Raw genomic sequence first — 57,671 nt, forward strand, 5'->3', positions numbered from 1 at the left:
AAAATGAGGTTTTCCTTTCAGATGAAGTGCAGCGCCCATTTTTCTGACTCTTCGTTCAATTCCCTGCAGTCCATTGCCGGGCTGTATGGGTCCCAGGCACCCAATACCGTTATCACGGATTGTCAGTATCCGTTTTCCCGTAAGAGGAAGCTCTATCGAGACCTGGCTTGCCTTTCCGTGAAGCAGGGCATTGGTCAGGGATTCCCGGATAATACTTACCAGATCAGCCGCATCCTCTGTATCCGCCGGCAGAGCACCGGTCAGGGTGATGTCGATGCCAAGGCTGCAATAGGTACGGATGAGTACGTCCAGCCGTTCTGCCGGATTATCCGCCGTCTCGCGGCGCATATCTGCCAGGACATTTTCTACCAGTGGCAGGATTGCCGCATAATCGGTCGTATTTTTATTATTCAGGAGCTGCTGCAGGATGGTAATACGCTGCCCCATGAGATCGTGGATCTTATAGCGCATTTCTTCTGTCGTCCGCTGGGTTTGTATATCGACTAGATGATTGAGAAAATATTTCATTTTTTCATTCCGCTGTTCCAGAAGCTGGTTTTTCTGGTCCAACTCCCGGTTCACCCGGTCCAGATTCGTCACATCCAGTGCCGTGATCTGCCAGCCTGACTGATTCCTGAACTGGATATGATGCCGCTGCAGCAGCCATGCCATGCCATTTTTCTTTCGGAACAGAAGGTCCTGCCCCTGACGCTCCATGGTAACGTGTTCCGTATTGTTCCAGTTTGACAGGAGATGCCAGAAAATATTCGCATTGCGGATGACTGTGCCCAACAACTTTTCCATGACATCATACATGACGTAATTGACCAGGACAGGCTCTCCTTTTTCCAGACTGAACAAGACTCCCTCTTCCAGAAAATCGACGGCTGACTGGATGGAACGGGCTGTCAGCTGACTCCGGTATTGGCGGTATGCCGCCGGAAAAACCAGGATGAGACGCAGGGCTATGCATGACAATGCCAATAACAGCGACCAGGGAAGCCACGTGTCTAATTCCGGAAGGAGAAAGAACGAGGCAATGAGCAGATACTGTCCACCGGCATGGAAATCATGAATCATGTACAATGTGCTGATGATAATTACTAATATGATGCCATAACGCCAGATATTCAGTGCTTCTATATACAGGATTCCATCTGCCCTATCAGTCATAACTTCATACAAGATAGTCACAATTGCCAGAAGAACAATGAGATTGCTTCCCTCGAGGTATTTGCGGCCCATATTGCGGAATTCCTGCTGTGGCATCAGGAAATAGTACAGCAGGCTGCTGGCAACGAAGAGGATGATAGCCACGGTCATACAAATAATGCAGAATGTACTGGAAAGGGTGTAAATATTAATCATGATACGACTCCTTTCCAATAGAAACAGTCAAACGGCGCCCATATTCGAGCCTGTCATAGATAAGCGGCTCTGGCAGTGTGCCGCCCGCCAGAGCCTTGGGAAGCCAGTCTGATTCTTCCGGCCGGTCTTCCAACATTACCGAAAGCGTCCATGCCCGACCGGTTTCAGAAAAATGACAGATCCAGTATGGCTCGTGATGAGCAATAGATGCTTCCCCTATTTCTTCAAACATATCATATAGAAAGAGCGCTGTCTGATCCGGTATGGTCCCGGAAAGGCGGACCGTAGCCATGCCACGCAGGCCTGCGACAGTCATATAATGCTGGGATTCGCTGACTGCCAGAGATAATTCCCGTACTTCCAGGATACCTTTTTCTTTTCCGCGGAGCAAGAGAATGCACCGCTTTTTCAGATAGCAGACCATGACGTTCAGATGACTGACGATAGCATCAGCTTCGATTCCCGGCTTCATAGACTGCAGTGCTTTCATATAAGCTGCAATACGCTCCCGCTTGCTGCTGATGACTTGCTCCAGTTCGGCATAGATACATCGGCTGACTTCCTGATGAATGACCTGGCGCTGGATTTCTTCTTCTCTCCGTAATAAGTGGTACGATCGTTCCAGTGCCTGCGCAACGAGGGAGAGATTTCTCTTTTGCTGACGCAGATGTCGTACATCGCGATACCAGCGTACCCAGCCACCACGTATGGGCATGGTCTGGATTTCCATATCTTCCAGAGGCAGATTATTTATATCCCGTGATGCATATGCGACACGGCCCGAATCATCACAAAGCTGTATAGCAAGACGGGACTGACGGAAAAATTCGATATAGCCTTCATTGGTCGGGATAATCCGGATACGCATCACTACTTCCAGCCAGATAAGCGTCCATACTACGGTCGTCAAAACTAGTTCAGAAATACGGCAGAAGGGGATTTTCATCAGATAGCCGACGATATATCCTCCGTAGAACAGGCAGCACAGGAACGGCAGGATAAGGCGGAACGAACGCTGCACATGCTGCTTCCACGATGCATAACAGAGCCAGAAATTAACGACCAGAAACTCGGCACCATACGATACGGCCAGGAGGTAATACAGCGGTCCATTACCATGATAAGAATTGGCATCGCCTGCAATGTCCGGCAGGATGAATGCCCATTGATGTATATCATTCGTACATACGAGTACGGCCAATACCAGATTGTAAGAAAACAACAGGCGCAGCCATGGCGGGCATTCAGGGTGCCAGTCCGGTTGTGACGCCATATAGCCGATCCATACGATCAAGGAAACGAGCAGTCCGAAAAAAAGATAATAGCTATACCAGCTCCAGCGGATTAGATCCACGGCATATCCCGGCAGCATCAATTTGTACATGCGCAGGAGAACCCATCCACAAAGAACAAGAGTAAGACCAGCATAGGCATTCCTCATGCGGGGCTGTATGACGTGGCGGCGCAGGCGGCAGCCCCAGAGGATTGTCACAAACAGGGCGGCCATATACCATAACATGTTATTCGTACCGGTGAGAACGTTTTTTTCATACACATGAAAGACATGGAACAGCATCTGATGGCTGATTAAATCAGCACTAACAAAAAAGGATTCCTGGTCGGATATCTGCACGGCTCCTTCCATGGGTTCCGTCCGGTAAGCGGCATCAGCCAGACAATCAGCCAGTCTAGCATCATCCACTACCAGCGGTATCTTCGATAAAAGTCCCTTCTGAAATGCCAGCGTTCCTTCATCGGGGACGACGATATGGATAGGCGCCCCGCGCCGCTGCCATTGCCGCGCCTGGTAATCGTAGAGAACATAGACCTGTGCAGCCGGACGGTTTCTGTAGGGCTGCATGATATTAAATCCCGTGAGTGTATCCAGCTGGAACCGGCCCTCCTCATGGATTTTTTTCAGTGCCTGCACGGCCAGCTGGCCGGAAACATCTCTGCCTAATCCATAACTCATAGCCTGGACAGAAAAAGAATATTGTGGCTGTGACGAAAGGATGCAGACCGTTACAGGCAGGGTCTGCAGACTATGCCAGCCTGTAATGTCATACGGGCAGTCATCACTGACGGCTAATACGACAGTCGCCATATAATGAGGATACCAATAATAGGAATAACGGGTGTTTTTCTGTAATACGGTGGCCTGGATATCGTATGCTTCCATAGCAGTTACATCGGTATCGGTAAATAATTCCATGATATAGTCATCATGGCCCGTACACTCATCCAAAGAAAAGACGGTGCGTTCCAGGACCTGTCCATAGGCATCTCTCCAGGTGTTATCATATATGATAGAAACGGCCTGGCACATCATTGATATGAGCCAGAATACAACAATTCCGCATGCGGTCAGCCATTTTTTTCCAATCATCGTTTCACCTGCCCGTCGCAAACGCACTGTCCATTTGTTATAAATATTATACCATGTACACATGACAGTTGTCACGACAATATAATGTAGATATGGCAAAAGGAACCGGCCGCTGGCCAGTCCCTCCCGCTCTGCTGTTACAAGTCTATCCGGTAAATATGTTGTACCTTTTGTTTGTTATCGTATAGAGTAAAATACACATGGTTCGTATCATCTGTGGCAATAGTATCCGGCGTATACACTTTGTCATCAATCTGATAGATGATATCACCGACGGCGGAACCTGTCTTTTTATCAAATATGCGGAACAGCCCCCGTCCCGTAAAACCGACATAATCACGGGTGACAAAGGCAGGTCCGCTGGCGGAAGCTTTTTGCATCCCTTCAGCCAGGCCCGTATTCATTTCAAAGGAACGCAGTTCCTTGCCATCCGGGTCAAAAGCATAAACCGGTTTCGTCCATCCCGTGCCATTGTTCGAACCATTACGGGCCGTCCACTGCATATAGAAGCCGTCTGTATCAGCTGCAATCAGCTTGGGAGCGACTTCGTCTTTAGCAGCCTTGCGCTGGTCCATATAACCAAAGGTAGCCAGCAGCAGTTTGGGATTCGAAAAGCCGTCTTTCGTGAGCGTGCCCCGCGTGATGCCGGCCGTCGCACTGGCCCCTTCGCGATCGAAATAGACCGTATCACTGCCGTAGACAGCCTGGACGGAACGTTCCCGGTTGCTGCTCAAGGCCGCCTGGTGGACAGCCGAACCGTCATAGATGCCCTGGACATGATTGCCCTGGCAAAAATAGACGTTCTTGCCATTCGTCGTCAGCCAGGACAGTTTCATCAGACCGATTTCTTGTCCTGCCGAGAGCTTGTCGCCCTTCATCGGGAATTTCCAGAGATGAGCATCGTTTTCCCCTTTTTCCTGAGTCGGAGCATAGACTGCATCAGCTGTCACGGCCAGACAGGATTTGACAAAGTGAGGCAGCTCGATTCCCGTCAATTCATAGAGCGGTACGTCTTTACCAGCCAGTTTGAGTGTTTGGATAGGTTTCATCTTCACGGCATCTGCTTTCGGTGATTCCGGTGCGTTACTGCCACATCCGGCCAGGGAAGCGGCAAAAACGATGCCTGCCGCCACTAGCGAAAAAAGCCGTTTGGTCATCATAGTCATGGAACGCCTCCTTTTGTATTATTTCTATTGAATTATCGGTAAGTCTTCAAAGCCCGATGGTAATCCGTCCTTGTCCGGCCGGGTTCCCATAGTCAGCAGCCAGTGCGGCACCAGTGGTGAAAAAGCAGGCTGCGAGCAGCGTGACCAGCAGTTTCTTCTGCTTCATTCCAAGCGAGGTTGTCCTGAATTTTATAGCAAACACGTCCTTTCTTATGAACGACAGGGCTTATCCAAATCCTTCTTTACGGCCCATATAGATGTCATAACTGTCCTGGAGCATCCATTCGACGATTTCCGTACGGCCTACCCAGGGGCCGGCTGCCGTTTCAGGATGCATGGTGAACCAGGCGATGTTATGCTGGAAGATGTGCCGGTAATACCATTGCTTGCTCTTCAAGGTCAGACCCTGGCGCTGCGGGTTCACTTCATGGACGACGGGAACGGTTTTTCCCTTCTGGTCCTGCGTCAGGATTTCCAGCAGGCCGTCGCCGTCTAGGTCGGTGACAGCAAATTTCTTTAAGGGGTTCCCGTCCCTGGGATAAATGGTATCCCAGTATTGCGTAAAAACGTGAATCTGCTGCGCTTCATCAGAATCCAGGCGCACGGCCCGGCGATACCCTTCTTCACAGGCTAAGGCACTGGTTCCAATCAGGCAGGCCGCCATCAGCATGAGCAGTATTTTTTTCTCATATCTCATAACGAGCTCTCCTTATACACCTGTTTAAAACTTCCCTCCTCCGCCACCGTGACTGCTGTCGGTGCTATCGTGGCGTTCTTCTTTTTTGGCTTTGGCTACGCGGGACACGTTCATGAACAGGAAGGTATCGTCCTTCTCTACGAGGTCGAAACTGTCTTCATCAAGGTAGGCCGAAGCCGCCAGGGCCGGGGCGACATTGCTCATGGTACTAATGAGATAGCGCCGGATGAGGAAGCCACCGCCGATACCGAGGACCAGGGCGATGGCCAGGGCCGTAACACTGAACTGGTCATGAGGATCGTAGGCCTTGCCATTGGCTTCATAATAAGCCAGCAGTTCACCAGACTCCGACGCATACGCTTTGAAAGCATCGGCATATTTCTTTTCTTTCAGCAGAGGCAGGAATTGTTCTTCCAGTGCCGGTATGCCGCCTTTATCCGTGATGCGCTGGCGCATGGTCTTATCTGTAGCGATGTAGTAATCGCGTGTATCCATGGCCAGGACCAGGACCATATTGCCATTCTTTCCGTCCTTATAGGTGCTGTCCAGAATCTGATTGGCATAGTCACCGATTTTCACTTGCTTCGTCGAGGCGACCGTGACGACAGCCAGGCGCACGCCATATTTCTTTTCGACATTGCCGATTTCATTTAACACGGCAATGCGTTCACTTCCCTTTAAGAGCTGAGCCCCGTCAGCCAGGCTGGACGGATTGGCAGCCAGGGCGTTCATCGTCAGGAAGAACAGGCAGACAAGGAACAGCATACATTTCGTTACATATCCTTTCATGACTATCCCTCCTTATACGAACAACTTGGCGATGAAGTAAAAAATCACTGTCAAGATCAGAGAGCTGCCGGCCCAGTACAGATTAGCTTTCTGCTTGTCATAGGGCAGGCTGCCGATCATCTTGCCGGTCTGGCCGTTCATCATGAACGTATACGGCTGGTCCTGGTAACGCGTCGTCAAAATCCACACCGGCGCCATGGCGTAGGACACAGCTCCTTTATCTTTGCTGATGACATCTTCTTTGAGTTCTACCCGGTCATACCCTTCGACGGTATCTTCGAGGACACCGATGGCGCTCTGGCGGACCCGTTCATCTGCCCGGGGTACGGCTGCTTCAGCATCGACATCGTATTTATCGGCAAGGCATCCCGTCAGGTAGACACTGCTGAAATCTTTCATGCCATCATAATCGTAAGGTTCGATGCTTTCCATGTACGTGTCATCCATCTTCTGGCTGCCATCGACGGGGATACGCTGGAAGCGCATAGTCCCCTTGCGGTCGCAGCGGTAGACGCTGGTCTCAGTGATGCGTTCGTCTTTCGTTTCATAGACCGTATCAGTCTCTGCCTTGAATTCAGCCGACGCCGTCACTTCGGAATCAAAGAGCCAGAAGGGCACGTACATGGGCTGGATGGCTTCTACGCGGTTATGGGCCGTAAAAGCTTTTGGCAGGAGCCGCTTTCCCTTATAAAACGCATTTAATGCTGCTATGGCATCTTCTTTTGTCTTTGTAAAGGGGATGACAAAGTCCGGCTTGAGCATCCCCGAGAAACGACTGGGCAGCATGGTAGGATTGCCACAATAACAGCATTCTGTCGCCATTGTATTGCTATCACTGACGATTTCAGCACCACAGGACGAACAAGTGAAAATCTGCAGTTGGGCCGCTTCGTCTTCGCTCCATTCACTGCCGGCATTTGCCGTATCCCATTTAGCTTCCTTTGCAGCCTGGGCTTCTGCCGCCATCTTTTCTTGCTTTGCAAACAATTCTTCGATTTTGGCAACTTCGAATTCCGTATCACAATACGGACAGGTTACCTTGGCGGTACCAGGAGCAAATTCCAGAGGCCCTCCACAATTGGGGCATGTATATCCCACAGAGGTATTAGCCATAATCTCACCTCATTTCATACGTCACTGTTTATCGTTGTCATCAAAAGGATCGCCGCACTGAGGGCAGAATTTTGGCGGATGATGGGGATCCGGCGGCTGCCAGCCACATTTATCGCATTTGAAAAGAGGGGCATCAGCCGGCTTTTTCGTACCGCATTCCATACAGAACTTGCCCTGATTGACAGCGCCGCACTGCGGGCAGGTCCATCCATCGGCATCTTTTTTCTGTTCCGGACGGGGCTTGCCACAATTTTCACAGAATTTTCCCGTATTGCCTTTCTGTCCACAGCCACAGTCCCACATACCTTCAGCCGGTTTAGGTTCCGGTTTCTTCGTTCCGCAGTTGAGGCAGAACTTGCCCTGGTTCGCCGTGCCGCATTGCGGGCAGGTCCAGCTGCCTGCCGTACCGGCCGCCATCGCTCCGCCTGCCTGCGCAGCTACGACCCGTTCCGCTTCGAACTGCTGCGGGTCCATCAGTCGTTGCCGCCGGTTCATCAGCTCCTGCTGCTGAGCCATCTGCTGATACATGCCGGCACCGGCATTGCCGGCCATACTCATGTTCATGAAACCAAAAGCTGCACCGCCGGCACCTTCATTCTGGGCGGCCATACGCATGGAATCGCTGGTGGCATCAGCCATAGCTCCCATGGCCAGGGACGGATCTGACAGCGTCTTACCCATCTGTACTTTCTGGATTTTCGCTTCATCTTCTTCATTAGCTTTGATACTGTTGATGCCAAAGGATACGATTTCCAGACCGCGCAGTTCCCGCCATCGTTTGGACAGGACCTCATTCAGGGCATCGGCGATTTCAAACGTCCGTCCCGGCAGTTCGACGTAGTCAATCCTCTGGGCGCTCAGCCTGGCGAAAGCCGGCTGCAGCGCATTGAGCAGTTCCGATTTCAACTGGCTGTCAATCTGGCTGCGTTCATACCTGTCGTCGACATTGCTCGCTATATTCGTATAGAACAGGACGGGATCGACGATATGATAACTATATTCGCCAAAACAACGCAGACGAATCAGAAGAATCTGCCCCGTATCGGGATCTTTCATCTTGAAAGGAACTTCCTGGGGCGTACCGTATTTATTACCGACCAGTTCTTTCATGTTGAAATAGTAGACACGCTGATCTTTCCCCGTATCGCCACCAAAGGTAAATCGTTCCTTCATCTGTCCCCACATGTCTTTGAGTCCCTGCTTGAGATCACCTGTAAAAATAGATGGCTCCGTAGATTTATCATAAATATACTCGCCCGGCTCGTTGCAGAGATCGACGACCTTGCCCGATTCGACAATCATCATACACTGTCCGTTATTGACGGCAATTTTCGAGCCATTAGAAATGATGTTGTCTTCCCCGCTCGTATTGGAACTGCGGCCACGGGAACTAATCCGCTTCTGCCCTTTCATCATCAGGACGTCTGCAGGCATACTGTCACAATAGAAAAACTCTTTCCACTGGTCGGCCAGGACGCCACCTGCCGCACCCATTGCTGCTTTAATTAAACCCATAATACAACCTCCTTTACAAAATGATTCATCGTGGGCATTCTTTTGTTATTTTTTTAGTTCTATTTATCTACATATAGGATACTAAATTTCAAAAAAAAATAACCTGTACTTTAATACAGGTTATTGATACATATTGTGAATAGAAATATCTTATTTCTCCAGTCAATATGCGTATATTAGATAAATAACTTTCTGTTCTTTTGGCTGAATACCTGTTCCGCTTGAGAGACAATGGCCGTACGACGCAAAAACACCTGCCTTATGAGATAATTCTCCCATAAGACAGGTGTTTACTTTATACAGTATTACTGCATCACAGACTGCAACGTTTATTAGAATGCATTGTGGCTGTATTCATAATACAGATTCAGCAATTCATCCATCTTGTCGTTCATGATGACCATCAGGTCGGAAGCCGTATCATAATCTTTGACAGCCAGGGCTTTTTTGATTTTGGAGAAGATAGACAGGTTCTTTTCCGTATCGCGGCCCAGTTCGGTACGGAGCGTGTTGATGATCTTCCAGCGTTCAACTTCCAGCGGGTTGGAATCGGCTTCTGTATGAAGCTGTTTGCATGCGATGACCTTTTCCAGGTTGTCCGGGATGATGCGGTACTGGAGTTCCAGAGCCCAGCGGGTAAGAGCGCCCAGTTTAAACGATTCTACGAAACGTTTTTCAAAGGCACCTTTGGTAATTTCTGCCAGTTTTTCCGGATATTCGTCGAGAGCTTTGAAGTTTTCCCAGACGGTCTTCGGAGCCTTGCCAAACATGTCAGCCCGTTCTTCATCGGTAAAGGCTTCAAATACATCGACTTCGCTGCGGTATGCACGGTCTTTTTCAAGGTAATCGGCGTCATCGCCCGGTTTCTTCGAAAGTTCGGCACATAATTCAGCCGGTGTCTTGCCACTGGACAGGGTATATTTGATACCGTCGAGAGCGGCAATATACAACAGGGAAATGGCAATATAAGTATTAGTGAAAGCGTTAGGAGCACGCAGTTCGAAACGGGTAGCAGCCGGTTTCATCGTATTGCGGATCAGGCCGATGAGGACCGAACGGTTACGGGACTGTACAGCCGGTGTTTCGCCACCGAGGGCTGTTACGATGCAGACCGGAGCTTCAAAGCCCGGTTTGAGACGATTGAGGGCATCGTTTGTCGAAGAAACGAACGGATTGATGACTTCGTAATGTTTCAGGATGCCCATGATAGCACCATAGCCGAGAGCAGACAGGAATTCCTGGGACATGTCATCAGGATTGTAGAGGTTGACGAATTTACCGTTCTTCATGATGGCACCGATGCCGATATGGGTGTGTTCGCCACTGCCGGCAACGCCCTGAATCGGTTTAGCCTGGAACGTAACTTCAAGACCGTTTTCACGGAATACTTCACGGACGATGACACGGGCCTGGATTTCGTTATCAGCCGTCTGTACGGGATCGCCTGTGTATTTCCAGTCGATTTCGAGCTGTTCGAGAACGTAAATCAGATTACCGGAATCATCAATCTGGGCTTTGATACCACCGACTTCTTTATGACCCATTTCTGGTTCGAGGCCATAGAGACGGAGGCGTTCAACAGCCTGTTCCAAAGCTGTACGGACTACGCCGTGTGTACGCTGCCAATACGATTCCTGCAGTTTCTGTGTAACGGAAAGGCTGCGTGTTGCCACTTCCTGGCTCGGGGTCTTGACCCAGAATTCCAGTTCGGTTGCCGTCGTAAATACGATTTTTTCGATATCGTCAGTATTAATGGTCAGGCCTTTGACGCCGTATTTTTTGATGACTGCCAGAAGTTCATCATTAACATAATTCAATGTGTTGCGGAGAATGGAACGGGAATCGATATAGCCCGTTGCATGACGCAGAAAGCTGGGGATACGGAGAGTACCAACCGGCTTGCCTGTTGCATAATCGATGTTGCCATCGTTATAATCGACGAACCAGTTTACACCGGGGTCAGCCTTGATATCAACACGGGCATTGGAAAGCGTTGCAATACCCGGCAGGACGACGGAAGAACCATCTGTCTGGAAAGCCGTTGCATTGAAGAAATCATCATAGTCATCAAAGAACGTAGAAATAGGAATCTTTTCATCGGTATCATTGCCGGCGAGATCGACGCCTACGAGAGATACAAATTTGATTTCCGGATGCTGTTCGAGCAGGGCCAATACCCCTTCTTTACCATACTGACCTGCAGGAATGACATAAACTAAATCTTCTTTTACCATACCCAATTCCTCCTTAACAAATAAAAAAGACTTCTCCCCAAAAATTTGGTTTGAAGTCTTCTTTGACTTGATTCATGACTTATTTTGTTGTCTAAATCATGGTTAAATATTACAATCAATCAGCGGATTTGTCAAGCGATTTATGATAAATTCACTACTTGTTTTGTAAGATTTTTTTGACGGTCTGGGAAACGACCTTCCCGTCGGCTTTGCCCTTGACTTTCGGCATGACGAGCTTCATGACATCGCCCATCTTAAGAGACGACGCATCCTGCCCGGCAATGGTGTCACGGACGATTTGCGCAACTTCATCTTCCGTCAGCTGTTTTGGCATATACTTTTCCAGAACGGCCATTTCAGCCTTTGTCTGGTCTGCCAGGTCAGTACGGCCGGCTTTTTCAAATTCAGCCAGCGATTCTTTGCGCTGTTTCATTTCTTTGGCAATGACTGCTGCCACACCGGCATCATCCAGTTCGCATTTACCATTGATTTCCGTATTTCTAATGGAATTACGGACCATGCGTATGACGGAAAGAGCCGTCTTACCAGCTTCTTTCGCTTTCATTGCCGTTTTCATATCTTGAAGCAGTTCTTCTTTCAGAGACATGATATCACCCTTCTACTCTTTGCGATTATGCTCTATACTTCCGTTTCCGTGCTGCTTCAGATTTTTTCTTTCTCCGTACGCTCGGTTTTTCATAGTGTTCGCGTTTCCGGACTTCGGAAAGAACACCTGCTTTTTGGCAAGAACGTTTGAAACGGCGCAGTGCGCTGTCCAAGGATTCATTTTTACCAACTTTGATTTCTGCCATTCTATATCCCTCCCTCCAAATGTATGTTAGGGAGTGCTTTACTGCACACATTGAAATTATACTCAAAAAGAGCATATTTGTCAATCCGTAAAGTACTGTAGAAAGTGAAGTCATACACTTTCCTCAGGCAGACATCAAGGATGATTGCCTATTATAATCCGGCTTCTTTACGGAGGATATCGGCCTTATCGGTCTTTTCCCAGGGAAGGTCCAGATCGTTGCGGCCAAAGTGACCATAAGCAGCGGTCTGTTTGTAAATCGGACGCTGCAGGTCGAGCATTTCGATGATGCCGGCCGGGCGGAGGTCAAAGTGTTTGTTGATCAGGCTGACGATGATATCGTTATCGACCTTGCCGGTACCGAACGTTTCGACGTGGATAGAAACAGGGCGGGCAACGCCGATGGCATAAGCCAGCTGGATTTCGACTTTATCAGCAAGGCCTGCGGCAACGATATTCTTGGCTACATAACGGGCTGCATAAGCGGCCGAACGGTCGACTTTTGTGGGGTCCTTGCCAGAGAAGCATCCGCCGCCATGACGGGCCATGCCGCCGTACGTATCGACGATGATTTTCCGTCCCGTGAGGCCCGAATCACCCTGGGGGCCGCCGATGACGAAACGTCCCGTCGGATTAATATACAGTTTTGTCTTGTCATCGAACAGGCCTTCAGGAAGTTCCGGCTTGATGACGTATTCGAGAAGATCTTTTTCAATCTGATCCCGTGTTACTTCCGGGCTGTGTTGTGCCGAAATGACAATGGTATCGATGCGGACCGGCTTGCCGTTATCGTATTCGACCGTGACCTGTGTCTTTCCATCGGGACGGAGATAAGACAGCGTGCCATCCTTGCGGACCTTCGCCAGGCGGCGTGCCAGACGGTGTGCCAGGGAAATCGGCAGTGGCATGTAATCGTCCGTTTCATTAGTAGCGTAGCCGAACATCATACCCTGGTCACCGGCACCAATCATATCAAATTTATCCTTCTGCCCTTCTTTTGCTTCCAGAGCTTCATCGACGCCCATAGCAATATCTGAAGACTGTTCGTCAAGGGATACGAGGATGCCGCATGTATCGCAGTCAAAGCCGTATTTAGCCCGCGTGTAACCGATTTCACGGATTGTTTCGCGGACGATATGGGGAATATCGACATAGCAGGTAGTGGAAATTTCACCTACGACATGGACCATGCCAGTCGTTACCAGCGTTTCGCAGGCAACGCGGGCATTTTTGTCTTTTGCCAGGATGGCATCAAGGATGCTGTCGGAAATCTGGTCAGCCATCTTATCAGGATGACCTTCAGTAACGGATTCAGAAGTAAAGAATTCGCGGTTTTTAGCCATTTGTATATCCTCCTTAACTTTTTTAGTTCCATTTGATACGTATGTAAAAAAAAGCCCTCTCTGACAAGAGGGGGCTACGTATACCCATCTGCCAGTATATACACTGTTGGATTTAGCACCTTTCAATAGATGAAGGTTGCTGCGGCATCACAGGGCCAGTCCCTCCGCCGTCTCTTGATGGAACTATATTTTATTTGACGTAAGATAGTATACCCGATATAGCAGGATAATGCAAGTCTTTTTCAAAAGAAATTTTCCCTGCCCGGTAACACCTATACCGTATCAGGCTTCGGGCACAGCTGTTGTTTTTTCATCCCGGGCATTGTCCTTTGTAACAGGATTGAGTTCGTCCTTCGAAATGGTAAGACGATGCTGTGCTGCTGCCAGGATGAGGTCTGCTGTCTTTACGACACCGTAATCGCTGGATTTCAGGCTCATATCGTAATTGGCCCCATATCCCCAGTAGGAATCAGTACAATACATGCAGTGGTCGCGCCGTTCCTTGTTGACGCGGTTGCGGATTTTCATAGCCGTATCGGCATCGACGTGTTCGCGCAGCATGATGCGCTGCACAGCCCAGTCCGGATCAGAAGAAATAAATACATTAAATGTATTGGGACGCTTGCGCAGGATATAGTTTGCCAGCCGCCCGACGATAACGCAGGATTTACCGTTGGTTAGTTCCCGGATGACATCGGATTCATCATTAAACATCTCCTGCCGCTTCGATTCATACCCTGTCGAATAATGGACGTAATCATCGTAGACTTTAGCCAGGAGCGGACCGAGATGATTGTCTTTTTCCCTGCGCCAGGCTTCGAATGTCTGGGGATGTTCTTTCCGTGTCATATTGAGAATAGCCGTGTCATAGTAGGGCACGCCCAGCTTGCGGGCTACGAGTTTGCCTATATTGCGGCCGCCACTGCCGAATTCCCGGGAAATAGTGATGACCAGCGGGCATTCTGCATTTTCCCGTATCCACGCCGGATGATTCTTACGCCCTTCGATTTCACCGACCGCATGATGGCGGAACAGGAGATGTTCGATAGGCCCTGCCATGGTACAGCCCAGAAGGATGAGAACCAGACCGATGACAGCGTTCATTGTAATCGGTTCCGACAGAATAATCGCCGACAGGATCAACGCGATGACTGGTTTAATGAAGAAGGCAAAAGATGCATTAGAAGGGCCAGTCAGTTCAATTGCTTTCATGAAGCACAGGTACCCGAAACCGGTAACGACGAGGGAGCAATAAATGAGCGGCCAGATAGTACTGGAATTGATGCCGCCCAGGATAGGATCGCCGTGAAACAGGAGGATAAAGAACAGGAAAAAGCAGCCCAGAAGGAAACTGAAGGCATTTTCTACATTGCCGCCCAATTTGGCAATACGCAGCTTACCAAGTGTCGTATAGAGGGCAAAGGAAACAGCTGCCGCAGCCGAAACGAGCAGCCCGAAATTGCCGCTTTCGATAATGGCTACGGGATTGGCCACGATAATCAGACCGACGATACTCAGGACCAGGGTAATTGCCTTTTTGCGGGTAAATGCTTCATGAATGATAAAATACGAAAAAATCATAACAAAGACAGGATTACTGGAAAAGACGATAGCCGCAAGACCGGCATTGGCCATATTGACCCCAATCTGGAACAAAATCATGCTGAAACAAATATTGACCAGCCCCAGCACAGCCAGATAAGCTATATCAGAACGATTCAGATGGATATGGCGCTTCTTCATATCCCGCAGTGCCAATGGCATCAACAGCAGCCCACCGACGAGAAAACGAAGAAAGGTCAATTGAAAGGGGGTAAAAGCAGTGCCAGCGATTTTCAACGAGATTTCCATGGTCCCGAAGGCAATTGCTGTCAGCACAATACAGATTGTGCCTAATTTAGATGACATAGAAAAGCCTCCTCTTCATACATTACTGCTTTTAAATGAAATGATACATCAAACCATCAAAGCAAATCTCATTATATACCCGCTCGATAAGCGTTGCAATATAAAAAGGTGCTACACTTTTCCATCCCATTCTTTTGTTTTTTTATATTCCCGGTGTTCACTACACCATCTATTCAGACAGGCTGGCAGCAAGCCGCTTCCGTCTCGGCGTATCGTTGAGAACGTATAATAAGCCTTCTTTCGTCGCATTCAGAACGAGAGATTCAGGAAAACAGGCGTCTTGCAAAAAGGCGTCCGACCGCTGCAAATCTCCGACATCGAGCCATATATGCGCGTCACTGCCGGCAATGACAGGAACCTGACACTGCTGACAATATTTCAGCAGCACAGGAATATTTTTTTCTGCACCGGTACGCCCGTTACGTGGCGAAGCAGAACTATTATTGATTTCCATGGCAATATGTTCGTGGGAAGCCGCCTCTACGAGTCTTTCATAATCGACAGGAAAGCGGTCATCGTCAGGATGCCCCAGAATTTTAACATAGGGATTTTTCATAGCCTCGATAAGTGCCGATGTGTTCTCCTCTACCGATCCGGACTGGATGCAGTCTTTATGGAGACTGGCAATGATGTAATCGACTTTCTGCAATATGCGTTCTTCCATATCGACACGTCCATCATAATCAATAATATTTAGTTCCATTCCTGTAAAGACGTGCAGTCCATCGATGATGTCAGGGATTACTTTAAAATTGGTAAAAAAGATAGGCTGCGGCGCACCGGGCATGGAACTGGAATGTTCTGATACCCCCAGACCCCAGAGGCCCCGTTTCCTGGCCGCAGCAATATTATCCGTAAAGGAACCATAGGCGTGGCCACTGGCCAGCGTATGGGTATGCAGATCAAATAAATAATTCATATGCTTTCCTCTTTTCACGCTGTAAATACGAGCCGTACCGATTCGCCGGGGAAAAATACTTCTCCTGACCGGGCAAAAACTTGGAATTCTTCTTTACCACAGGTGACGGCGTAGTGTATTTCCCTGCCGTGAAACTGCCGGTTCGTTATGGTCGCTTCCAGTCCCGGCCCATCATAGGTGATATGGAATTGTTCCGGCCGGACGGGATAGAGGCCTTTTTCTTTTAAAGGACAGGCAATACCCGTATCAGGATATACGAAAGGATGTCCCGCCACATGAAAATCACTCCCCTGCCAGGTGCCATGAAGGAGATTACATTTGCTGACGAAGGTAGCGACGAATTCGCTTTCCGGGTGAGTATAAATTTCTTCCGGTGTTCCCAGTTGTTCGATGACGCCGTAACGCATGACCAGAATGCGGTCTGCCATCGCCAGGGCTTCGCTCTGATCGTGCGTGACGTATATGATAATGGCGCCCGTACGGCGGTGTATGTCCTGGATTTCTTTGCGCATATTGATTTTAAGTTCGGCATCGAGAGCACTCAGAGGTTCATCCATAAGCAGGATGGACGGCTTGCTGACGATAGCCCGGGCCAGGGATACGCGCTGGCGCTGGCCACCGGACAGTTCCCCGGGATAGCGGTCGGCCAATGCATCGAGTCCCATATCATGGATGGCCTGGGCGACAGCGGCTTCTTTTTTCTCTGCCGGCCAGCCTGCTTTTTTACGGCTCTTCAGGGGAAATTCCACATGTTCCCGCACAGTCATGTGTGGCCACAGGGCAAAGGACTGGAACACCATGCCAAGGTCTCTGTTTTCAATGGGAACCATGACTGATGAATCAGAATAGACCGTGCCATCGAGGCGTACTGTGCCAGAGGTAGGTTTCAGGAAGCCGCCGATAATCCGCAGCAATGTCGTCTTGCCACAACCGGACGGGCCGAGGATAGCAAGGAATTCTGACGGTCTGATAACCAGATTAATATCATTAAGCACTGGCGTGCTGCCGAATTTCTGTTTTATGTGTTCGAGATGCAAGCTCATACACGTTTTTCTCCTTCTTTTTTAAAGATGTAGCCCAGGCCAGCATATATCCGCCAAGGAGCAGTAACACGACGACGGTGGACATGGCCGCCGACAGGCTGTAATCGCCGGCCTGCTGAAAACTGAAAATCGTAAGGCCGATGGTCTTTGTACCGGCACTGGCCAGAATAGACGATAAGGTTAGTTCGGTCAGGGACAGGCCGAATATGAGAAACGAACCGGAAAGGACAGGCCGCATCAGCAGGGGCACCAGCACATAGCGCCAGACTGACAGCATAGAACCGCCGCTGGCACGGACAGCATCCTCCAGTTCGGGATTAATGGCATTCAGTGCAGTCTTACTGCTCTTTATCTGAAGAATCAGGTAACGCGTGATGTACGCAATAAGAAGGATGTAGATTGTCCCATAGAGCTGGGGCCGGACCCCGGGGAGCGGTTCCGTCCACTGGAAAATCATGGCCAGAGCCAGGACAATGCCCGGCAGTGCATAGGTCAGGGCTGCGCATTTTTCAGCAATTGCAGCGGCCAGACTATGGCAACGCACTTGACGGAATGCCAGGACCGTACCGATCACGATGCATACCAGACAGGTGACCAGTGCCAGAATCAGGCTGTTGCGGACAGCCGTAAGAACGCCCGTATTGGTAAAGACAAAGGAAAAATTACGCAACGATATATTACTATAGGTCACGGCAAGGCCATAATTTTTCAAGAACGCGTTGAGAATCATATCAGCTAATGGAACGAAGTTGAGAAGGCTGAGCAGCCCCGTGACACCCCACTCCAAAATCTTTCGTCTGCTGCCGTTCAGGATGATGCGGGGCTGGAAATCTTCTTTAATGGATTCCATGGCGCTGCGGCTATGGACAAAGCAGCTTTCCAACAGTGTCCCGCCAATGGCGATACACGACAACAGGACAGACAACGCGGCTGCCATGGGAAATGCATCGGGTCCGAAACTGATGGCCTTTTCGTAGATGTACGTACTGAGTACGGGAATCCCCGATGAAATGCCCAGAAAGGCCGGCACGGCAAAGTTATCAATAGCAGCCAGGAATGCCAACAAACTGCCACTGGCGATAGCTGGCCAGACTTCCCGCAGGTCAATGCGCCATATAGTCTGCCAGATAGTAAAGCCGCAGGCACGGGAGGCCCATTCCATCTCTGCAGGTATCTTGCGCAGCATGTGGACGACGCTGAGATAGACAACGGGAATATTGATGAACCCCAGGACAACCCATATGCCGGTCAGACTGTATAAATCGAGCGGGGCAAGCCCCAGTGATGTCATAAACGTATTAATATGGCCTTGCTTCAGCAAAAGGCCTGACCAGGACAGCGTCACGATATAAGACGGGATAATGAACGGCATGAGAATGAGCAGTTCCAGCAGCTTTTTGTGACGGATATTGGTATAGGCTGACACAAAAGCAAGGAAACTGCCCACAAAGGCAGCCATAATCGTCGACGCAATGGAAATGATCAATGTATTTTTTATGGCTTCCCACGTCCGCTGGTCATGGAACAAGGTAATGAAATTGGCCAGACTATAGCCATCTGCGCCATGAAAACTCATGACGCAGAGGCGCAGGACCGGAGCCACAAAGACAAAACACAGAAGGCTGTAGAACACCAGTCGTACTATCGGCCGCTGTATCTTTGAGGATAACAATGGAAGTCCCCCTTTATGAGAAGATGCTGCTGAACTGTTTTTTATCGGCTTCACGGTTGGTAAAGAGTGTCGTCACGTCGCCAGACAGTACATGGATATCCGTAATCGATTTCAAACCTTCCGGAGCAGCGACTCCTTCTTTGATCGGCGTATATCCGATGCTGGCAGCCAGTTCCTGTCCCTTTTTAGACAGTACGAAATCGATAAAAGCCTGGGCTGCTTTTTTATGTTTGGCATTCTTTATCAGGCCGATTGGTTCGGTTACGGCAGGAGATCCTTCCGACGGATAAATGAAGGTGACAGGCGCTCCGTCTTTCCGGGACCGGTTAGCCATGAAATCGGCAACGATACCGTAAGCTTTTTCACCAGAAACGACAGCTTTCTGAACGGAACCATTTCCCTTATCGACTTTAACGCCATTGGCTTTCAGGGCATTATACCAGTCCCAGCCCAGGCCGTTTGTCCGGGTAAGCAGGCTCAGGTTATAGGCAGCCGCGCCGGAATATAGCGGGCTCGGCATGGATACTTCGTCTTTCATCGCCGTTTTTGTCAAATCGGCAAAAGCAGCCGGCTGTTCTTTGGCTTTATCCGTATTGACCATAATGCCCGTCGTGATGACTTTCGTTCCCGTATACATGTGGTCCTTATCGATGAACTGACTGGGAATACCGGACAGTTCCGGCGATTCATAAGCTTCCAGCATATCTTTATTTTTCAGAGATTCAAAGGTCACATTATCGGCGACCAGCAGCACATCCGCTTTGATATCGCCGGCCGATTGTTCTGCCATGACTTTGCTGATGACTTCTTCCGTGCCAGACCGGAATACACTGACTTTGACGTCAGGATGTTCCTTGTTAAACGCTTCTATCAGCTTCTGGGCATCTTTTTCCGGCTGGGACGTATAGAGGACGACTTCCCCTTTAAGGTCGTCTTTGGCAGCCGATGACTGTTCCCCGCTTCCTCCGCAGCCTGCAAGACTAAACAGCGTAACACCGGTCAGTAAGAGACCGCAGGTTTTTTTTATCCATGTATTCATGTTGTTCCTCCTCATGTAAGAAATCAAGATTTTTGTGTAATATCGTGTAGCCGGTACCGGCATCAAACCCTTCTACGACCAATGGCAGCTGCCGGCTGTATAAAACGGGCAGCAGTTTCATGAAGTCATAATCTCCTTCCCTAAGGGGCGTATGATATACGGGACCCTGACGGTTGCTGATATGTATCTTAGACAGCCGTGGCATCTCATTCAATATGCGACGGATTTCCGCTGTACTGTCACAGTGGGCCGTATCCAATGTATAATAAAATGCATCAAATAAATCTCCTGCTGCGTTCTCCATAGCCTCAACAGATGTGACGAACTCTTTCGGAATCTTCTCCATAATTTCCAGTGATACGGGGATTGCTAAAACATGAGATGCTTCGGCAATCTGTTCCAGCGATTGATGAAACAGGGCCACGCTGGTTCTGGGCCAGAATGGCATAGTCATATGTCCAGGATGAACCGTCACTTCAGAAGCTTCCAGGTCTCTGGCCAGATGCAGCGAAGCTATGACTTCCTGAACAGAAGCCTGCCGTATTCCCTCATTGAGTGAAGCCAGGTTCAAATCCCAGCTGCAGCTGTGCACAAAAGTTTTCATCTGGAATTTCCTGGCATATTCTCTATAAACATTCCGGTCGTACTGATGATAGAAAAAATGCTGTGCCCATACTTCTATCCCTGCCAGCTGATGGTCCCGGACGACCTGTGCCATATCCTGCAAAGGTGCACTCCACATCAGCGTGGAAGAGAAAAAAACTTGCTTCATATAACCCCTCCTTCTGCACGAACACATCTATTGTGAATCGCCTTTGTAAAGATTTCCTATATATCCCGTTGCTTCTATGTAAAACTTTCTACTTCTATCGAAAATTATGGTATATCCACACATCGGGGATTCTGGTATACTATGTTCAGTATTACACTTTCTTTTTCGAAAGGAGCCTTTCCATGACCGATATTTCTCAGGAAACGAAATCAGAAATACAGGGCCGCTTCCCTCTGTTTAAAGAAGCCTGCCATGCTTTCTATGCCAAAGAGCTGCCGCCTGCCAAATACAAGGGCACGTCTGGCAAGTTTGGAAGCTATGGTGAACGGGGCGGGCAGAGTTCTATGCTGCGTCTGCGCTTTTCCGGCGGTGCCATCCGGAAAAAACATATTCTCTTTTTAAAAGATATACTCGGGCGATATCCCTTAGACCTGATTCATTTCACGACAGGCGAAGCTCTCCAGATTCATCATTTATCTGAAGAAAACCTTCTTGCTTTATATCAGGAATGCTTCAATGCCGGCATATACTGTTATGGCGCTGGCAGTGATAATCCGCGTAATATAACGGCCAGTCCCCTCCACGGCGTCGAACAGGGTGAATACTTTGATATGACCCCTTATATTGAAGCGGCTTCCCACTTTGTCATCAATCTCATGCCCAGGCTGAACCTTCCCCGCAAATTTAAAATCAGCTTTTCAAACGGCCTGGACAACGAAGGTCATGCAACGTTTAAAGATCTGGGATTTGTAGCCCGCCCGGACCATACATTCGATGTCTATGCCGGCGGAGGTTTCGGCGTCAATGGCTCCCGCTTTGGCATTCTCATCGACCACGGTATCGATCCCCTCGATATGTCTTACTACATTTTTGCCTATGCCCGCGATATTTATATGAAATATGGTGATTATGACCACCGCGGCCGCAATCGTTCCCGCTTTATTCTGGAAGCCATGGGAGAAGATGCGTTCCGTAAGGCCGTTCGGGACGCCGTCAGAAAAGTCCGCTCTGAAGGAGATTACAGACTGACGATTGAACCGCAGACACCGTCGACAAAAGGCAGTGATGACGATCGCATATTGTCTGACCCGCGCATAGGAAAGCAAAAACAGCCCGGCCTGTACTATGTAGCCTACAAGCCCCTGGGAGGTACGCCGGATATGACTGTATTCACCCGTCTTCTTACGGCACTTTCAGCTATGGATGATGTCGAAATCCGGCTCAACGCTGATGAAACAGCATATATAATCAATCTGACTGCCCCGGAAGCCCGGGCGATAGCGGATATTACCGTAAGTGATACGGCACGGACACCGTTTGAACAGTCGGTCAGCTGCATCGGCGCAACGGTATGCCAGCAGGGACTGCGCGATTCGCACGGTACATTCGTCCGTATTGCCACCGTACTACGGGAAAGTGGCAAAGACACGACGCTTTTGCCAAAATGTCATTTTTCCGGATGTCCGTCTAATTGCACGGTCCAGCAGCTGGCCATACTGGGATTGCGCGGATCTGGCAAAAAAACAGGCACTGCCATGGAAGAAGCGTTCGACATCTACGCTGGCGGCAGTTATGCCATCGGTCAGGGTGTCATGGGCACACAGATTGGCACGATTACAACGAAAAATCTGCCGGCATTCTTTCTGGCGCTGAATGACCGTCTCCTCGCCGATTCCCAGGCCTTTACTGACTGGTATCCGTCTCATAAAGATACCTTCCGGGACCTGGTACAGCAGTTTGAATAATTTTGAATACAAAAAAGGGCCGCAGCAAAATGAACTATCCTGGTCATTTTGCTGCGGCCCTTCTTTTGTTATGTCGTATATCATACCACTTCCGGTAAAACAATAATCATCCTTTTTTCTTCCGGACCCTGTCGAGAAAAAATTCATGGATCCGCGTATCCTGACCGACTTCAGGATGAAAAGATAGTGCCAGCTGATTTTTGTAAACTACGGCCACGATATGGTCATCGACAACAGATAACACATCCACTCCTGGTTCAACGGACTCAATATAGGGGGCACGGATAAAATTCATCCGTACGTCCCCGATACCTTTTACCGGTGCCGTCGTTATAAAACTGCCGAGCTGCCGTCCGTACGCATTGCGCCGCACCGTAACCGGCAACGTCTGGAAATAAGACGCCCGGTCATTGCTCAAATGATCTGCCAGAAGAATCAGGCCGGCACAGGTGGCAAGGACCGGCAGTCCGTCCCGGATTTTCTGCTGTAATATTCCGAACATGCCTTCATCCCTGAGAATACGCCCCTGAACGGTACTTTCCCCACCTGGCAGGACTAGTCCATCCAGTGGAATGGCCAGATTCTCTTTATTTCGCAATTCAACACACCGGGCACCCAGAGATTCCAGCATATACCGGTGTTCGATAAAGGCCCCCTGAACGGCCAGTATGCCAATCGTCACGGGTTTCATCATCACTGCCCCCGTTCTGCCATGAGAATTTTTATTTCTTCTTCATTGATGCCGACCATGGCTTCTCCAAGATTTTCGGATAATTTTGCCAATATTTCCGGATTCTGATAGTTTGTCACGGCCTGAACGATAGCCCGGGCCCGTTTGGCCGGATTGCCCGATTTAAATATACCCGACCCTACAAAGACACCTTCCGCACCGAGCTGCATCATGAGTGCCGCATCAGCAGGAGTCGCTATCCCGCCGGCTGCAAAATTAACGACAGGCAGTCTGCCTTCATCGTGAACGTATTTAACTAAATGGTAAGGTACCTGCAACGATTTGGCTGCTTCATACAGTTCATCATCCCGTTTAGCCGTAAGGGCCGCGATTTCTGAATTGATGAGCCGCATATGGCTGACTGCCTGCACGACATCGCCTGTACCCGGTTCACCTTTCGTGCGGATCATAGATGCCCCTTCCGCTATGCGGCGCAAAGCTTCGCCGAGATTACGGGCACCGCAGACAAAGGGTACATTAAATTTAGTTTTATCGATATGATATATATTATCTGCTGGCGACAAAACTTCACTTTCGTCGATGTAATCAATTTCTATAGCTTCCAGAATCTGGGCTTCTACGAAATGGCCGATGCGGCATTTTGCCATGACCGGTATTGAAACGGCATCCTGAATTCCTTTAATCATATATGGATCACTCATGCGGGACACGCCACCGGCAGCCCGTATATCAGCCGGAATGCGTTCCAGTGCCATGACCGCACAGGCACCGGCTTCTTCAGCGATTTTAGCCTGCTCCGATGTTGTAACATCCATAATGACACCTCCTTTCAGCATTTGTGCCAACTGTTTGTTTAATTCATAGCGTTCGTTTGTTTTTCTGGTCATAACTATCTCCTCCGTATGTAACTTGATATTTCTTACGGGTATTAGTATAATCTAAATTGACCTTATTAAAAGACTCAATTTTTATATATTTTAAAAGGTCAGATTGGATGAGACGCCTGTTATGCTAACCTATTCTTTTGAAAATATAAGGTCAGAATTTCTCTATGAACATTTGTATCATTGTCTCCGTGAAGACATTCAGTGCGGTAAATTACGGTTTGGCGAACGACTGCCGTCCAAACGGACCTTTGCCACTCACCTGGGAATCAGCACCATCACCGTAGAAAAGGCTTATGGCCAGTTACTGACAGAAGGCTATATTTACTCCCGTCCCAAACGGGGATATTACGTATCTGATATTACGACCTGTGCCTTCCCACGGCCCCGGTCTGTGTGGAAAACGGTCCGGGAAACAGAAAAAACACCTGCCTGGTTTGCTGATTTTACATCAAATCAGATTCAGGCCGATATGTTTCCCTTTGCTACCTGGACTAAAGTGCTTCGGGACACTCTGGCAGATGAACAATCCCACCTGATGGAACCAGTACCAGTCTGGGGCTGCCTTGCCTTGCGACAGGCCGTGTCCACTCATTTGCAGCATTTCCGTGGCATGTATGCGTCGCCAGCACAGATTGTCATCGGCGCCGGTACAGAATACCTGTACAGCCTGATTGTGCGATTTCTAGGCACAAAGCACATTGTCTGTCTGGAAGATCCGGGCTATGCCAAGGTACGACGCATTTATGAAAGTAATGGCATGTCATGCCGCTACGCCCCGCTCGACGAAAACGGAATTTCCATCGATGCCCTGCGAAAACTTCACGGATCGATTGCCCATATCAGTCCATCCCACCATTTTCCTACAGGCAGAGTCATGCCCATCGCCCGGCGCTATGAGCTTCTGGGCTGGGCCAATGAAACCGAAGGGCGTTATATCATCGAAGATGATTATGACAGTGAGTTCCGTTTTACAGGAAAACCCGTCCCGACACTGTTCAGCATTGACGCAGGAGGAAAGGTCATTTACATGAATACTTTTTCCAAAACGCTGACGCCAACCATCCGTATCAGTTATATGGTTCTGCCTCCTGAACTGGTCCAACCCTTCCAAGAATCTCTGGGATTTCTTTCCTGCACGGTATCGAATTTTGAACAGTATACACTGGCCCGCTTTATCAGCCAGGGGTATTTTGAAAAACACCTGAACCGCATGCGGACGTATTACCGGAAAAAACGTGACCTGCTTATCCGTACCCTGAAAAACAGTGCCCTCGCCGGAAAATCGGATATCATTGAACAGAGCGCAGGGCTCCATTTCCTGCTGCGCCTTCACACGATTCTTGACGACGCCTGTCTGAAGGATCGCTTTCAGGAGCAGGGACTGTACCTGACCGGGCTTTCCGAGTATTATCATGAACCACGTCCTGATGCAGCCCATACGTATCTGATCAATTATTCCAGTCTGGAAAGCAAAAAAATACCAGAAGCTATCGAACGACTCTGTCAGGCAGTCCTTTCAAAGTCGTAATACTTCCGGTATTTAGGTGATGTGCATTTAGTTTTTACATGCACTTACGGTTTTTCTGTTTCATATTTTTTCAGCTTCAGCAGATGGATTCCCTTCAGTTTTTCAGCATAGAGGTTCAGTTCAACATCATCGCGAAGCTGTGGCAAAAGGCGATAGAGATTCTTGCCCGGGCAGTCCGTACTGTTTACATCGCGGTGACCGACAATCGTTGCCGGGCCGGGATCGATATGATAAATACGGCAAAGCGCCGTCACCAATTCTGTAAGGGATTTCATCTGGGCATCAGTCGGGACTTCTTTGTCAAAATTTCCAGTCACGTTAATGCCGACGGTATGATAATTTTCCCCGTAGGCATGAGCTCCCACAACGGCCAGAGGCCGGCCCCGTTCGATAACGCCATTTTTGCGGATGACATAATGATAGCCGATGCCGGCCCATCCATTGGCCAGATGAGCCCGGTGGATAGCCGCTGCCGACGTATCGCCATCGGGGATTCCTACATGATGGATGACAATCATATCTGTCCTGGGCCGTACAAGGAGTGGTTCAGTAAAATGAAAATTAGTTTCCTCAATGGCCAGTCCTTCCGATGGTGCTGCATCCTTTTCCGGGTCGTAGACAGAAAGGCTGTCATCGTGTGATGCCTGTCCTTTCTGATACGTATCGGCTTTTTCCGTACTGGCCGGTCTTACCTGAGCCGCCTTTTTTTTCGACTTCTTTGTCTTTTTCTGTTTTACCTTTTTTACCTGCTCTTTTGATGACGCATTCTGTACGGCTGCCGTCTGATCTTGAGACTGAACGGCTTCCGCCTGTTCACTGGCACTGACGGACGGCAGGCTGAAGACAGAAACGGCCACTGCGGTCGTCAATACAAATACAAATTTCATAAAGGATTTCATCTTGTTACCTCCTTACGCCAAAAGTGACTGCCCCAGGAAATGTAATACTCCTGGGGCAGCTGTCTTTTCTATTTTCCTTGTTACGGCTGGGGGATATGTTCCGCCAGTGGTTTTGTCATTTCCATATTAGCAAAGTAAGCATGGGTCTTCCACAAAAGGGCACTGAATGCACTAAAGGTCAGACGGAAACGGAAATGTTTGAAACTGACCGGACCTTCAAAGAAGGGGACCCGGTCCAGATCGTAGTGGTCATCCCAGGGGAAATCACGGCCTGTTTCTACAGTAAATCCATAATCATACCCGGCATTTTTCGTTTCTTCCATGACCATAGCATTGAACTTTCCTTCGGGGAAAGCGATGAAATTACAAACCTTGCCCGTCCGGGCTTCAATCATGGCTTTCGATTCCTGCAATTCTTTTCGTACGCCATCGCGGTCAAAACTGGTCAGAGGCTTGTGGCTGATCGTATGGGATCCGAATTCCATCCCGTCGTCGCTCATTTCCTTGACCATATTCCAGGTCAGATATCCTGGCTTTTCCATGAGATTCATGATGAGAAAAATGGTGCCACGGAATCCATATTTTTTCATGATAGGATAGGCGAACTCGTAATTATCGACATATCCATCATCAAAGGTAATCAGAACCGGACGGTCCGGCAATGACCCTTCCCCGCGCATATAGGCATCAAACTGTTCCTGAGTAATAGAATGATAATCGTTGTCGTGCAGATATTTCATCTGTGCTTCAAAGTTTTCAGGCTTCATAGTGAGACATGTCTCATAGCGGTTGTTGACCTGATGATAATTGAGGACGGGAACCCCCGTCAGATGATAATTGGTCGATCCAAAATACCAATACGCAAAGATACCGGCTACAAGAACGATGACTGTAAAAAGAATACCTAAAAACCAGGAAAAAAATTTTTTCACATTAAAACTCCCTTGTCCTGACTCTAAGCAATTCATATCTGTTTAAGGATATCACAACATGTGTGTACTGACAAGGATTTTTTCGCACTAAATATGATTTATTGTTTTGATAAACCCATTTTCCCGGAGCCAGTTCTTGTCTTTTTGTTCTAATGCCCGCTGCAGGTCTTTCAAGCAGACATTTTCCGTTTCCGCCGTTTCCCGCACGTGAACGAGGTACTGTGTATCTTCGAAAATGTATTCTTTTAATTCTTCAGGATCTACGATGCCTCTTATGGCATAACGGATGTCTTCCGATTCCTGCACGATATGGAGGATTTCCTTCCAATTGTCGTATTCCTGTTCAGAGAGGATGAATTCCCCCATCACGCCCGTATCGAGCCGCTCCTGGGAACAAATGACGCTTTTTGCGTAATCGACGCCGCTGCTGCGGTCGTAAACGTGGAGTTCCCGTTCTTCATTGTTGACGTATACTATCATGATTAGTGTCTCCTTCATTAAAAATATTTTCTATTATATCATATTAACGTTTATTCCATAGCATCTTTTGTCACATAAAATGATGCTGTCCAATGTAAAATTACAGTAAAAACGCTTTCCTTCTCCGCAACGATGGTATACTATGGTTGCATACAACATGTATTCTGGTATACAGGAGGCAATACGATGAAATCAACCCCTTCTCTAAAGGAAATGAATGACCTATATCAAACCTTGTTCGAACTTCGCCAGAACGTTTTGGAGCAGGGCATGAAAATGTATCAAGCTGTTTCTCCATCTATCCGGCGCAGCTCCTTCCGCTTCAGTGCCCTGAATCTGGCTTTTTATCTTGCCATACGCTGCCACGACCTGCGGCCCCTGCAGGAAAAGCTGCTGTTATTGGGATTATCTTCACTTGGGCGCAGCGAAGCCCGTACGATGGCGAATCTCGATGCCGTCATCGCTTCATTGGGGCGAATCTGCAACAAGCAGGAACATGAACTCATCGCCTATCCTGCACCAAAATGGTTTTTCCACGGCAGCCGCCTGCTGGCTCATAATTCCAATCTGATATTTGGCAGTCATCCTGATGCATCCTATACGAATATTATGGTGACTATGCCGCCGGAAGCAGCTACGGACTACAAACTGGTCCGCAATCTTCTCGAAGCAGGCATGGACATGGCCCGCATCAACTGCGCTCATGATACACGGGATATGTGGCAGGCCATGCTGCACCATATCCATAAAGCGGAAAAGGAAACAAAGAAACGCTGTAAAATCTACATGGACCTGGCCGGTCCGAAAGTCCGCATTTCCCAGGTATTAGTCCCCGGTGATGACGACCGTGTCTTTACAGATGATTTCTTTTTCCTCGCCCGTGGAAAAATTTCCGATTACCCTGCCGATTATACAGGAAATGTCATCATTACCTGTAGTATCCCCCAAGTATTCGATCATCTTCAGGAAGGCGATTCCGTCGTCATCGATGATGGCAAACTGAATTGTGTCGTCACCAGGCTTACGCCTCAGGGAGCCTATCTGCGCGTCATTTCGACAAAAGCCAAGGGATTCCGTCTGAAAAATAAAAAAAGCTTGAATTTCCCTAAAACACCACTGGACATTACGCCCCTGACGAAAAAGGATCTGACTGATCTCGATTTCATTATCCATCATGCCGACGCAATCGGCTATTCGTTCGTCCGCAGCCGCGATGATATTCTCCTGTTGCAGGATGAACTGTACAAACGGATGGGAAATAAAGCACGGAACATGGCTATCATCGCAAAAATAGAGACCAGAGACAGTGTGCATAATCTGCCAGAAATCATCGTCCAGGCCGCTTCCCGGAATCCCTTTGGCGTCATGATTGCCCGGGGCGATCTGGCCGTTGAAGCGGGATATCATCGTCTGGCAGAGCTGCAGGAAGAAATACTCTGGATTTGTGAAGCTGCCCATATTCCCGTCATCTGGGCTACACAGGTTCTGGAAAACCTTGTCAAGACAGGCATTCCGTCCCGGGCTGAAATCACCGATGCCGCCATGAGTGAACGGGCCGAATGCGTCATGCTCAATAAAGGACCGTACATCGTAAAAGCCGTTTCCAGCCTGGCGGATATTGTTAAGCGTATGGAAGGCCATCAGTATAAAAAAGCACCCCAGCTGCGCACGCTCCATATCGCATCAGATGCGCTGAAAGCATTCGATAATTAAATTATTGACTTTTGTTGTTTATATTATTGACATATGTCGTTATATGATGTATACTCTTTAATAGAAGAAAGATTCAGTATAGTCAGGTTATATTAAGGAGGAATTCATATGATGACAAATGGCAAAATTGCCGTAACCTATGACAACGGCAGCGTATTCCAGCATTTTGGACGGACAGAAGCATTCAAGTTTTATACAGTAGAAGACAAAATCGTAACGGGGAGCGAAATCATTTCCACCAACGGTGTCGGCCACGAACCGCTGGCCCAGTGGCTCAAAGATCACGGTGCTGACGTACTCCTCTGTGGCAATATGGGACCGGGAGCGCGTAATGCCCTGCAGCAGGCTGGTATCCCCTTCTACTGTGGCGTTCAGGGATCCTGTGACGAAGCCGTACAGGCATTCCTGGAAGACCGGCTGCAGTATAATCCGGATGCCACCTGCAGCGGCGGTCATCATCAGCACCACGCCGGTCATGGTCATACATGCAATCATCAGTAGTCCTACCGGACAAGAGTACAGCGGAAATCACATCAGCTGTACTCTTTTTACGTTTTCTTACTGCGTTAACAGAATTACTGTTTTCCCCTTTTTCCGGCTCGTGTTTATAATAAAAAGTAACAAAAGAGCACGTGTTCTGCAGCACAGCTTTTGTCTGTTCCTGCGTCGTCTGCAGCTGGATACGAAAATCCTCTTACATGTCCCTTTTAGGATTCTTGTATGCTGATTTTAGCAGGAATATATTTATATCGAGACTCCCTGAAAAAGGGGCTGCAGCAAAGTGAACCAGAAGCATTCACCTTGCTGCAGCCCCTTTTTCCACGCACAGATTTTCTTTAATGGAAATATCCATTCATGTAAGACTATCTTTAATGAACTCTTTCGTACATTCAATGAACGCCCTGGCCGGGACAGAACATTCACTAAAGGAAGCCACTGTCAGGATAATATCACAAGTCAGGGACGGTGAAATCGGCCGTGCTGTGAGTCCCGGATGCATAGGAGCATAAAAATCCCACATATAAACGGGAAGCAGACTGACACAAGGTGTCTGTTCCAGTTTTTTCAACATGACATAATTGCAGTTGGACGTAAACGTCGAAAGAGGCTGCAGATTATACTTTTTCATGTACTCGGCTACATTCGATTCCAGACCATGGCGTGAACGGAACATGAGTACCCGGGACTGCTGCATTTCTTCTGCCGTAATGCATTCGTTCCGGGACAAAGGGTTCTGTTTGGACAGGACAGCCACATAAGGATTGACATTGAGGATAATCCATTCATTTTCATAATCTGGCTGTTTCGTCGTAATCGTAATATCGGCAACGCCGCTGCGCACCCATTCGGCTAGCGTTTTAGGACTGTTCTCTTCCAGAATGTCCACATCAATATTGGGGTATCGTTCCTGAAAGCGCTCGACGACAGGCAGTATGATGGCACAGGCCGTGCTGGTGAATCCGGCAATGCGCAGGCGGCCCAAATGAATGCCCTTGATATTTTCACACTGCTCTTCCAGCCGTTCTTCCACTTCTACGAGCTGCCGGGCATAGGGCAGGATGGCGTGTCCTTCTTTGGTCAGAACAACACCTTTGTTGCTCCGCTGTAGCAGGCTGAAACCACATTCATTTTCCAGGGAATTCATCATCTGGGTCACCGCCGACGGCGTATATCCCAGTTCCCGCGCAGCCTGGATGAAGCTTCCCTTGCGGGCTGCCGTGAGAAAGACTTTGTATTTTTCTATATTCATACAATCACCGCTTTTTCTGTAATTCATATACGGTAACTTCCCGGGAGCACAAGACCCGGAAAGGCAGCCAGTGGCCCGTACCGCGATTGACATACCCATAGCAGCCGTCTTTTTGGAACAGGCCGCGGAGATATTTAAATCCTACGGCCTGGACTAAAGGCCCGATAGGTGCAAACTGGGCACCATGGGTATGACCACACATCGTAAGAGGAATATGATGAGCGAATCCTTCATCGATGAAGGCCGAATTGTGTGCCAGCAGAATCGTAAATGCACCTTCTGGTATTCCCTGCAAGGCTGTCTGCGTATAGTCCCGGCGCTGTTCATCGTGGAGACGGCCGCTGGGGGCAAAACTGAAATCTGTGCCGGCAATATAAAGGGGCCTGTTATCCCTTCCGGAACGGCCGGAAAGATTCCGTCCCCCTCCGGGACTGGCACAGAAATGGCTGTTGCGTACGATACGTATGGGTGTCGATTCCAGCATGTCTGTAATATCCGCCAGTCCCCGGTAATATTCATGGTTGCCGTAGCAGAAATCAATGCCATCGGGAAACAAAGCGGCTCCCTCCATAAGGACCTGCCGGCACTGAGGAAGCCGGCTCAGCTCATCGATGAGATCCCCTGTAATTTCCAGGCGGTTGACTTTTTCCGCTGCCAGGCGCTCCATCGCTGTTTTTAAGTCCTCCGGGCTGAAAAACAGCCCAATATGGCTATCAGAAATCTGTCCGATGCGGTACCCTTCCAGATAATCAGGTAAGTCCGGAAAGGAAAGGGGAAGTTTGGTCACAGCCAGATAACTTTCGCCCACGACATTTCCCAGTCCGCTCGTCGCTGCTGCCGCTACGGGAACGGCAGCGGCCATCCCTTTCAGGAATGTCCGCCGGCTCATGGATGGCCCCTGATGTTCCCCGGCAGTCATATTTTCTGCCGGTGTAACCGGTCGGCCGCGCCGCTTCAGCCGGTAAAAAAAGATGCCAGCCGCCAGCACCGCCAGGACAGGAAATGCCAGGAGAAAGGTGAGGAACCAGCTCACTGACGCCAAAGCTCCTATATGGAGCCCCATCAGGCGGATGCCCCCCGTCAGACCGGGGAACCAGTGGCTGTACCAATACAACTCCCCTGCCCCCAGCGCCGAGCAGCATGCCGTGAGCAAAGCAATTTTCTTTCCCTGTCCGCCTTGTACGATGTAGTTATATAGTACGCCTGCTGCTACGGAAAAACAGGACAGGATTACCATAAAATTAATAAAAAAAAGACCTTTCATCTAAACTATGGCAGTGATTTTTCCATGGGGCCCGGCCCAGGGAACCTGCGTGTAGCCAGCCTGTGGCAGCCACTGCCAATCCTCCTTATCCAATAGCGTCCCATTTGCATACGGGGCTGTATATATCGTCATCTGCCAGACTTTGTGGGAAAATACATGACGCAGTGTACCGACTGGCCCGCTGGCACTGCCGGCGCGGATTCCTGCTTTTTTCAGAACTTCTCTGGCTGCATCCAGCCCGGCATTTCCCTTTCCCACGGCATTGGGAAATTCCCACATAGAAGCGAGCAGTCCCTTTGCCGGACGGCGATGGATGAGCCAGGACTGCCGGTCGGAAACGACCAGAACGGTTATATCCACCGCAGGCTTGTCTTTTTTGACAATGCGGACCGGAAGTTCCGTCTCCCGCCCTTTTTCATGGGCAAGGCAGCAGGAAACAAGAGGACATTCCTGACAGCGCGGATGACGGGGAATGCAGATCGAAGCTCCCAGGTCCATGAGCGCTTCATTGAAATCGCCCGGCGCATCGTCGGGGATGACATCCTGTGCCAGGCGGGTAACTTCTTTTTTTACTTTCGCCGATAAAATATTATCCTCTATGAGGTACAGGCGGGAAAAGATGCGGAGCACGTTGCCATCGACAGCCGGGACCGGCCGGCCATAGGCAATACTGAGGACTGCCCCGGCCGTATAGGCACCGACTCCTTTGAGTGACAGCATATCCTTTTCCCTATCCGGTACCTTTCCGCCGTACCGGGCCTGCACTTCACAAACGGCCTGATGGAGATTGCGTGCCCGCGAATAATACCCCAGCCCCTGCCATTGGCGCAGCACTTCTTCCTGAGTGGCACTGGCCAGGGACGCCACCGTAGGAAAATGATCCAGCCAGTTTTCATAGTACGGCCGGACGGCTTCGACTTTCGTCTGCTGCAGCATAATTTCTGAAACCCATACTTTATACGGATCACGCGGCGAAGTGCGCCAGGGCAGGTCACGGCGGTGAGTCCGGAACCAGCCGAGCAGCAGCTGCGGCCAGTCATGGGCTGTTTCGTTGTGTATCGTCATAAACGGTTCATACCTCTGTTTTTTCAATGTAATCACACCGGAATGCCAGTCTGGCTCCGGTGCTTTATATTATACCACATCCCCTGCCATATATCGTATTTGAAAAAGCGTATCTCTATGCTACAATATACGGTAGGTATTAGTAAAGGAGTCCGTCATAATGGAACACAATCCGTCATTACATACATTGATATACAATCTGGACCTGGGCAGGACAAAGCCGGATACGGTGCACCGCGACGCGTCGTACTGCCCGTTCTGCGATGTGGCACATTTAAAAAACATCATGGAAACGCGGGGACACATGATATGGCTGGAAAATGCCTATCCGGTCCTCAAGGATTCCTGGCAGACACTAATCATCGAAAGTGACGACTGCGACGGTGAATTTTGTGAATATACGCCGGATTATGCCACAAAGCTCATCGATTTCGGTCTGGAAAAGTGGCAGCAGGTCAAAGAAATGGGGCGCTTCCGTTCCGTCGTTTTTTACAGGAATCACGGTTACATGTCCGGTGGAACTATTCATCATCCCCATTCCCAGATAGTCGGATTTGAAAACTATGATTATCATGACGACATCAAGCTCTACCATCTCCTGGGGACGCCCATCATCGAAGAAGACGGTCTGGAAATCAATCTTTCAACCCGTCCCATCATCGGCTTTTATGAAGTCAACCTGATTCTTGAAAACAAGGAAAAACTGCCAGAGTTCGTTCGCTATATGCAGCTCGTCGCCCACTACTTCATCCACGATTTCGTGTGGCGCAACGAAAGCTATAACATCTTTTTCTACGATTTTCCCGGTGACAGCCGGCTCTTTGTCAAAATAGTCCCACGTTTTCTTACCAATCCGCTGTACGTAGGATATATGATTGCCCAGGTCGCCAACAAGGGACATCAGCAGCGGGTTATAGAAAAACTGCGTACCATTTTATCGGAAAGGAAATAATATATGCGTTTATTTGCAATCGGTGATTTACATCTGTCCGGCAATCCGCCTAAAAAGCCCATGGAGGTCTTTGGTCCCCGCTGGATCAATCACTGGCAGCGGATCCGGGAAGACTGGCTCAGCCGTGTCCATGAAGACGACGTCGTCCTCATCGCCGGTGATACATCGTGGGCCATGCATCTTAAAGAAGCTCAGGAAGATCTCGACGAAATCCGGGAACTTCCCGGCACGAAATATATCATCCGCGGCAATCACGATTACTGGTGGGAAAGTGCCGGCAAGTTAAACCGCCTCGATGAAGGAAAGGGCATGCACTACTTATACGGCAGCACCGTCACTCTCGACGAAGGCCGCATCGCTGTCTGCGGTACTCATGGCTGGGTCTGCCCCGGCGACATCCACTACCATGAAGAAAAAGACGCCAAACCTTACCGCCGGGAACTGCTCCGCGTCGAACGGTGCCTGCAGGAAGCGGCAGCACTGAATTGTGAGCACACGATTCTGCTTCTCCACTACCCGCCGGTCTGTGATCTGACAAGACCCAGCGGTTTTACAGAACTTCTGGAAAAGTATCACGTTCCTCTGTGCGTGTTCGGCCATCTCCACGGCATGCAGCCCAACACCATGTTCCCCCGCAGATATAACGGGACATTGCTGCAACTCGTCTCTGCCGATTACCGGGACTGCCAGCTGCTGGAAATTACATTTGATGATAAAGGAGAAGAATCATGAGCCAGATTGCCCAGAAACATCTATTAGCCGGGTTCATCTTCGGCGATAAAGAAAATAACGAATACATCTATCTGCCCGGTGGCGAAGTCGGCACGGAACATCCACTCTGCGTGTATGAACACGATGGTTCCCGGGAAGATATTCCCCTGGAAGAAGCAGGCTATCTCGTCGGCCATCTGACGCTGAAGCCGTGCAGTCATCCCGTGCTGGGAAAAAAGTCGTTTTAATGCAATATGAGGCCGCAGCATAATGACATGAACCATTCATTTTGCTGCGGCCTCCTTTATTTGCCGTTCATAGCGGTTTTTGCGACAGTCATCCGAATGAAACGAATCAGCAGGCTTTCAGAGTAAACCAGAATGTTACGCCGTCCGGTTCATTGTACACGCCATACGTTTCATGGTGCAGTTTCAATAAGGCTGCCACGATTCCCAGACCCAGGCCATGACCGCCAAAAATACGCTGGGATTTACGGGTCCTGGCGGCATCTACTTTATAGAACGGTTCCCAGACGCGGCTCAGGTCATGCTCCGGTATCTGGATTCCCTGATTGTAGATACTGATGGTATAACGGTCTCCCGAACGGACGGCAGAAAGAATAATACGTCGTCCTTTTTCCGTATAGTCGATAGCATTGGAAAGGAAATTGCTAAGGACTGTATCAATGCGTTCCGGATCGGCATAGACGACCATTTCTTCAGGCAGGCAGCACGAAAACCGGATTTCTTTTTCCTTCAGGACTCCTTCGAAACGGCAGCGCGCTTCTTCTACGAGAGCCCGGAAATCAAACTCCGTCATATCGATGCGGAACGTCCCCGTTTCCAGCCGTGACAGGTTGAGCAGGTCCTTCACCAGATGATCCATCTTCATCGTCTCACTGTGTATGACCTTGCAGTAATGCTGCCTCGTCGATTCATCCACATCGAGACTGTCCAGCCCTTCGGCATATCCCTGGATAAGGGCCAGTGGCGTCTTCAGCTCATGAGACACAGCAGAAATAAATTCTTTACGCATCTTTTCCACTTCATTGGCTTTTTTTAGCTGTACTTCCAGTTCGCTATTTGCCTGTTTGAGCTCTGTAAGGGCCGTATTCAGCTGATTAGACAAATTATTCAGGCTCTGGCCCAGTTCCCCGATTTCATCATTGCGCGTATTCGTCCATTTATGGGAAAAGTCGAGATGGGCCATAGCAACAGACAGCTTTTTCAGATGAATCAACGGCTTCGTCAGGGCGTTGGTAAACAGGATGGAACCGATGATGGCAACAAACAGCCATATGATACCGCACAATGCAACGAAATTCTGCACGACGACAACGGTCGCTTCCAGTGGTTCCAGCGGTTGGGAAACAATAACGTAACTATTACGGTCTTCGTCTACAGGATAGACATAACTGATGAATCGCATGTGATCGTCCCGGCCGTCAATGTAAATTTCATTAGTTTCATCCTGGCTTAAGGCTTCGCCATTGAACAGTTTGCGCATGATGGTGACATGCCGTGGCTCTTTCATCGGCTGCTCTTCCCCATCGGGATTGAGCCTTTTCAGTCCTGGGGCAGTAAATTCCTGCTGTCCCTTGAATGACGGTCTTCCCAGTACAGCTTTCCGGTTCGGCATGGACGAATACACAAGATGCTGATTGTCCACGATATAAATGACAGAACTGTTCTGCTGGCTAAGGCGGTCGAACTGTTCTGTATTATCGGTCCCGGCTTCGTGGTACATGCGGCCGATATCCTTGGACATAGATATAAGTGTGTCCTTCCTGTATTCCAGATAAAAAGTCTTAAAACCTATCCCAATAGCCAGCATGAGCAGCAGCGCCGACAAAATCGTAAAGGCAGCAAGGAAAAAGCATGTTTTTTTGCGCAGTGATATCTTCATCATTTCGACGCTTCGTAACGGTACCCGTAACCACGTACGGTTTTAATGACATATCCTTTGTCACCGAGTTTAATGCGCAGTCTGTTAATATGCGTATCAACCGTGCGAAGATCGCCGTAATATTCATAATTCCAGACTTTATTGAGAATCTGGCGGCGGCTCAGCGCTTTGCCGGCATTGGTCATGAGATAGTTGAGCAGTTTATATTCTGTCGGACTGAGATCAACGTTTTTGCCATCGATGACGACCTGACGGGCATCTCGGTCAATAGATACACCTTCAGCCGCCTGGGGTTGTTCTTCTTCAGCTTGTACGCGGCGCAGCAGCGCTTTTATTTTGGCTACGAGAATTTTGGGGCTGAAAGGTTTGGTTATATATTCATCGACACCCAGATCGTAGGCAAAGAGCTGGTCTATTTCTTCACCTTTCGCCGTCAGCATCATAATAGGTACAGTCGATTCCCGGCGGATTTCCCGGCAGACCGTCCACCCGTCGTATCCAGGCATCATGACATCGAGAAGAATCAGATCCGGATGTTCTGACCGGTATTTTTCCAATGCTTCTTTTCCATCAGCAGCTTCTACGATTTCATAGCCTTCTGGTTTTAAAAAATCAATGACCAGCTGCCTCATCAATTGTTCATCATCGGCAATCAGTATCTTTTCCATAATCTTCTCCTATTCTATTTTAATAATCTGCCTGCGTTCGGGCAGCTTTATCAGCAGTTGTCCGATATCAGTTCCCCCTATCGTCAGATGAGGGGCAATTTCCTGCAATGGCACGAGGACAAAAGCCCGCTGTGTCAGATATGGATGGGGCAGTGTCAGCTCTGCGGTCCGGCAGGTCACGTCAGGACTGTACACGAGGTCTATATCGATCGTGCGGGCTCCCCATTTTTCGTGCCGTACCCGGCCCAATGCCGTTTCCACAGCCTGACACTTCCGGAGAAATTCCACGACAGGGAGCGATGTCTCTGCCAGTGCTGCCGCATTGATGAACGGCGGCTGATTCTCTTTTCCCCAGGGCGGAGTTTCATAAAAGGATGATACAGCAGCCAGACGCACCCCGTCAAGAGCCGATATGGCACGGACCGCCTGCTGCAGCGTTTCCTTCCGTCTGCCCAGATTAGCCCCCAGGCTCAGATAGACCCTGATCACGACCGGCTCCGCCTGATGACAAAGGTCACATCATCAAAATGACCGTCAATGGGCGCCTGCGGCTTGTGGAGTGTCACTTCCACCGCCTGTATCCTGTGATACGTATCAAGTACCGTATCGGCAATAACGGCAGCTACTTTTTCGATCAGTTTGTATGGCCTGCCTTCGACGATTTCCTGTACTGTCGTATAGACGGCACTATAATCTACTGTATCTTTGATGCTGTCACTTTGCACGGCATCGCTTGTATCCAGTTCCATGATCAGATCGACGGAAAAAGGCTGCCCCTTTCTCGTTTCTTCCGGAAATACGCCGTGATACCCATAAAAATGCAATCCTTTTAATACTATTTTATCCATAGGAATCTCCTTATCCACTTATTCCGGCCGTAATGCATCGGCCATTTTACACATGCGTGCTATAGGTCCGACGTCATGGACGCGGACGATAGCCGCCCCGTCGAGTACACCGGCTACACAGGTTGCACCTGTTCCTTCCATGCGTTCCGTCACAGGAAGATCCAGGATGCGTCCGATGAACCCTTTACGGCTCGTACCGAGAAGCAGCGGATAAGGCAGGTCCGTCAGTTCGCGGAGATGTTTCATGACGTACACATTCTGTTCAAACGTCTTGCCAAACCCGATTCCCGGATCAGTAATAATGTTATCGCGGCTGACACCGGCAGCGTCGGCAATAGCTACGGAGCGGGCAAAAAAAGCCTTCATATCGCCTATGATATCGCCGTATTCCGTCCCATCCTGATTGTGCATGACGATGACCGGCACGTCGAATTCAGCGGCGACGGCGGCCATTTCTCCCGGTTCCGGGGCGTATTGCAGTCCCCATATATCATTCATGATGTGGGCACCGCAGGACATGGCATAATGTGCCGTCTTGGCCTTGTAGGTATCGACCGATACGGGAACCGGGCAGTCTGATACGAGGCGGCGCAGGATGGGTTCCAGTCGGCTGATCTCTTCCTCTGCCGAAATAGGGGTAAACCCCGGCCGTGATGATTCGGCGCCAATGTCGATGATATCGGCACCGGCCGCTACCATATCTTCCATATGGTGAAGAGCCTTATCCACGTCATTCCAGCTCCCGCCGTCCGAAAAGGAATCGGGCGTATAATTCAATATGCCCATAATCAATGTCTTATCCCCGACAGTAAGAGTCTTGCCATCTTTCCAGTGATACGTGCGATGTTGTCTTGTCATTCCTGTGCATCCCCTTCCATAAGCAGTTTCCATGCCTGATGCCCTGCATCGGTACCGTCGGCCAGACATCCCAGCCCGGCCTGGGTAATAATATCTGAATCGCCGCCCAGATGATTGCGCATGGAAAGGCACAAATGAGTCCCCCGGACGATGACCAGGGCACCTCTGGCCCCCAGTCCATCCTGAACGGCTTTACATATTTCATAGGTAAATCGTTCCTGAAGCTGCGGTCTGCGGGCCAGTACGTCTACCACTTCGGCAAAGTGGCCAAACCCGGCTATTTTGCCTTCTGCCGGATAATACGCGATGTGAACGATGCCAAAAAAAGGCAGCAGGTGATGTTCACACATGGAATAAAACCGAATGTTGCGTACGGCAACCAGCCCGTCCGACTGGGTAGGGATTAATTCACCCCAGCAGTTTTCCGGATTTTCTTTCAAGCCAGAAAAGAAATGGGAAAAGGCCATAGCTACCCTGTACGGTGTTTTTTCCATGCCGAGTTGTTTGAGGTCCAGTCCCAGAGCCTGCAGAAAATCTCCCGCGGCCTGTACGGCCTTTTCGTTCACTTCAGTCTGCTCCGTCATATGTTTTGAAAAATCAGTCATGACTATACTTCCTTACATTGTAATATAATAAGTTGCAATAAATATCAAGCCGCCGACAATGATCATGAACGGACTGGCATACTGCTGCAGCGTCGTCTGTTCGTGATACAAATAGATTTCTTCCGGTTTTTGCGGATTGTAGCGGATATCGACGGTATCGCCAGCTTCAAAGCTCCACTCACTGTTGCCGAAGGTATAGCGGGCCGTATACTGCTCTGCTCCCGCCTGAAAGCGGATGACGGGGTAATACATATCGCCGCTTTTATTTTTCTGTACGTCAAACTGCACCACCGTGCCCGTTGCCGGAACCGTACAATGCCTCGTCAGGGCACGCAGCCGCCAGCCATGCCAGGTGCCGATACCGATGAACAGCACGCCAAGGACAGCTGGTACATAATAGAAAATGCTCATTGTGCCATGTCTCCTTCTAAGAGGATGGAAACCCTCTCTTAACTATCTCTACATGTGTCTTAAAATATGATACAATAAAAAGCTGAAAGTATCTAGTGCAAACTTATATGAATGAGGTGCGAGATGTCAAAACGTTTTATACAGTCTATTAATTATATGCGTGGCCTTTGTATGCTGGGAGTCATCGGGATCCATGTCGGCTCCGTAGCCCTTCTCAGCCCCTCTCCCAATCTGGGACTGGTCGCCGTGCTGGAAATTCTCTCCCGCTTTTCCGTTCCGGCCTTTTTTTTCCTGTCCGCTTTCGGCATGTTCCTCAGCCAGCCTCTCAATCAGCCCTTTGTATACAAAGAGTACCTGAAGCGCCGCCTGCGCACGGTCCTAATCCCTTACCTCTCCTGGTCCTTATTTTACATGTTGTACGTTTCCGTCATCGGCCATAATTTTACTCTGTTCCATCCCGGACAGTTCATCCGTACACTCTGGTACGGCCTGGCCATGTATCACATCTATTTTCTCGTCATTCTCCTGTGGTTCTATTTTCTCATGCCCCTCTGGCGGCCCCTTTTGCGCTGGATGGATAAGAAACCGGCCCTGTCCTTTACCATTCTCTTTTTCGCCAACATGATATTTAACTTCTATTCCAGTTATATCTGGAATTTTCATTTTGCCAGCCCGATTCTGCAGGATGCCTTCAATTACCGCCTCAATTACGTCGTCCTTCATTATCTGTTCATCTTCCTGTTCGGCGCTTTTACGGCAGAACACTTTTCCGCCGTCTGCGACTGGCTTAAAAATCACGGACTTCTGGTCAATCTCTTCCAGGGGCTTTCCACAGCAGGCATGCTGGCCGCTTATTACGGCATCATGTACTATAAGGGCTATGATGCCCTGTCTGCCGTGTTTACCATCCACCAGCTCAGTCCGGTAGGAATGGTTTATACTTTGTCTACAATGCTGTTCTGCCTGTACTGGTGGCAATGCCGTCCCGTGCCGCGTGCGGTGGATAAAGTGTTTTCTCTCCTGGGCGATTACTCCTATCCCATCTATCTGGTCCATCCCCTGTTTCTGGCACTGCTCACCCATCTGGCATCTCACTTTCATATTTTCCTGCGCAGTCTGTACATCATGGCCATCTACTGCATCGTAACTCTCCTGGCCATCGCCTTTTCCATCGTCGTCACCAAAGCTACACTGCCGCGGTGGCTGCGCATCTGCATCAAAGGAAAATAACCACATACATATAGACGCAGAAAAGAAGCGGCCGCATTAAGCATAAACACGTAATGCGGCCGCTTCCATTTTGTTATTTATTGAGTTTTTCCAGTACTTTCTGCAGTACTTCATCGGCCATGCGGGCCCGTGCCTTGATGACATTATTGCCGTTCTTGATGGATTCGGGATAAAAACTGCTTTTATACTTGCTCTTTTTCGTCTTTGTTACCATTTCCTTGAGCTGGATGGTCTGTTCATCCACGTTGTAGACATAGGTGCAGTAATCCGTCGAATCACCAGCTTTTTCTACCGTATGGAAGGTAAGAGTCTGCATGCCTGCCGGATAGGAAATCTTCGCTGAGCTCATATCAATAGTCGTAAACTGATTGTACTGCCACACTTCTTCCTTGGCAAAAGCCGTAACGGATACAGCCAGGGACAAAACCAGGGCAGCCAGTATTTTTTTCATTTTCAAGAAGAACACCGCCTTTATGTTTACTATGAACTATCGTTTGTTCTATTATACCATATCTTTTCCAATTTCTGTCAATGGCAGAAAAACTGAGACAAAACCGTAACCTGAAAGTATCTGTCAACGGTTGTCGATGGTTTCCGGATAGAGATCGTGCTGAGACAGGCGCTGCCAGGCTACCTGCTCCCAGGGAGTCCCGGCACGGCCGTAATTGCAGTACGGGTCGATGCTGATGCCGCCACGGGGCAGGAATTTCCCCCACACCTCAATGTATTTCGGGTCCATGGCATGGATCAGGTCGTCCATGATGATGTTGACACAGTCTTCGTGGAAGTCCCCGTGATTGCGGAAACTAAACAGATAGAGCTTCAGCGATTTGCTTTCTACCATCCGCTGGTCCGGTACATACGAAATATACAAAGTAGCGTAATCGGGCTGTCCCGTCTTGGGGCAGAGACTGGTAAATTCGGGACAGTTGAACTTGACGAAATAGTCCCGGCCGGGATGTTTATTAATAAACGTTTCCAACAGTGATGGATCATAATCGAACGTATAGGCTGTATGCTGATTTCCCAGAGACGTAACTCCCTGTAATTCTTCCTTTGTGCGGCTCATAAAAAAACTCCTTTCCTACAAAAAAAAGTGCAAGAGTACGGCACGTATACAAGCGGTACGCGCACCGGCTCTTGCACCCTATTTACCAAATGACTTTCCCCAGAACGTGATCAACCGGGACCGGCCCGATGAAGCGGCTGTCACTGCTGTGGTTACGGTTATCGCCCATGCAGAAGACATATCCTTCCGGCACCTGGACTTCCCCTTTGCGGCTATAAGTCATGGGTTCATTGATATACGGTTCATCCAGAGCCTCACCGTTGCGCCATACTTTGCCGTCATGGAAAGCCAGCGTGTCGCCCGGGCGGCCAATGACCCGTTTTACCCAGACATTCTTCGTCTGGAAGCGGGAGCTGAACAGGGCCAGATAATTGTCCATTGGTTCGGCTACGTCATCTTTCCACGTCCGGGGATAGCCGACGCGGCTGTCGATGATGACGATGTCACCGTAATTGGGTACATCTCCCATAATATGTCCCATTTTTGAAATAATCAGATATTCACCGTTATGCAGGGTCGGCACCATGGATTCACCTGAAACCCGTGTCGGCTGCAAAAAGAATATATGGATAACCATGGCAATGGCCAGCGCAATGACAATGGCATAGAGCCATTCCAATATTTCATGTAATACCGTATTCACTATATGTTCCTCCTCGCGTACTTATATATTGTAGCAAAGAGGCCCCTATAAAGCAAGCAATATTTCCACGGCGGCCGGTAAGAACAGGCGTCTTACAACTGTTCCAGGAGCCAGGGAATACGGCTTTCGCCAACAACGGAAATGCCCTCTTTCCTGAACAGGGCCGCTGTCACGCCATCACCTTCTGTAAGAGTGCGCGTAAACGTGCCGTCGTAAATGCAGCAGCTGCCACAGGACGGGCTTTTCTCCTTGAGGACGGCCCAGCGGCAGCCATATAGCCGGGCCAGGCGCAGTGCCTCCCGTGCTCCCCGTTCATACTCAGCGGTCACATCGCGCCCTTCCCGGGTAAACACGCCGTTTTTTGATCGTTCCGCTGCTGGTCTCGGCGTAGCCAGGCCTCCGGCCTGTTCCGGACAGACGGGAATGAGCACGATGTCTTTCCGGCTGCACAATGGGGTAATCTCCGGATACTCCCGGCATTGCCCGTCATAACGGCAGGATTGCCCTAAGAGACAGGCACTGATGATAATAAACTGCATAAATCGCATCTCCTTTCACATTACGAAAGAAAAATTTGTATGTTAAATTTTAGGATACAGAATACAATTCTACATCGCGGCATAATATTTGACAGGTAATTTATCATAAATATTGGATAAACCCTTGTATTTACAGTATTTTATTTCTCCATTCATTCATTTTCGCAAAGGAAAGAATTATTAAAACTAGATTAAATTTCATATTGTGAAATTGAAAAAGTCATTTCCAGATACTATAATTGGAGCCGCAACAGAAAAGTATCTGTGTTATTAAGAGAGGGGATCATCCAATGAAAACAAAACAGCGCAATACAGCCGATCTTTTAGTCGAATGTCTGGAAGAAGAAGGCGTTCATTATATTTTTGGCATTCCCGGCGAAGAAAACCTCGCCATCATGGAAGCGCTGAAAAGATCTAAAATAGAATTCATCACTGTCCGTCACGAACAGGGCGCCGCCTTTATGGCTGACGTCTATGGCAGACTGACCGGCAAGGCCGGCGTCTGCATGGCAACTCTCGGGCCGGGGGCGACAAACCTCATCACCGGCGTTGCCGATGCCGACTGCGACGGGGCGCCGCTAGTTGCTATTTCCGGTCAGGTAGGCACAGACAAGATGCACATTACGGCCCATCAGTATCTGGACCTGCGCTCTATGTTTGAACCGATTACCCGCCGCGCCTATACGGTCGTCCGGCCTGATACGATGGCAGAAATCACACGGCTCGCCTTTAAATATGCCGAACGGGAAAAACCAGGTGCTACCTTCATCGACCTGCCGGTCAATATCAGTAAAATGCCCGTCGGTGACGACGAAAGGCCACTGCAGCGCAAGACCATCCAGCCGGAAACGGCCCTGGAAGCGCAGATTGAAGCCGCTGCATCCATGATTTCCTATGCCAAGAATCCGGTCATCCTCGCCGGAAGCAGCGTTATCCGCAGCCATGCCACGGAAATGCTAACCAAATTTGCAGAAAAGCTGAAACTGCCGGTTATCAATACGATGATGGCCAAAGGGGCTATTCCCTTTGACAATCCCTATTCGATGTGGACTGTCGGCATCCCCATGGACGATTATCAGACGAAGATGTTGGAAAAAGCCAGCCTGGTCATCGCCATCGGCTACGATATCATCGAATACGCCCCGGCTAAATGGCACATGTCCAACGCCGATATCATCCATATCGATACGATGCCGGCCGACATCAACAAAAATTACCAGCCCGAAGTGGAAGTCGTCGGCAATATTCCCGATGCGCTGGAACGGATCATGAATAAAGCAGCCCGCCTGCAGGAACCGGTCCCTTTCCTCAATCTGCGGAAACAGATGGTCGAAGAACATGAAAGCTATGCCCAGGACCTTTCCTATCCTGTCAAGCCGCAGAAAGCACTCATCGACTGCCGGCGCGTCATGGACAAGGATGATATCGTCATCTCCGACGTAGGAGCCAATAAGGTCTGGGTTGCCCGCCATTATAACTGCTATAAGCCCAATACATGCATCATCTCCAACGGATTCGCCACCATGGGTCTGGCCGTCCCCGGCGCTATTGCCGCAAAACTGGTCCATCCTGACAGAAAAGTGCTGGCCATAACTGGTGATGCCGGCTTCATGATGAACTGCCAGGAATTCGAAACGGCTCACCGGCTGGGAACGAATTTCGTCACCCTCATCTTCAATGACCGCAGCTACGGCCTGATCAAATGGAAGCAGGACATGCAGTACGGCCATCACGAATACGTCGATTTCACCAATCCTGATTTCATGAAATTTGCCGAAAGCATGGGGGCCATCGGCTACCGCATCGAAAAGGCGGAAGACCTGCTGCCGACGCTCATCAAATCCTTCAAGCAGGATAAACCAGTCATCATCGACTGCCCCATCGATTACAGTGAAAATATGAAACTGACCCATCATCTGGAAGAACTGATGAAGGAACTTTGAGAAAGGTGATCTTACGAAAAAATGCCGCTATGAACGCGGCATTTTTTTTGCATTTTCCAGCGCAGACAGCAGTGTATCGGGAAGATGCTGATCTTCTTCGTTGTGACCGAAGATAACGGCTATTTCAACGAAATCGCCATGCTGCCAGGCCAGAACATAAATGGACTCGGTAAAATAAGACTGGTTGATGAGCAGTACGTGACGCAGCCGGCTTTCATAGAACGTCGTCCCCCGCACTTTCCGTGCCGTGAATGGCTGAACCAGTTCAAATTCTGATGGGAGAGAAATACGGAGCCGGTTATTGGCATGGCTGGCCAGCGTCTGCGCCGACGGGCGGCTGCCAATATCGCGGAGATAGGCATTCTCCTGCTGTTTTCCTTCTACGGCCGCTTCCACCTGCCATATGTCAAGGCTGTAGCGCAACATGTATCCGTATTGAAAACTGGCATCATCCTTTTCTACAATCTGCCAGCATACCGGTTCAGCCGGATATATTTCTTCCAGCATACGTACGACATCATTGCCATAGGACCGGGCTGTCAGAAATGGCTGCGTCCCTTCTTCCATCGTGATATCCGGAGGCACTGTCACGATTCCCCAGTTGTCAAACCGCGTTTCCACGCCTTTATCTTTATCTTTCGCCATTACAGGCAGGCTCAGGCAGATAAGAGCCAGAGCCAGAAGACACCATTTACCCTTCACGAGCTACCCTTCCTTCTCCTATTGCTTACAAGTATAATTCATTGTACCGTATTTCTTTTATAAAGTCCACTGGCCGGACCCGTCCTATTCATTCTGCGCACAATATGGTACAATAAAATAAAAAAATGAATAGCGAGGGATGAAATAATGGATTTCACACTTACTCTGCAGTCTTCTGCAGAAACAACAGAAAAAGTTACCGAACAGAATACAGCTATCCGCTACGCCAGCGGCACGGCCCCCGTCTACGCCACACCGGCACTGGTAGGCCTCATGGAACACGCCGCCGTTCTGGCCGGTGATTCCCAGCTGCCGGAAGGCTATAGCACCGTCGGCATCTCCATGAACGTCAAGCACCTGTCGGCCACTCCTATTGGCCTTACGGTTCGTGCCAAAGCCGTCCTGACAGAACAGGACAGACGAAAACTGACCTTTACCATCCAGGCCTGGGATGATGCCGGACTCGTTGGGGAAGCCGTTCACGAACGGTTCATCATCGAATCGGCACCGTTTGTCGCCAAGGCGGAAAGCAAACTGAAAAAATAACTTCGTAAGCAAAACCCCACAGGAAGGAATCATCCTCCTGCGGGGTTCTTCTATTTCTGCATCTCCTGCTTATCTACCCTTTTTGTCTTTATCCATTTCATGCTGCAGACGCACCAGATCCTGCAGCGTAATGTGATCGACGACATCGTTGATAGCCGTAGCCAGTTTCTTCCACACATACTCTACAGCGCACGGCGGCAGATCAGGGTTGATTTCCGGGACAGGTGACAAATCACCTTCCATCAGACGCAGTATTTCACCTATGGTAAACTCTTCAGGCGGCCGTGCCAACCGGTAGCCGCCAGCCGGACCGCGGGCACTGAATACCATGCCGCCCCGTCCCAAACGTGTGACAATCTGTTCCAGATACTTCTCGGAAAGATGCTGGTGATCCGCTATCCCCTTGATGGAAATATAGCGGGGCTCCTGTTCGTGCATAGCCAGTTCCAGCATCAGACGCAATGCATAACGACCACGGGTAGATATTTTCATGGAGATTACCTCTTCTCACTATTGGGTAATAACGGCTAAGATATCTCCTGTCTTAACGTTATCACCGACCTGGACACGGATTTCATGAAGGGTTCCATCAGCTGTGGCAGTAATATCGTTCTGCATCTTCATCGCTTCCAGTACGACCAGTACATCACCTCTCTTGACTGACGCACCACTTTCTGCCTTGACTGCGGAAATCTTGCCCGGCATAGGAGCTTTTACCGTGATGGCTCCTTCCGGAACCGGGCCTTTGGGAACAACCGGCGCTGCCGGAGCCGGCTGGGCTGCCGGTGCTTTCTGTACAGGCTGCGCGGCTGGAGACGGTGCCGGAGCTGCAGCAGGAGCAGCCGGCGCAGCTGCCTTCTGAGGGGCGCCAACTTCTTCTACTTCTACTTCATAGGTCTTGCCATTGACAGTTACGTTAAATTTTTTCATTATACTAATTCCTCCTGGAGTCCAATTTCTCTTATCTCATACCAGCCAGACGGCCTGCCATGACCCAGCCACGGCTCTGATGCGGCCGGGTTGTATCCCGCCGTATCGACCGGATGGCTGCAGGGCTGTAACCGCAGGCGGCAACGGCAGCCATGATAACGGCTACGACTTCAGGCGGTATTTCACTATCCGATGGGACGTCTTCTATAGCATCTGTTTCCGGCTCTTCCACAGAGGCAGTCTGCACCGGTTCTTCTGCCACAGTTTCCGCCACTTCCTGCACAGCCGGTTCTGCCGGTTCTACAGGAGACGAAGCTGCTGCCGGAGAGGCCGGAGCCGCAGCCAGTTTTTCTTCTGCCGCGTTCAGGCGTGCCTGAAGGCCATCCCGTTCTTTCTGCAGGGCTTTTACATCCGCAGCCAGCGATTGAATCTTGCTGTTTAAAATATACCAGCCGAGCAGGAGCAGCACAGCCAGGGCAATCAGGGCCGCTAATACGAGTTCCATCGAAATGGCTGATGTTTCTTCCATGACCTGATTCCCCCTTATAACGGAATATTACCGTGTTTCTTCTGCGGCCGGTCTTCCCGCTTGCTGTAGAGCATAGCCAGGGCATTGATGATGCGCGGACGCGTTTCTTTCGGATCGATGACGCAATCGACATAGCCGTGTTCCGCCGCTTTGTACGGTGTCAGGAATTCCTTGATATATTCCTGTTTCTTGGCTTCCTTGTCGGGATCGCGTTTGAAAATGATGTCAGCTGCTCCATCAGGTCCCATGACGGCGATTTCCGCTGTCGGCCAAGCAAATACCATGTCGGCGCCGAGCTGGCGGCAGCACATGCCGATGTAGGCGCCGCCGTAGGCTTTGCGCGTGACGACCGTCACTTTGGGAACCGTCGCTTCGCAGTATGCGTAGAGCAGTTTGGCACCGTGGCGGATGATGCCGCCGTGTTCCTGATTGATGCCCGGCAGGAATCCTGGTACGTCCACGAAGGTGACGACAGGGATATTGAAGGCATCGCAGAAGCGGATGAAGCGGGCAGCCTTGTCGGACGCATTGATGTCGAGGCAGCCGGCTAGGAATTTAGGCTGATTGGCAATGATACCCACGCTCTGGCCGTCGAAACGGGCAAAGCAGGTAATCATGTTCATGGCATAGTTTTCCAGCACCTGATAGATTTCCCCGTTATCGACGCAGGATTTGATGACATCAACCATATCGTAAGCTACGTTGTCGCTGTCGGGAATGATGGAATCGAGGGATTCATCCATCCGTCCGGGATCATCGGACGAATCGTATACGGGAGCTTCTTCCATGTTATTGCTGGGCAGGAAATCGAGCAGGTATTTAATCTGCTCGATGCAGTCCGTTTCGTTTTCACAGGCAAAATGCGCCACGCCGGAAATGGTATTGTGCGCTACGGCACCGCCCAGGTCTTCTGCCGTCACTTCTTCCATAGTGACCGATTTGATGACCTTCGGTCCCGTAATGAACATGTTGCTCGTGTTCTTTACCATGTAGATGAAATCGGTCAGAGCCGGACTGTAGACGGCACCGCCGGCACAGGGTCCCATGATGACAGAAATCTGGGGAATGACTCCGGACGCCTTGGTATTATTCATAAAGATGCGGCCAAATCCGGAAAGGGCATCGACGCCTTCTTGGATGCGGGCACCGCCGGAATCATTGATACCGACAATGGGAGCTCCCATTTTGAGAGCCATTTCCTGTACCTGGCAAATCTTGTGGGCATGCATTTCACCGAGAGACCCGCCTTCGACGGTAAAATCTTCTGCATAGGCAAAGACGAGGCGGCCATTGACATTGCCGTATCCCGTGACGACGCCGTCGCCGGGGATTTCCTTCTTTTCCATGCCAAAATTGGTGCAGCGGTGATGGATAAACTGGCTGATTTCGGTAAAACTGCCTTCGTCAAAAAGCATATGCAGCCGTTCCCGGGCTGTCATCTTCCCTTTTTCATGCTGTTTATCAATTTTCTGCTGGCCGCCGCCCATTTCTATCGTATCAAGCTTCTGATGCAGGAGCTCAATCTTTTCCTGAACTGTTGCCATAATGCACCTCCAATACACTTTATCGCATAGTTATTATATTTTATCATATTTCCCATGTTTTTACTACGGTCATTCTCTATTTATTATAATACTATTTTACTCATCATTCCACAAAAATTTGTAAATACGTACACCGTATCATCATAAGGAAACAAAATGCCGCGGCAGCTGGCATACAATACCAGCTGCCGCGGCAGAAAACGGACGCAACATATATAGAAACTCTGAATATAAACGAAGCCCCTTCAGTCAGCATAGCTGACAGCTTCCCCTCACGAGGACGCCACTTTCCCTGCAAATAATCCCTTCCTACTGATGGAGGAAGAAGGCTTTTCCTTCTTCTGTTTCACATGTGAGGTCGCAGTCGGGAGACAGGGTATGGCCATCGAGGACGTAGACGACGGCACGGCACCAGTCACGGATCATCGCTTCGGTGAAGTGCAGGAGGTAGGCCACGTCCACAATATAATCCAGCTGATCATTATAAATGCGGTCATCGATGGCGGCAAGCATAAAGAACCAAAAAGCTGTATCGTAGGGAGCAGACTCGGGAACACGGATATCATAATAGCTGCTGCCAGTAGCATTGGGCTTAGGAACAGAGAAACTATTGTTTTGAACATAACCATATACATTATTTCCCATATCACACCGGGAAAAAATAGATTCTGCTACTAACATGTTGATATAGGGATTATCGACGTATGAAGAAAGCCATTCAGGACCTACAGGAACACAAGGAATACTTGAAGAAGACCTATAAGGCCATAAATATTTTTGCAGTCGTTCGACGGTTGTTTTAAATTTTACAATCTTCATTTGCGTTACTTCTGCGTTCTGTTCGTTATCTGCCATGGGTATTCTCTCCTTTATTCTGTCTGTACGTATGTCTATTTTGTCTCATAGCCAGGATAGCTGATTTCCTGTATCTTCTGTTCTGCACTTCTTATAACCGGTCGAGGAAACGCTGGAAAGCTCCTTCTTCTCTGCAAGACCGGGCTGCCGATACGAGAGGGCGTGTCGAGACATCGATATCGAAGGTCGCATGTCCCAGTTCTTCCCGGGCCGCATCCAGCAAGCTGTGTGTCGGGACGTCGATATCGAAGGTCGCCCGTCCCAGTTCTTCCCGGGCTGCATCCAGCAGGCGGTGTGTCGAGACATCAATATCGAAGTTCGCATGTCCCAGTTCTGCCTGGGCTGTGTCCAGCAGCTGCCTCGTCGCTACGTCGATATCGAACACGACTGCTCCCAGTATATGCTGGGCTTCTTCGTACAGGACCGCTGCTTTCTGCTGCTGTTCGTCATTCAGCTGGCTTTGAAAGGCCTCGGACACGACGTACGGCTTATTCTGTTTATTGTTCTGCCGTACCGGTTCCGGTGGTTCTTCCGGTATTCTCAGCTGTTCCGGCAGGTCAGCCTGTTCAAAGACAATTCCCTTTTCTTCCAGTTCGTCGGGCGATGCAGCGTCAATCTGGATGCGGGGCCTGCCGAGAATGCCAATATAGGTCCGCTGCACCACATCAGCCGGCACGGTAAATTCCTCACCGCATAGGTATATGACCGGTACGCCGTCACCGATGAGCTCATCCAGATCTCCCTGGGTGAAAGCTGTCGTTTCCCCGTGCTGCCAGATGGATTCATCGGCTGTCATCTGCCGCAGCAACGCTTCTTTTTCCTGCCGCCGCTGCATCCGTGTCACATCTACAGTCGTTTCCTTCGCTTCCCAGGCGACACCCAGGAGATGGCACAGCTGCTGTTCCAGATCCGGACTTTCCGCCGGCAGAGACTCTACGGACGCGGCCAGTTCATCAAAATACCGGTCCCGCAGCCATTCTGCCAGCTTGCCGTCGAGAAAATATCCCAGTACATGGGGCCAGTCGAAATGGTCCCGCAAATCTTCCAATGTCCGCACTTTGGCCCCGTCGGCCATGGTGAGGGCATATTTTATTTTTTTTACCATAGGTACACTCCTGCATCAGAAAAAACTAAAAATGCTCTTAAGGCCGTTCTTGATTCCTCTGGCAACCGCCTTGGCACCGGAATACAGAGCATGGCCCACGCTTTTGGCGACGCAGACAGCCGTTTTGGCAACGGTTTTGACGCCGCTGTACACGGCTTTTCCCACAGTAGAACCGGCCAGACAGCCGGTCAGGCCGCCTACGATGCCACCTACGATGGCACCGACACCGGTCCCGATGACGGGGATCCACGAAAGCATGGCGGCTCCTGTAATGGCGCCTTCAACCATACCGATACTGCCGGCGATGTATCCGCCAACGGTCGATACGGTGACGCGGCCCATGGCGTCGATAGCCTCCATAGCCGTCAGTTCTCCCTTGGCGGCACGATAGCAGATTTTGACCTGTTCGATACCGGCCCAGGCCAGGGGCGTCAGTACCGCGACCGGCGTCCCTCTGGCCAGTAAGGGAATGAGATTTTTTTCCACACTGACTTTGAGAGCCCCGGCGGCAGCCGCCTTGATTCCCGTATCGGCGCCGGTCGTAATGGCCGTGCGGACCACTTCTTCGCCATCGATTTTTTCTCCCTTCAGAGCTTTTCCCGCCAGATGGAATCCTGTGGCCAGAGCTGCGCCGGAAATACCGGCCAGAGCCGCCTGTTTGCCGATATGCAGGGCCAGGGAACGGGTATTGAAGGAATTCCAGTTGTCCTGAGCCAGCCGGCGTCCACGCTGGACGCGTTCCTGCATGGCTTTGGCCTGTTCTTTGCCCAGTGGCCGGGACTGGACGCCATCGGGGCTTTCTATCGTATCGGACACGTGTTTCCCCGGAGAGACGCGCTGACGGACTTCACTTACCTGCCCTTTCGGCACCAGGGCGCGCTGGCCCCGGTAGTCTCCGTGCTCCAGATAGGAAGCCGTGGCATCGGCATTGCGGCCAAATTTCAGCTGATAGCGCCGTACCGGTGTCTGCACCTTCAGACGGGTATCGCGGATAACGACATCGACGGAATTTTTTCCATAAGTTGTACCGTCAGGCTGGAGTACATCCGCACGGTACGGGGAGTTTTCCAGTGCCGCCGCCCGGTTGAAGGAATTGACCTGTTGCTGTTCGGCAATGAATCCATCGAGATTGGGGTTCATATTGACCGTGCCATTCTGTTTCATGATTACCCTGAGCATGGCCTGATTGTTATCAGCCAGTACGTCGTCTATGTGCTGCAGATACTGGCCCATAGTCGTCACGCCGACGCCGACAGATGCCTGCTGCACTTCATCAGCAAGCCACGATTCCTTTGTCTGCCCCGCCGCACAGGCCTTGTCCAGTGACGTCTTGCGCGCTTCAGCCTGTTCTATTTCGCGCACGATGTCCCGGCTCATAGCGGCTATGTCGTCCTTACTGTACGATGGAAGCTCTTTGCCCAGTGTTTCCGTCAGCCACTCCTCGGTGCTCACGGCCGGGTCCTTTGCCCCGTAAGAACGGAAAAACCGTTCCATGACGGGCCGCATCTGCCGTACCATGTCTTCGCCGCTCGTCTGACGGGGCTGTTCTTTTTCTTCCATGATCTTGCTCCTTTCTATGCCGAAGCATTTTTGAACTTCCGTTGTTTATAGAGAGATTCCATCTTTTGCAGGGAATCTTTCATGATTTCCTTCAGAGAATGCGTCTGGCTGACTGCCTCCAGGATGCCGTCGGTCGTAATCGCATCTTCTCCTTTGGCAAAAGCTGCTTCGATGCTGTCCTTGACGACGCCTTCGATATCGGCGCCGCTGTAGCCGTCCGTACGGGCTGCCAGCCGGTCCAGGTCGATACCTTCCAGATCGTCGGGCCGCCGTTTCCCGATGTGGATGGAAAAGATTTTTTTCCGTTCTTCCTTATTGGGCAATGCCACATAGAAGATTTCATCGAAACGGCCTTTCCGCAGCAGTTCCGGCGGCATATTGGCGATGTTATTGGCCGTGGCCACGACAAAGGCCTGACTGTCTTTTTCCTGCAGCCACGTAAGGAACGTTCCGAACAGACGGGTCGTCACGTCCGCTGCCCCGCCGCTGCCGCCGACGCCGGCAAATGCCTTTTCCAGTTCATCGATCCAGAGCACACATGGCGCAATGGCTTCGGCCAGGCCGATGGCCTTGCGCATATTGGCTTCCGATTCACCGACATATTTGCCCATGAGGCGTCCCATGTCAAGGCGCAGCAGGGGAACGCCGAAGAGCTTGGCCGCCGCCTTGGCATTTAAGGATTTGCCACAGCCGGGCATGCCGGCAATGAGAACGCCTTTGGGCATATCTACACCAAAGGCCGCAGCGGCCTCCATATTGCGAAAAATCTTTTCCTTTCTCTGGAGCCATTGTTTCAGGCTTTCCAGTCCGCCAATATCGTCCATGCCTTCTTTGAGGGGAATCATTTCCAGTATGCCCGATTTCTGTACGACCTGTTTTTTCTGTTCCAATATGAGCGATAAATCAGACCGGGTGATTTCCCCGTCGTCGGACAGAGCCAGTGCCAGGATGGTATTGATTTCATATTCCGACAGGCCCTTGAACATCTGGGATAGTTCGCGGATGAATTCCGGCAGCATGTCCACTTCCTGATCGTGGCAGAATTGTTCGATGACGCCGCGGATATCCGATACAGTCAGGTATTCGTCGTGGAGAATGGTCAGGAAGGGATCGAGTTCTCCGGGAATGTAGACCTCAGAAGACACGATGACAATATTAAAATCAGGCAGGGAGCCATTGCCAATCCGCCGGGCCAGGTATTTCAGCAGTTCGATGACGGCCATCTGATCTTTGAAAAGGGGTACGTCTTTGAGGACCAGAACGGACCGCTGCAGGGACAAGGGGTCATCGATAAGTGTCCGCAGGATATCTTCCAGCGGCGCTTCGGCCTGCATGAGTACCTGGTTTTCAAAATAGCCGCGCACATTCCATTCCTCTATTTTCCGGCCGCCGGCGACGGACCGGATAAGGTCATCGGCTTTATCTTCTTCATACGTATCGAGGTAAATAATTGGAAATCCTGCATCCATATAGCGGATGAATTGTTCTTTTATATGCTTCATGTCGGGCAATCCTCCTTACTATCAGTATAAGCGTTTTGTATTTTCTGCAGTGTCTGGATAAAGGCCTGCCGGAACCGGTCCGGCCCGATAATGACGATGGCATCGCCCTGCATGAGGAGCCAGCGGAAAAAACCGGGAATGCTTACGGTCACTTCCACCAGTACGGTCTCCACTTCCCAAGAAAGTACCGTGTGAGCGGGGATTTTATCGAACAGGGCTTCGGCCGCCCGGTGCTGACAGCGCAGGGTCAGACGGACAGGATTTCCACCGAACATAAAGGGCGTCGTCGAACGCAGGCGGCGGAGAGAAAAGTCATTGTCTTCCGGGGAGCATCCGTTCCCGGGAAGGACATCGAAGGAACGGATGCGGTCGAGGCGGAAAAATGCCGGTTCCTTGTGAATCGTCCCTTCCACGGTGGCGATGAGATAAAAATATCCATCGGAAACGACGACTGAGAGGGGAATCACGATATGCGCCGTCCGCATGTCATCGCCGCGGCTGTAATGAAGGCAGATTTTTCTGTGGTCCCGTATGCACTGCTGCAGGTCCCATTGGGTCTTGATGATGGCCTGATGATGAGACGGTTCACGATAGCCGTCAAGCTCTTCTTCCAGCAGCCGTGAAAATTCCATTTCATCCCGTGGCGACAATAATCCGCACAGGGCCTGTACCAGCCCTTCCATCTCATCGAGACGCAGTGCCCGGCTGCCCAGCAGGATTTTCAGGATGGTCAGTGCCTCCATGCTCTGCAGCGGCCGGTGCTGATAGTGGTTCAGGATATAGGACCCCTTCTGCCGGTCCCAGAGAAGCACGGCCGGGCTGCGGGCTTCGGAAAGGACGGCGCGGATAGACTGCATATCCCGTTCGATGGTTCGTTCTGTCGTATTAAATTCCAGTGCCAGATTCGTCTTATTCAGCCATTCGTGTTTCAATAAACGGCAGAATACGAGAAGTATCCGCTCAGCTTTATCCATACTCTCTCCTTTCATCCCTATAGTATCATAAAATTACGACACATATTGTCGCTGTATTCATAAACAATTTGTAACATATTATAACATAAAATGGGGCTTTGCATGCAAAAATCCCTCAGGATATACGGTGCTCCTGAGGGATTTCACTAAGGATGTTATTTTTCGTAATGTTCGTGCCACTGATGGTGGAACGTGCCTTCCCGGTCGGTGCGCTGATAGGTGTGGGCCCCGAAGTAATCCCGCAGAGCCTGTATCAGATTGGCTCCGACGCGGGGACTGCGGTAGGCGTCGAGATATTCCATGGCATTGGCAAAAGCCGGGATGGGAATGCCTTCCTGTACGGCCAGGCAGACAATCTGGCGCAGGCTTTCTTCGTTGGCATTGATTTTATCCAGGAAGAATTGGTCGAATATCAGGTTTTCCAGATCCGGATTCTTTTCATAGGCTTTGGTAATCTTATTGAGGAACTCCGCCTGGATGATGCAACCGGCCCGGAAGATAGAGGCAATACGGCCGTAGTCGAGATCCCAGTGGTACGTTTCCGAGGCACTGCGGTAGAGAGAAAATCCCTGGGCGTAGGCCACGATTTTCCCCGTATACAGACTGCGCCGCACGGCTTCGATGAATTTTTCTCCTTTTACAAGCTTATGTTCCGGCCCGGAAATAACCGTTTCAGCCATGTGCCGCTGAGACAGGTTGGACATGACGCGGGCGTTGCAGGCAGCGGTGATCATAGAAATGTCGACGCCCTGTTTCAATGCTTCGATGCTGGTCCAGCGGCCGGTCCCCTTCTGCCCTGCCGCATCGACGATTTTGTCAATGACCTGTCCGCCTGTTTCGTCATCTTCGGCAAAAATATCGGCGGCGATGCCGATAAGGAAGCTGTGCAGTTCCCCCTGATTCCACTGGTGGAAAATATCGGCGATTTCACTATTCGTATAGCCGCCGACGGTTTTCAGCAGCAGATACGATTCGGCAATGAGCTGCATATCCGCATATTCGATGCCGTTATGGACCATCTTGACATAATGGCCGGCGCCATCACTGCCGATATAGGTGCAGCAGGGTTTGCCATCACTGGCTTTGGCTGCAATGGCTTCATAAATGGGCTGGATTTCGGGATACGTGTCTTTATTGCCGCCGGGCATGATGGACGGGCCGCGGCGGGCGCCGGTTTCCCCGCCCGATATACCCATGCCATAAAAATGGATGCCCTGCTTGCGGCAGTATTCATAGCGGCGGCGCGTATCACCGAAATAAGAATTGCCGCCGTCGATGAGGATATCCCCCTGGTCGAGGAGAGGGATAAGCTG

The 57,671-nt window shown here is 50.0% G+C and carries 57 protein-coding genes and 1 riboswitch (2 of these 58 only partly in view); of the genes, 10 read left to right on the top strand and 47 right to left on the bottom strand.

Features of this window, described 5'->3' with window-relative positions; translation table 11 throughout:
- The 17 genes from B2U90_RS03835 to B2U90_RS03915 form a co-directional block, all read right to left on the bottom strand.
- Positions 1-1,368, bottom strand: the 5' portion of a protein-coding gene (locus B2U90_RS03835; protein WP_292017146.1) for a histidine kinase. The gene continues 51 nt to the left of window position 1, outside the view; the window shows 1,368 of its 1,419 coding nt (coding positions 1-1,368); its start codon is at positions 1,366-1,368; the stop codon falls past the left edge of the window.
- On the bottom strand, positions 1,361-3,754 hold the full coding sequence (locus tag B2U90_RS03840) for a hypothetical protein (RefSeq protein WP_292017147.1): 2,394 nt from the start codon (positions 3,752-3,754) through the stop codon (positions 1,361-1,363). Before B2U90_RS03840 ends, B2U90_RS03835 begins: the two co-directional genes overlap by 8 nt.
- A 137-nt stretch (positions 3,755-3,891) precedes the next feature.
- Positions 3,892-4,920 (bottom strand): hypothetical protein, encoded by a 1,029-nt coding sequence (locus B2U90_RS03845; protein ID WP_170087400.1) that lies wholly within the window; start codon positions 4,918-4,920, stop codon positions 3,892-3,894.
- Between the two features lie 226 nt (positions 4,921-5,146).
- Positions 5,147-5,617 carry a hypothetical protein gene (locus B2U90_RS03850; protein ID WP_059077471.1) on the bottom strand — a complete coding sequence of 157 codons (471 nt, stop codon included), beginning with the start codon at positions 5,615-5,617 and terminating at the stop codon, positions 5,147-5,149.
- A 24-nt stretch (positions 5,618-5,641) separates the two neighbouring features.
- The gene (locus tag B2U90_RS03855; protein WP_059077470.1) at positions 5,642-6,406 is read right to left on the bottom strand and encodes a TPM domain-containing protein; all 765 of its coding nucleotides are present in this window, start codon (positions 6,404-6,406) and stop codon (positions 5,642-5,644) included.
- Between the two features lie 12 nt (positions 6,407-6,418).
- A complete protein-coding gene (locus B2U90_RS03860) occupies positions 6,419-7,519 on the bottom strand; it encodes a hypothetical protein (RefSeq protein WP_292017148.1) in 1,101 nt (366 codons plus the stop codon).
- Between the two features lie 21 nt (positions 7,520-7,540).
- The gene (locus tag B2U90_RS03865) at positions 7,541-9,034 is read right to left on the bottom strand and encodes an SPFH domain-containing protein (RefSeq protein WP_113855972.1); all 1,494 of its coding nucleotides are present in this window, start codon (positions 9,032-9,034) and stop codon (positions 7,541-7,543) included.
- A 332-nt stretch (positions 9,035-9,366) separates the two neighbouring features.
- Positions 9,367-11,268 carry a glutamine synthetase gene (locus tag B2U90_RS03870; protein WP_059077467.1) on the bottom strand — a complete coding sequence of 634 codons (1,902 nt, stop codon included), beginning with the start codon at positions 11,266-11,268 and terminating at the stop codon, positions 9,367-9,369.
- 154 nt (positions 11,269-11,422) lie between these two features.
- Positions 11,423-11,875 (bottom strand): GatB/YqeY domain-containing protein, encoded by a 453-nt coding sequence (locus tag B2U90_RS03875; RefSeq protein ID WP_059077466.1) that lies wholly within the window; start codon positions 11,873-11,875, stop codon positions 11,423-11,425.
- A 25-nt stretch (positions 11,876-11,900) separates the two neighbouring features.
- On the bottom strand, positions 11,901-12,080 hold the full coding sequence (gene rpsU, locus B2U90_RS03880) for a 30S ribosomal protein S21 (RefSeq protein ID WP_059077465.1): 180 nt from the start codon (positions 12,078-12,080) through the stop codon (positions 11,901-11,903).
- A 151-nt stretch (positions 12,081-12,231) separates the two neighbouring features.
- On the bottom strand, positions 12,232-13,422 hold the full coding sequence (metK, locus tag B2U90_RS03885; RefSeq protein ID WP_292017149.1) for a methionine adenosyltransferase: 1,191 nt from the start codon (positions 13,420-13,422) through the stop codon (positions 12,232-12,234).
- Positions 13,423-13,503: 81 nt separating this feature from the next.
- A riboswitch (SAM riboswitch) is annotated at positions 13,504-13,606 on the bottom strand.
- A 98-nt stretch (positions 13,607-13,704) separates the two neighbouring features.
- A complete protein-coding gene (locus B2U90_RS03890) occupies positions 13,705-15,330 on the bottom strand; it encodes an EamA family transporter (RefSeq protein ID WP_292017150.1) in 1,626 nt (541 codons plus the stop codon).
- Between the two features lie 169 nt (positions 15,331-15,499).
- On the bottom strand, positions 15,500-16,249 hold the full coding sequence (locus tag B2U90_RS03895) for a phosphatase (protein ID WP_292017151.1): 750 nt from the start codon (positions 16,247-16,249) through the stop codon (positions 15,500-15,502).
- A 14-nt stretch (positions 16,250-16,263) separates the two neighbouring features.
- Complete coding sequence (locus tag B2U90_RS03900) at positions 16,264-17,292, bottom strand: ABC transporter ATP-binding protein (protein ID WP_292017152.1); 1,029 nt, start codon at positions 17,290-17,292, stop codon at positions 16,264-16,266.
- Complete coding sequence (locus tag B2U90_RS03905; protein WP_292017153.1) at positions 17,237-18,964, bottom strand: ABC transporter permease; 1,728 nt, start codon at positions 18,962-18,964, stop codon at positions 17,237-17,239. Before B2U90_RS03905 ends, B2U90_RS03900 begins: the two co-directional genes overlap by 56 nt.
- Positions 18,965-18,977: 13 nt before the next feature.
- Entirely contained in the window at positions 18,978-20,003 is a 1,026-nt protein-coding gene (locus tag B2U90_RS03910) for an ABC transporter substrate-binding protein (RefSeq protein WP_292017154.1), read from the bottom strand.
- Positions 19,945-20,775 carry a sugar phosphate isomerase/epimerase family protein gene (locus B2U90_RS03915; protein WP_075582320.1) on the bottom strand — a complete coding sequence of 277 codons (831 nt, stop codon included), beginning with the start codon at positions 20,773-20,775 and terminating at the stop codon, positions 19,945-19,947. Before B2U90_RS03915 ends, B2U90_RS03910 begins: the two co-directional genes overlap by 59 nt.
- Positions 20,776-20,957: 182 nt before the next feature.
- On the opposite strand from B2U90_RS03915, the gene B2U90_RS03920 reads away from it, so the two are divergent.
- Positions 20,958-22,520 carry a nitrite/sulfite reductase gene (locus B2U90_RS03920; protein ID WP_292017155.1) on the top strand — a complete coding sequence of 521 codons (1,563 nt, stop codon included), beginning with the start codon at positions 20,958-20,960 and terminating at the stop codon, positions 22,518-22,520.
- A 106-nt stretch (positions 22,521-22,626) separates the two neighbouring features.
- Here B2U90_RS03920 and pdxT read toward each other — a convergent pair whose 3' ends face one another.
- Both pdxT and pdxS read right to left on the bottom strand, forming a co-directional pair.
- Positions 22,627-23,214: a pyridoxal 5'-phosphate synthase glutaminase subunit PdxT gene (pdxT, locus tag B2U90_RS03925; RefSeq protein WP_200817442.1), complete on the bottom strand. Its 588-nt coding sequence runs from the start codon at positions 23,212-23,214 to the stop codon at positions 22,627-22,629.
- Positions 23,214-24,098, bottom strand: a complete 885-nt coding sequence (gene pdxS, locus B2U90_RS03930) for a pyridoxal 5'-phosphate synthase lyase subunit PdxS (protein ID WP_150824401.1) — start codon at positions 24,096-24,098, stop codon at positions 23,214-23,216. Before pdxS ends, pdxT begins: the two co-directional genes overlap by 1 nt.
- Before the next feature lie 121 nt (positions 24,099-24,219).
- Between pdxS and B2U90_RS03935 the strand changes: the two genes are divergently transcribed.
- Positions 24,220-25,626 carry a PLP-dependent aminotransferase family protein gene (locus B2U90_RS03935; protein WP_292017156.1) on the top strand — a complete coding sequence of 469 codons (1,407 nt, stop codon included), beginning with the start codon at positions 24,220-24,222 and terminating at the stop codon, positions 25,624-25,626.
- Between the two features lie 44 nt (positions 25,627-25,670).
- Here the strand turns inward: B2U90_RS03935 and B2U90_RS03940 are convergent, their stop codons facing one another.
- The 3 genes from B2U90_RS03940 to B2U90_RS03950 form a co-directional block, all read right to left on the bottom strand.
- Positions 25,671-26,525, bottom strand: coding sequence for a peptidoglycan recognition protein family protein (locus tag B2U90_RS03940; protein WP_292017157.1), 855 nt, complete (start codon positions 26,523-26,525; stop codon positions 25,671-25,673).
- An 80-nt stretch (positions 26,526-26,605) separates the two neighbouring features.
- Positions 26,606-27,457: a polysaccharide deacetylase family protein gene (locus B2U90_RS03945; protein ID WP_257536513.1), complete on the bottom strand. Its 852-nt coding sequence runs from the start codon at positions 27,455-27,457 to the stop codon at positions 26,606-26,608.
- A gap of 87 nt (positions 27,458-27,544) precedes the next feature.
- Positions 27,545-27,937: a hypothetical protein gene (locus B2U90_RS03950; protein ID WP_292017158.1), complete on the bottom strand. Its 393-nt coding sequence runs from the start codon at positions 27,935-27,937 to the stop codon at positions 27,545-27,547.
- Between the two features lie 270 nt (positions 27,938-28,207).
- Between B2U90_RS03950 and B2U90_RS03955 the strand changes: the two genes are divergently transcribed.
- Positions 28,208-29,650 carry a pyruvate kinase gene (locus B2U90_RS03955; protein ID WP_292017159.1) on the top strand — a complete coding sequence of 481 codons (1,443 nt, stop codon included), beginning with the start codon at positions 28,208-28,210 and terminating at the stop codon, positions 29,648-29,650.
- A 108-nt stretch (positions 29,651-29,758) separates the two neighbouring features.
- Positions 29,759-30,151: a NifB/NifX family molybdenum-iron cluster-binding protein gene (locus B2U90_RS03960; protein WP_200817467.1), complete on the top strand. Its 393-nt coding sequence runs from the start codon at positions 29,759-29,761 to the stop codon at positions 30,149-30,151.
- A gap of 352 nt (positions 30,152-30,503) precedes the next feature.
- Here B2U90_RS03960 and B2U90_RS03965 read toward each other — a convergent pair whose 3' ends face one another.
- The 3 genes from B2U90_RS03965 to mutY form a co-directional block, all read right to left on the bottom strand.
- Positions 30,504-31,400, bottom strand: coding sequence for a LysR family transcriptional regulator (locus B2U90_RS03965; protein WP_292017160.1), 897 nt, complete (start codon positions 31,398-31,400; stop codon positions 30,504-30,506).
- Positions 31,401-31,404: 4 nt separating this feature from the next.
- Positions 31,405-32,514, bottom strand: a complete 1,110-nt coding sequence (locus B2U90_RS03970) for a metallophosphoesterase (RefSeq protein ID WP_236699707.1) — start codon at positions 32,512-32,514, stop codon at positions 31,405-31,407.
- A gap of 150 nt (positions 32,515-32,664) precedes the next feature.
- Positions 32,665-33,729 (bottom strand): A/G-specific adenine glycosylase, encoded by a 1,065-nt coding sequence (gene mutY / locus B2U90_RS03975; RefSeq protein ID WP_059077449.1) that lies wholly within the window; start codon positions 33,727-33,729, stop codon positions 32,665-32,667.
- A 160-nt stretch (positions 33,730-33,889) separates the two neighbouring features.
- On the opposite strand from mutY, the gene B2U90_RS03980 reads away from it, so the two are divergent.
- The 3 genes from B2U90_RS03980 to B2U90_RS03990 are packed head-to-tail and all read left to right on the top strand — an operon-like array spanning position 33,890 to position 35,640.
- Complete coding sequence (locus B2U90_RS03980; protein WP_075582310.1) at positions 33,890-34,681, top strand: DUF4931 domain-containing protein; 792 nt, start codon at positions 33,890-33,892, stop codon at positions 34,679-34,681.
- A gap of 3 nt (positions 34,682-34,684) precedes the next feature.
- Positions 34,685-35,413, top strand: a complete 729-nt coding sequence (locus B2U90_RS03985; RefSeq protein WP_113855982.1) for a metallophosphoesterase — start codon at positions 34,685-34,687, stop codon at positions 35,411-35,413.
- Positions 35,410-35,640 carry a hypothetical protein gene (locus B2U90_RS03990; RefSeq protein ID WP_059077446.1) on the top strand — a complete coding sequence of 77 codons (231 nt, stop codon included), beginning with the start codon at positions 35,410-35,412 and terminating at the stop codon, positions 35,638-35,640. The genes B2U90_RS03985 and B2U90_RS03990 overlap by 4 nt, the downstream gene beginning before the upstream one ends.
- A 106-nt stretch (positions 35,641-35,746) precedes the next feature.
- On the opposite strand, the gene B2U90_RS03995 is transcribed toward B2U90_RS03990, so the two are convergent.
- From B2U90_RS03995 to B2U90_RS04025, 7 genes are read right to left on the bottom strand one after another with little or no spacing between them, the layout of a single operon-like run.
- Complete coding sequence (locus B2U90_RS03995; RefSeq protein ID WP_113855983.1) at positions 35,747-37,300, bottom strand: HAMP domain-containing sensor histidine kinase; 1,554 nt, start codon at positions 37,298-37,300, stop codon at positions 35,747-35,749.
- Complete coding sequence (locus tag B2U90_RS04000) at positions 37,297-37,965, bottom strand: response regulator transcription factor (RefSeq protein WP_059077444.1); 669 nt, start codon at positions 37,963-37,965, stop codon at positions 37,297-37,299. Before B2U90_RS04000 ends, B2U90_RS03995 begins: the two co-directional genes overlap by 4 nt.
- 9 nt (positions 37,966-37,974) lie before the next feature.
- Complete coding sequence (gene folK / locus B2U90_RS04005; protein WP_059077443.1) at positions 37,975-38,454, bottom strand: 2-amino-4-hydroxy-6-hydroxymethyldihydropteridine diphosphokinase; 480 nt, start codon at positions 38,452-38,454, stop codon at positions 37,975-37,977.
- Entirely contained in the window at positions 38,451-38,813 is a 363-nt protein-coding gene (gene folB, locus B2U90_RS04010) for a dihydroneopterin aldolase (protein WP_059077442.1), read from the bottom strand. Before folB ends, folK begins: the two co-directional genes overlap by 4 nt.
- A gap of 18 nt (positions 38,814-38,831) precedes the next feature.
- Positions 38,832-39,671 carry a dihydropteroate synthase gene (gene folP / locus B2U90_RS04015; protein WP_059077441.1) on the bottom strand — a complete coding sequence of 280 codons (840 nt, stop codon included), beginning with the start codon at positions 39,669-39,671 and terminating at the stop codon, positions 38,832-38,834.
- Positions 39,668-40,276 carry a GTP cyclohydrolase I gene (gene folE / locus B2U90_RS04020; protein WP_234995338.1) on the bottom strand — a complete coding sequence of 203 codons (609 nt, stop codon included), beginning with the start codon at positions 40,274-40,276 and terminating at the stop codon, positions 39,668-39,670. Before folE ends, folP begins: the two co-directional genes overlap by 4 nt.
- A 12-nt stretch (positions 40,277-40,288) precedes the next feature.
- Positions 40,289-40,687 carry a DUF3592 domain-containing protein gene (locus tag B2U90_RS04025; protein WP_059077440.1) on the bottom strand — a complete coding sequence of 133 codons (399 nt, stop codon included), beginning with the start codon at positions 40,685-40,687 and terminating at the stop codon, positions 40,289-40,291.
- A 123-nt stretch (positions 40,688-40,810) separates the two neighbouring features.
- Here B2U90_RS04025 and B2U90_RS04030 point away from each other — a divergent pair, with 123 nt between their 5' ends.
- A complete protein-coding gene (locus B2U90_RS04030) occupies positions 40,811-41,917 on the top strand; it encodes an acyltransferase (RefSeq protein WP_059077439.1) in 1,107 nt (368 codons plus the stop codon).
- Between the two features lie 73 nt (positions 41,918-41,990).
- Here the strand turns inward: B2U90_RS04030 and B2U90_RS04035 are convergent, their stop codons facing one another.
- From B2U90_RS04035 to B2U90_RS04050, 4 genes are all read right to left on the bottom strand, one after another.
- Positions 41,991-42,368 (bottom strand): hypothetical protein, encoded by a 378-nt coding sequence (locus B2U90_RS04035; RefSeq protein WP_234995339.1) that lies wholly within the window; start codon positions 42,366-42,368, stop codon positions 41,991-41,993.
- Positions 42,369-42,491: 123 nt separating this feature from the next.
- Positions 42,492-42,986: a preQ(1) synthase gene (gene queF / locus B2U90_RS04040; protein ID WP_075582304.1), complete on the bottom strand. Its 495-nt coding sequence runs from the start codon at positions 42,984-42,986 to the stop codon at positions 42,492-42,494.
- Positions 42,987-43,068: 82 nt separating this feature from the next.
- On the bottom strand, positions 43,069-43,629 hold the full coding sequence (gene lepB / locus B2U90_RS04045) for a signal peptidase I (protein ID WP_059077436.1): 561 nt from the start codon (positions 43,627-43,629) through the stop codon (positions 43,069-43,071).
- A 92-nt stretch (positions 43,630-43,721) separates the two neighbouring features.
- Complete coding sequence (locus B2U90_RS04050) at positions 43,722-44,168, bottom strand: DUF523 domain-containing protein (RefSeq protein WP_059077435.1); 447 nt, start codon at positions 44,166-44,168, stop codon at positions 43,722-43,724.
- A gap of 290 nt (positions 44,169-44,458) precedes the next feature.
- Between B2U90_RS04050 and B2U90_RS04055 the strand changes: the two genes are divergently transcribed.
- Positions 44,459-46,111, top strand: coding sequence for an acetolactate synthase large subunit (locus B2U90_RS04055; protein ID WP_292017161.1), 1,653 nt, complete (start codon positions 44,459-44,461; stop codon positions 46,109-46,111).
- Positions 46,112-46,138: 27 nt separating this feature from the next.
- Here B2U90_RS04055 and B2U90_RS04060 read toward each other — a convergent pair whose 3' ends face one another.
- A complete protein-coding gene (locus B2U90_RS04060) occupies positions 46,139-46,813 on the bottom strand; it encodes a hypothetical protein (protein WP_292017162.1) in 675 nt (224 codons plus the stop codon).
- 147 nt (positions 46,814-46,960) lie between these two features.
- Here B2U90_RS04060 and B2U90_RS04065 point away from each other — a divergent pair, with 147 nt between their 5' ends.
- Entirely contained in the window at positions 46,961-47,359 is a 399-nt protein-coding gene (locus B2U90_RS04065; protein WP_075582300.1) for a thioesterase family protein, read from the top strand.
- A 69-nt stretch (positions 47,360-47,428) separates the two neighbouring features.
- On the opposite strand, the gene B2U90_RS04070 is transcribed toward B2U90_RS04065, so the two are convergent.
- From B2U90_RS04070 to gnd, 10 genes are all read right to left on the bottom strand, one after another.
- A complete protein-coding gene (locus B2U90_RS04070; RefSeq protein WP_059077431.1) occupies positions 47,429-47,851 on the bottom strand; it encodes an RrF2 family transcriptional regulator in 423 nt (140 codons plus the stop codon).
- A gap of 18 nt (positions 47,852-47,869) precedes the next feature.
- Complete coding sequence (locus B2U90_RS04075) at positions 47,870-48,289, bottom strand: biotin/lipoyl-containing protein (protein ID WP_059077430.1); 420 nt, start codon at positions 48,287-48,289, stop codon at positions 47,870-47,872.
- Between the two features lie 31 nt (positions 48,290-48,320).
- Entirely contained in the window at positions 48,321-48,818 is a 498-nt protein-coding gene (locus tag B2U90_RS04080) for a hypothetical protein (protein ID WP_292017163.1), read from the bottom strand.
- A gap of 14 nt (positions 48,819-48,832) precedes the next feature.
- A complete protein-coding gene (gene mmdA / locus B2U90_RS04085) occupies positions 48,833-50,362 on the bottom strand; it encodes a methylmalonyl-CoA decarboxylase subunit alpha (RefSeq protein WP_113855989.1) in 1,530 nt (509 codons plus the stop codon).
- Between the two features lie 309 nt (positions 50,363-50,671).
- Positions 50,672-51,217: a hypothetical protein gene (locus B2U90_RS04090; protein ID WP_292017164.1), complete on the bottom strand. Its 546-nt coding sequence runs from the start codon at positions 51,215-51,217 to the stop codon at positions 50,672-50,674.
- A 91-nt stretch (positions 51,218-51,308) separates the two neighbouring features.
- A complete protein-coding gene (locus B2U90_RS04095; protein ID WP_292017165.1) occupies positions 51,309-52,322 on the bottom strand; it encodes a hypothetical protein in 1,014 nt (337 codons plus the stop codon).
- Positions 52,323-52,337: 15 nt separating this feature from the next.
- Complete coding sequence (locus tag B2U90_RS04100; protein ID WP_292017166.1) at positions 52,338-53,882, bottom strand: hypothetical protein; 1,545 nt, start codon at positions 53,880-53,882, stop codon at positions 52,338-52,340.
- A 14-nt stretch (positions 53,883-53,896) separates the two neighbouring features.
- Positions 53,897-55,384: an AAA family ATPase gene (locus B2U90_RS04105; protein ID WP_292017167.1), complete on the bottom strand. Its 1,488-nt coding sequence runs from the start codon at positions 55,382-55,384 to the stop codon at positions 53,897-53,899.
- Positions 55,381-56,358, bottom strand: coding sequence for a helix-turn-helix transcriptional regulator (locus B2U90_RS04110; protein WP_292017168.1), 978 nt, complete (start codon positions 56,356-56,358; stop codon positions 55,381-55,383). Before B2U90_RS04110 ends, B2U90_RS04105 begins: the two co-directional genes overlap by 4 nt.
- Positions 56,359-56,513: 155 nt before the next feature.
- Positions 56,514-57,671: the 3' portion of a decarboxylating NADP(+)-dependent phosphogluconate dehydrogenase gene (gnd, locus tag B2U90_RS04115; RefSeq protein ID WP_292017169.1), read on the bottom strand. 255 nt of this gene lie beyond the right edge of the window; only the last 1,158 of its 1,413 coding nucleotides appear in the window; its start codon lies beyond the right edge, outside the window — the gene reads right to left on this strand; its stop codon occupies positions 56,514-56,516.

This window comes from Megasphaera sp. UBA4233, from assembly GCF_002395615.1.
GTDB lineage: Bacteria > Bacillota > Negativicutes > Veillonellales > Megasphaeraceae > Megasphaera > Megasphaera hexanoica.

Coding starts and splice junctions, on each gene's coding strand:
- B2U90_RS04110 (WP_292017168.1), bottom strand. CDS start 56,358: ATGGATAAAGCTGAGCGGATACTTCTCGTATTCTGCCGTTTATTGAAA.
- B2U90_RS03950 (WP_292017158.1), bottom strand. CDS start 27,937: ATGATAGTATACGTCAACAATGAAGAACGGGAACTCCACGTTTACGAC.
- B2U90_RS04030 (WP_059077439.1), top strand. CDS start 40,811: ATGTCAAAACGTTTTATACAGTCTATTAATTATATGCGTGGCCTTTGT.
- B2U90_RS03865 (WP_113855972.1), bottom strand. CDS start 9,034: ATGGGTTTAATTAAAGCAGCAATGGGTGCGGCAGGTGGCGTCCTGGCC.
- B2U90_RS03840 (WP_292017147.1), bottom strand. CDS start 3,754: ATGATTGGAAAAAAATGGCTGACCGCATGCGGAATTGTTGTATTCTGG.
- B2U90_RS04080 (WP_292017163.1), bottom strand. CDS start 48,818: ATGGAAGAAACATCAGCCATTTCGATGGAACTCGTATTAGCGGCCCTG.
- B2U90_RS03955 (WP_292017159.1), top strand. CDS start 28,208: ATGAAAATGTATCAAGCTGTTTCTCCATCTATCCGGCGCAGCTCCTTC.
- mmdA (WP_113855989.1), bottom strand. CDS start 50,362: ATGGCAACAGTTCAGGAAAAGATTGAGCTCCTGCATCAGAAGCTTGAT.
- B2U90_RS04095 (WP_292017165.1), bottom strand. CDS start 52,322: ATGGTAAAAAAAATAAAATATGCCCTCACCATGGCCGACGGGGCCAAA.
- B2U90_RS03935 (WP_292017156.1), top strand. CDS start 24,220: ATGCTAACCTATTCTTTTGAAAATATAAGGTCAGAATTTCTCTATGAA.
- B2U90_RS03870 (WP_059077467.1), bottom strand. CDS start 11,268: ATGGTAAAAGAAGATTTAGTTTATGTCATTCCTGCAGGTCAGTATGGT.
- B2U90_RS03850 (WP_059077471.1), bottom strand. CDS start 5,617: ATGAGATATGAGAAAAAAATACTGCTCATGCTGATGGCGGCCTGCCTG.
- B2U90_RS03875 (WP_059077466.1), bottom strand. CDS start 11,875: ATGTCTCTGAAAGAAGAACTGCTTCAAGATATGAAAACGGCAATGAAA.
- B2U90_RS03960 (WP_200817467.1), top strand. CDS start 29,759: ATGATGACAAATGGCAAAATTGCCGTAACCTATGACAACGGCAGCGTA.
- B2U90_RS03860 (WP_292017148.1), bottom strand. CDS start 7,519: ATGGCTAATACCTCTGTGGGATATACATGCCCCAATTGTGGAGGGCCT.
- B2U90_RS03995 (WP_113855983.1), bottom strand. CDS start 37,300: ATGATGAAGATATCACTGCGCAAAAAAACATGCTTTTTCCTTGCTGCC.
- queF (WP_075582304.1), bottom strand. CDS start 42,986: ATGAGCCGCACAAAGGAAGAATTACAGGGAGTTACGTCTCTGGGAAAT.
- B2U90_RS04035 (WP_234995339.1), bottom strand. CDS start 42,368: ATGAAAAAAATACTGGCTGCCCTGGTTTTGTCCCTGGCTGTATCCGTT.
- B2U90_RS04000 (WP_059077444.1), bottom strand. CDS start 37,965: ATGGAAAAGATACTGATTGCCGATGATGAACAATTGATGAGGCAGCTG.
- B2U90_RS04105 (WP_292017167.1), bottom strand. CDS start 55,384: ATGAAGCATATAAAAGAACAATTCATCCGCTATATGGATGCAGGATTT.
- B2U90_RS04055 (WP_292017161.1), top strand. CDS start 44,459: ATGAAAACAAAACAGCGCAATACAGCCGATCTTTTAGTCGAATGTCTG.
- folB (WP_059077442.1), bottom strand. CDS start 38,813: ATGGATAAAATAGTATTAAAAGGATTGCATTTTTATGGGTATCACGGC.
- B2U90_RS03990 (WP_059077446.1), top strand. CDS start 35,410: ATGAGCCAGATTGCCCAGAAACATCTATTAGCCGGGTTCATCTTCGGC.
- folP (WP_059077441.1), bottom strand. CDS start 39,671: ATGACAAGACAACATCGCACGTATCACTGGAAAGATGGCAAGACTCTT.
- B2U90_RS03845 (WP_170087400.1), bottom strand. CDS start 4,920: ATGACTATGATGACCAAACGGCTTTTTTCGCTAGTGGCGGCAGGCATC.
- B2U90_RS03985 (WP_113855982.1), top strand. CDS start 34,685: ATGCGTTTATTTGCAATCGGTGATTTACATCTGTCCGGCAATCCGCCT.
- B2U90_RS04100 (WP_292017166.1), bottom strand. CDS start 53,882: ATGGAAGAAAAAGAACAGCCCCGTCAGACGAGCGGCGAAGACATGGTA.
- B2U90_RS03890 (WP_292017150.1), bottom strand. CDS start 15,330: ATGTCATCTAAATTAGGCACAATCTGTATTGTGCTGACAGCAATTGCC.
- B2U90_RS03915 (WP_075582320.1), bottom strand. CDS start 20,775: ATGAAGCAAGTTTTTTTCTCTTCCACGCTGATGTGGAGTGCACCTTTG.
- B2U90_RS03940 (WP_292017157.1), bottom strand. CDS start 26,525: ATGAAATCCTTTATGAAATTTGTATTTGTATTGACGACCGCAGTGGCC.
- pdxS (WP_150824401.1), bottom strand. CDS start 24,098: ATGACCAGAAAAACAAACGAACGCTATGAATTAAACAAACAGTTGGCA.
- B2U90_RS03920 (WP_292017155.1), top strand. CDS start 20,958: ATGACCGATATTTCTCAGGAAACGAAATCAGAAATACAGGGCCGCTTC.
- rpsU (WP_059077465.1), bottom strand. CDS start 12,080: ATGGCAGAAATCAAAGTTGGTAAAAATGAATCCTTGGACAGCGCACTG.
- B2U90_RS04070 (WP_059077431.1), bottom strand. CDS start 47,851: ATGAAAATATCTACCCGTGGTCGTTATGCATTGCGTCTGATGCTGGAA.
- mutY (WP_059077449.1), bottom strand. CDS start 33,729: ATGACGATACACAACGAAACAGCCCATGACTGGCCGCAGCTGCTGCTC.
- B2U90_RS04065 (WP_075582300.1), top strand. CDS start 46,961: ATGGATTTCACACTTACTCTGCAGTCTTCTGCAGAAACAACAGAAAAA.
- B2U90_RS03965 (WP_292017160.1), bottom strand. CDS start 31,400: ATGAATATAGAAAAATACAAAGTCTTTCTCACGGCAGCCCGCAAGGGA.
- B2U90_RS03980 (WP_075582310.1), top strand. CDS start 33,890: ATGGAACACAATCCGTCATTACATACATTGATATACAATCTGGACCTG.
- B2U90_RS03855 (WP_059077470.1), bottom strand. CDS start 6,406: ATGAAAGGATATGTAACGAAATGTATGCTGTTCCTTGTCTGCCTGTTC.
- B2U90_RS04075 (WP_059077430.1), bottom strand. CDS start 48,289: ATGAAAAAATTTAACGTAACTGTCAATGGCAAGACCTATGAAGTAGAA.
- B2U90_RS03910 (WP_292017154.1), bottom strand. CDS start 20,003: ATGAATACATGGATAAAAAAAACCTGCGGTCTCTTACTGACCGGTGTT.
- B2U90_RS04025 (WP_059077440.1), bottom strand. CDS start 40,687: ATGAGCATTTTCTATTATGTACCAGCTGTCCTTGGCGTGCTGTTCATC.
- B2U90_RS03895 (WP_292017151.1), bottom strand. CDS start 16,249: ATGAATTATTTATTTGATCTGCATACCCATACGCTGGCCAGTGGCCAC.
- B2U90_RS03900 (WP_292017152.1), bottom strand. CDS start 17,292: ATGAGCTTGCATCTCGAACACATAAAACAGAAATTCGGCAGCACGCCA.
- folE (WP_234995338.1), bottom strand. CDS start 40,276: ATGACTGATTTTTCAAAACATATGACGGAGCAGACTGAAGTGAACGAA.
- B2U90_RS04090 (WP_292017164.1), bottom strand. CDS start 51,217: ATGGCAGATAACGAACAGAACGCAGAAGTAACGCAAATGAAGATTGTA.
- pdxT (WP_200817442.1), bottom strand. CDS start 23,214: ATGATGAAACCCGTGACGATTGGCATACTGGCCGTTCAGGGGGCCTTT.
- B2U90_RS04050 (WP_059077435.1), bottom strand. CDS start 44,168: ATGCAGTTTATTATCATCAGTGCCTGTCTCTTAGGGCAATCCTGCCGT.
- metK (WP_292017149.1), bottom strand. CDS start 13,422: ATGGCTAAAAACCGCGAATTCTTTACTTCTGAATCCGTTACTGAAGGT.